Raw genomic sequence first — 56,834 nt, forward strand, 5'->3', positions numbered from 1 at the left:
GGCTCCCTGGTCTTCCTGCGCTGCGACCTGCAGGCGGAGGGGCGCCGCGTCGGTGCCGCCACGGGCGTGTGGAAGATCCTGCGCCGCCGACCGGATGCCGCGGGCGCCTGAACGCGCTATCTTCCCGCCATGCCCGACGCACCCGCCCCCGAGGATCCGACTCTCAGCCGCCTCGGCGCGGCCCTGGCCGGCCTGCCCAAGCGCGGGCCGGCGCCGGTGCACTCGTGGGACCCGCCCTATTGCGGCGCCATCGACATCCGGATCGCCGCCGACGGCACGTGGCACCACAACGGCAGCCCGATCCGCCGCGACAAGCTCGTGCGCCTGTTCGCCTCGATCCTCCGCCGCGAGCCGGACGGCGCGATCCGTCTCGTCACCCCGGTCGAGAGCGTCGGGATCACCGTCGACGACGCGCCGTTCCTCGCCGTCGAGATGGCGGTGGACGGCAGCGGGGATGGGCGGCGCATCAGCTTTCGCACCAATGTCGACGACCTCGTCGCGGTCGGTCCCGATCACGCGCTCCGCTTCGAGGCCGCGGAGGACGGCCTGAAACCCTACCTCCATGTCCGCGGCGGCCTCTGGGCGCTGGTGACGCGGTCGCTCGCCTACGACCTCGTGGCCCTGGCCGAGGAGCGCACCATCGACGGCCGCTCCTGGCTCGGCATCGCGGCGGGGGGCCAGTTCCATCCGATCGCCCCGGCCGACGCCGCGTGAGCCCGGACGACGAGATCGCCGGGTTCCTCGATCGCTGCGCCGCCCGCCTCTCGGTGACGCCGCCCGGACCGGACGATCCGACCTCCAATCCGAGCGGCGACCACAGCCTCGATCCGGACGGGAGCGCGGTGGTGCCGCCCCCGCCGCATCGGCGCGCCGCCGTGCTGGTCCCGGTGGTTCCGCGCCGTGCGGGCCTCGCTCTGATCCTGACGCAGCGCGCGGCGCATCTGCGCGACCATTCGGGACAGATCGCGCTGCCCGGCGGCAAGATCGATCCCGCCGACGAGACCCCCCGGGACGCCGCGCTCCGCGAGGCGCAGGAGGAGATCGGGCTCGCGCCCGAGCACGTAAGGATGCTCGGCTATCTCGATCCCTACCTCTCGGCGACCGGGTTCCTGGTGTCGCCGGTGATCGGCCTCGTCGAGCCGCGGGCCCGCCTGATGCCCAATCCCGCCGAGGTGGCCGATATCTTCGAAGTGCCGCTGGGCTTCCTGATGGACCGCGCGCGCTACCAGCTCCGCTCCCGCGAGTGGCAGGGCCGGATGCGCTATTTCTACGCGCTGAGTTTCGGGGAGCGCCTGATCTGGGGCGTCACCGCCGGCATCCTGCACAATCTCGGCGAGCGTCTCGGCGCTCCGGACTGGTCCGGTGCCGCCACACCCGGGCGCCACGATCTGCTATAACGGACGCCCCAGCTCAGCGAAGGGACCATGCTGCGCCGCATCCTCGAAGAGTTCGGCCTCTTCCTCATCCCGTTCGCCGTCTTCCTGACCTACCTTCTCCTCACCGGCCGGAACCCGCTCCGTCGGGCCCATTGGGATCCGCAGGCCTTCCGCCTGGTGCTCGCCGGACTCCTCGTGGTGATCGCCTCGCTGCTCTACAGCGGGCTGTTCTCGGAGCGCAGCACGCACGGCTACGTGCCCGCGCATATGGAGAACGGCCGGCTCGTCCCCGGAGACTTCCGGTGAGCGCCGGGCATCCGCTCGACCGGCAGGGGCTCGGGCGGCTGCTGGCACGGCCCGGCCTGCGCCGGGCCCTCCACGCCCTCGCGGGGCCGGGTGCCGAGACGCGCCTAGTCGGCGGCTGCGTGCGCGACGCTCTCCTCGGGCGCGCGGCGGCCGACATCGACCTCGCCACCACGCTCCTGCCCAAGGCGGTGATGGAGCGGGCCGCGTCCGCAGGCCTGAAGGCGATCCCCACCGGCGTCGAGCACGGCACCGTCACGCTGCTCGCGGATGGCGAACCGATCGAGGTGACGACGCTGCGGGAGGATGTCGAGACCGACGGGCGCCACGCGGTGGTCCGGTTCGGCGGCGACTTCGCCCGGGATGCCGAGCGGCGCGACTTCACCGTCAACGCCCTCTCGCTCGATCCCAGCGGGACCCTGTACGACACCACGGGCGGCGTCGCCGACCTGGAGGCGGGACGCGTGCGCTTTATCGGCGATGCCGCGACCCGGATCCGCGAGGACGCGCTGCGCATCCTGCGCTTCTTCCGCTTCCACGCCCGCTTCGGCGTGGGCGCGCCGGACCCGCAGGCGCTCGCCGCCTGCATCGCCGCGCGGGCCGACCTCGACCGCCTCTCGCGCGAGCGCGTCAGGGCCGAGTTCCTGAAGCTGCTGGCGGCGCCCCGCGCGGTGCCGATGGTCGAAATCCTCGGCGAGAGCGGGATCCTCCCGCGCATCACCGGGGGCGTCGCCGAGGCCGGTCGGCTCGCGCGGAGCCTCGCGAGCCCCGATCCCGCCCCGCTGGCCGCGCTTTCCGTCGCGACGCGGGAGGACGCCGCGCGGCTCGGCGCGCGGCTGCGGCTGTCGCGGGCCGAGCTGGCCGCGCTCGACGTCTATGCCCGCGCCCTCGCCGCCGCCCGCACCCGGGCCGAACTCACCCCGGGCGCCGTCCGCGCGCTGGTGGCCGAGCACGGCTTCGCGGCGACGGCTTCCGTGCTGGGGGCGCTAGCCGGCGAGCCGCGGCCGGACGTCTCCGATGCGGCCCGCGCCGCCCTCGAGGATCTGCGCGCCGCACCCCAGCCCGTGCTGCCGGTGACCGGCGCCGACCTGGTGGCGGCGGGGCTCGTACCGGGGCCGGGCATCGGGCGCGCGCTCGCGGCCGCCCGAACCCGCTGGCTCGCCCTCGGCTGCCCGGAGGGCGAGGCGGTGCGGGAGGCGCTGATCGCGACCGCTCTCGACACGAAAAGGCCCGCCGCCGGCGGGCCCTGAGGCCGGCTCGCGACGGGCCCGGTCGGGTCCCGCGATCGGAGGCGATCAGAGACGCAGCAGCGCCTTCGTCTCTTCGAGCTGGACGATCTGCGCGTTCAGATCCTGCCGCTTCTGCTGGTCCTCGGTCGCGTCGTGGGCGAGCCGCGCCATCTCGATGTCGCGGTCGATCGAGGCCGGCGTCAGCTCCTCGATGGGAGCGGCGCGCTCGGCGAGCACGGTGCAGGCGGTCGGGCCGATATCGGCGAACCCGCCGCGTACGTAGATGCGCTTGCCGTTGCCCTGGCTCTCCGTGACGACGATGACGCCGACGCGGAGGGTGGTCAGAACCGGGGCGTGGCCCGGCAGCACCGTCATCTCGCCCTCGGAGCCCGGCAGCTGCACCGACTCGACCTCGCCGGAATACAGCGTCCGCTCGGGGCCGACAAAATCGAAGTGGAAGGTGGCCATGTGGTCGGTCCGGATCCGGGGCGTGCTCCCCTCCCCACCGCGGGGAAGGGTCGGAGGTCAGTGCGGGGCGGAGCGCGCGTCGCCCCGCCCGTGTCCCGTCCCCGCTGGAGGGACGGCGAGGCCTCAGGCGGCCTTGAGCTTCTTGGCCTTCTCCTGGGCCTCCTCGATGGTGCCGACCATGTAGAAGGCGGCCTCGGGCAGGTCGTCGTACTTGCCCTCGACGAGGCCCTTGAAGCCCTTGATGGTGTCTTCCAGCGGCACCTGCACGCCCTTCGAGCCGGTGAACACCTCGGCCACCGAGAAGGGCTGCGAGAAGAAGCGCTCGATCTTGCGGGCGCGGGCGACGGTGAGCTTGTCCTCCTCGGAGAGCTCGTCCATGCCCAGGATCGCGATGATGTCCTGAAGCGCCTTGTAGCGCTGCAGGGTCTGCTGGACGCGGCGGGCCACGTCGTAATGCTCCTCGCCGAGGATCGTCGGCGAGAGCATGCGCGAGGTGGAGTCGAGCGGGTCGACCGCCGGGTAGATGCCCTTCTCGGCGATCGAGCGCGACAGCACGGTCGTGGCGTCGAGGTGGGCGAACGAGGCGGCGGGCGCCGGGTCGGTCAGGTCGTCGGCCGGCACGTAGATCGCCTGGACCGAGGTGATCGAGCCCTTGGTGGTGGTGGTGATGCGCTCCTGCAGCGCACCCATGTCGGTGGCGAGCGTCGGCTGGTAGCCCACGGCGCTCGGGATGCGGCCCAGAAGCGCCGACACCTCGGACCCGGCCTGGGTGAAGCGGAAGATGTTGTCCACGAAGAACAGCACGTCCTGGCCCTCGTCGCGGAACTGCTCCGCGATGGTCAGGCCGGTGAGGGCGACGCGCGAGCGGGCGCCGGGGGACTCGTTCATCTGACCGTAGACGAGCGCGCACTTGGAGCCCTCGGCCGAGCCGTTGTGCTCCTTCGGGTCCATGTTGACCTTGGACTCGATCATCTCGTGGTAGAGATCGTTGCCCTCGCGGGTGCGCTCGCCGACGCCGGCGAAGACCGAGTAGCCGGAGTGCACCTTGGCGATGTTGTTGATCAGCTCCATGATCAGCACGGTCTTGCCGACGCCGGCGCCGCCGAACAGGCCGATCTTGCCGCCCTTGGCGTAGGGGGCGAGCAGGTCCACCACCTTGATGCCCGTCACGAGGATCTGCGCCTCGGTCGACTGGTCGGCGTAGGAGGGGGCCGGCTGGTGGATGGCGCGGTACGTGTCGGCCACGACCGGACCGGCCTCGTCGATCGGCTCGCCGATGACGTTCATGATGCGGCCGAGGGTGTTCATGCCGACCGGAACCTTGATCGGCTCGCCGGTGTCGGTGCACTCCTGACCGCGGACGAGACCCTCGGAGGTGTCCATCGCGATGCAGCGCACGGTGCTCTCGCCGAGCTGCTGGGCCACTTCGAGGACGAGGCGGTTGCCGTTGTTCTTGGTCTCGAGGGCGTTCAGGATCTCCGGCAGGTGGCCGTCGAACTGCACGTCGACCACGGGGCCGATGACCTGGGTGATCTTGCCGACCTTGTTGGAGCCGGTGCCGGGGAGCGCGGTGCTGGCCATGATTGCCTACCCTTCAGATGCTGTGCGGACGGAGCGCGCGTCGCGCGCTCGATATGGTCGGGTCAGAGCGCTTCCGCGCCCGAGATGATCTCGATGAGTTCCTTGGTGATCATGGCCTGACGCGTGCGGTTGTAGATCAGCGTCTGCTTCTTGATCATCTCGCCGGCGTTGCGCGTGGCGGAATCCATGGCGCTCATGCGGGCGCCCTGCTCGGAGGCCGCGTTCTCGAGGAGCGCGCGGAAGACCTGCACGGTCAGGTTCTTCGGCAGCAGCGTCTCGAGGATGGTCTCCTCGTTGGGCTCGAACTCCAGGGCGGCGTCGGAGCCCGCGGCCTTGCCCTCGCTCTGCGGCAGCTCGGCGGGGATGAGCTTCTGCGCTGTCGGGATCTGCGAGATCACCGAGCGGAACTCGGAGAAGAACAGGGTCGCCACGTCGAACTCGCCGGCCTCGAAGCGGGTGAGGATCTTGTCGGCGATCTCGGCGGCGAACTCGTAATCCACCGGCTTGTTGCCGCGGATGTCCTGCGACTCGATGATGTTGTCGCGGAACTGGCGCCGCAGCAGGTCGGCGCCCTTCTTGCCCACCGTCATGATCTTGACGGTCTTGCCCTCGGCCATCAGCCGGAGCGCGTGGTCCCGGGCGAGGCGTCCAATCGACGAGTTGAACGCGCCGGCAAGGCCGCGGTCGCCGGTGCAGACCACCAGAAGGTGGACCCGGTCGGCCCCGGTGCCGGAGAGCAGCTTGGGGCCTCCGACGCCGTCCACGAGGCTGCCCGCGAGGTTGCCGAGGACGGCCGCCATCTTCTCGGCATAGGGCCGGCCGCTCTCGGCGGCCATCTGGGCGCGCCGGAGCTTGGCGGCGGCGACCATCTGCATGGCCTTGGTGATCTTCTGCGTCGCCTTCACCGAGGTGATGCGGTTACGCAGGTCCTTCAAACTCGGCATCGAAGCGGTCCGGGGGTCTCAAGGGCCAGAGGCGGGCGCTGGCCTGGCAGCGCCCGCGGTTGATGCCTCGCTTACGCGACCGACTTGGCGACGCCCTCGACGACGCTCTTCAGCTTCGCCGCGCTGTCGTCCGAGAGATCCTTCGAGTCACGGATCGTGGCGAGCAGGTCCTGGTGCTTCGAGCGCAGCGTCGAGAGCAGCGCGTCCTCGAAGGCGCGGACCTTCGCGACCGGGAGCTTGTCGAGGTAGCCGTTGACGCCGGCGTAGATCACCGCGACCTGCTCCTCCATCTTCAGCGGCGAGAATTGCGGCTGCTTCAGGAGCTCGGTGAGCCGCGAGCCGCGGTTCAGGAGCTGCTGGGTCGAGGCGTCGAGATCCGAGCCGAACTGCGCGAAGGCCGCCATCTCGCGGTACTGCGCGAGCTCGCCCTTGATCTTGCCGGCGACCTTCTTCATCGCCTTGGTCTGGGCCGAGGAGCCCACCCGCGAGACCGAGAGGCCGACGTTCACCGCCGGGCGGATGCCCTGGTAGAACAGGTCGGTCTCGAGGAAGATCTGGCCGTCGGTGATCGAGATCACGTTGGTGGGGATGTAGGCCGAGACGTCGTTGGCCTGGGTCTCGATCACCGGGAGCGCGGTGAGCGAGCCGTTGCCGGCGGCGTCGCCCATCTTGGCGGCGCGCTCGAGCAGGCGGCTGTGGAGGTAGAACACGTCGCCCGGATAGGCCTCGCGGCCCGGCGGGCGGCGCAGGAGCAGCGACATCTGGCGGTAGGCCACCGCCTGCTTGGAGAGATCGTCATAGACGATCACGGCATGCATGCCGTTGTCGCGGAAGTACTCGCCCATGGCGCAGCCGGCGAAGGGGGCGATGAACTGCATCGGGGCGGCGTCCGAGGCGGTCGCCGCGATGACGATCGAGTACTCGAGCGCGCCCTGGTCCTCCAGCACCTTCACGAACTGGGCGACCGTCGAGCGCTTCTGCCCGATGGCGACGTAGATGCAGTAGAGCTTCGCCTTCTCGTCGCCCGCCGCGTGGCCGGGCTTCTGGTTCAGGATGGTGTCGAGGGCGATCGCGGTCTTGCCGGTCTGGCGGTCGCCGATGATCAGCTCGCGCTGGCCGCGGCCGACCGGGATGAGGGCGTCGATGGCCTTGAGGCCCGTCGCCATCGGCTCGTGCACGGACTTGCGCGGGATGATGCCCGGCGCCTTCACGTCGACGCGGCGGCGCTCGCTCGACTGGATCGGGCCCTTGCCGTCGATCGGGTTGCCGAGGCCGTCGACCACGCGGCCGAGCAGGCCCTTGCCGACCGGCACGTCCACGATGGCGCCCGTGCGCTTGACGGTCTGGCCTTCCTTGATCTCGCGGTCGGAGCCGAAGATCACGATGCCGACGTTGTCCTGCTCGAGGTTGAGCGCCATGCCGCGCACGCCCGACTCGAACTCCACCATCTCGCCGGCCTGGACGTTGTCGAGGCCGTAGGCGCGGGCGATGCCGTCGCCGACGGACAGGACCTGTCCGACCTCGGAGACCTCGGCTTCCTCGCCGAAGTTCTTGATCTGCTCTTTCAGGATCGCGGAGATCTCGGCGGCGCGGATGTCCATCGTCGGGCCTCTTGTCAGTCAGATGTGTCGGTGGCGGGTGCGGCGGACCGGTTGCTTACCGGGCTTCGCGCATCGCGAGGCGGATGCCGTTGAGCTTGGTGCGAAGGGACGCGTCGACCATGCGGGAGCCCATCTTCACGATGATTCCGCCGATCAGGCTGGGGTCGACATGGAGGTCGATGTCGATCTCCGCCTTTGCGACGTCGCGGAGCGAGGACTTGATCTCCTCGAGCACGGCGTCCGAGGGCTTCTCCGCGACGCGCACCTCAGCACGCACGTAGCCCTTGGCGCTGCGCACCAGTGCGCGGAACGCCGTGATCATGTCGGGCAGGGCGAAGAGCCGGCGGTTGGCGGCGGTGAGCCGGATGAAATTCGCGGCCAAGCCGTCGATGCCGGCCTTCTCGATCACGGCGCCGATCGCGGCCTTCTGCTGCTCGGCGGTGAAGACGGGGCTGCGGACGAGGCGGCGGAGATCCGCGCTTTCCTTCAGCAGGGCGTCGAACCGGTCGAGCTGCTCGGCCACGGCGTCGAGCTGGCGCTCGTCGCGGGCCAGTTCGAACAGGGCGGAAGCGTAGCGGCCTGCCATGCCCGCGACGAGGGGACCTGCCTCGGAACCGTTTTGCGCCACCCGTCGCTCTCTCTTGTCTTACCCGCGGTTCCGGCATGCGAAAAGCCCGGTCGGAGGGCTTTGAGCGCGGAGACCGTTGGAAAAGGGATTGTGCCGGCAGCCCGGAAGCGTAGAAGCCCCCGCCCGGCGCGGCGACCGCCTAGCATGGCAACACGGTGGCATGCAAGGTTAGGCGGCGCGGCGAGCGGAGCGTTTGCGGGGTATTCCGCGGGACGGGGCGAACCGCGATCGGCCGGGATCGGCGCCGTCCGGGGGCGGGACGGCGCGGCGTCAGGTCCGCACAGGCGAGTCCGTGAGGGGGTCAGCGGCGGCGGCCGGTGCCGATGCGGTTCGCCCAGGCGCGAACGGGAGCCTCGATGGTCTCGCCGAGGACGACGCCGGCGATCACGGCGGCGACCATCGCGAGGAGCTGAGCGGTCAGGAGTTCCATCGTCGTTCCACGAGCCTCGGGGCCGGTCCGCCGCCGCCATCCTGCACATGCGTGACGCGGTCTGGACCCCGACCGCCGCGAACCTGGCCAGGATAGCCGGGAAGCCTTCCCGAACTCTGAACCGCCCCGGCCGACGGCGCGCGCAGGCCCGCTCAGCACGCCAGCCTGTCGCAGCGGCGGGTGCTCGCGATCATGCGCGCCATCGTCTTGAGGCCCGGATGGCCCAGGATTCCGGCGTTTCCGAGGACGTAGGAGGGCGTGGCGTACAATCCGAGATCGGCGGCAAGCCGCATGTGGCTCTTGAGGGCGAGGCGCACCTCCTCGCTATCGGCGATCGCCTCGATCTCCGCAGCCGGAACGCCGAGTTCGGCAGCCGCCGCCAGCGCGCCCGGCCCGTCGATTCGCCCGGGCTTGCCCAGAACCTGTCGGTAGAAGGTCCAGGCGGGCGCCGAGCCGAGACGCCGCTGCACCGCCAGCATCACCTTGGCGGCCTGGGCCGATTGCGGCGACAGGATCGGGTTGTGGACGAGCCCGATCCGCAGAGCCGCGTCGCTCTCGCGGAGCGAGGCCACGTCGGCGGCGGCCTTGCGGCAATAGGGGCAGTTGAAGTCGAAGAACTCGTAGAGGGCGGTCTCGGCATCCGGCGTGCCCGCGTAGGTGACGCCGCGCAGGGCGGGGATCTGACCCGTGATCTCGCCCGGCAGCACGCTGTTGGCCACCGCCTTGCCCTCGTCGCTGCGGACGGCGACCGCCTGCCCATAGCTCTGCGCCGCGGCTTCCCGCGCGGTAAGGGCCGAGGCGGCCGTGAGGGCGAGGAAGCGGCGGCGGGAAACGGTCATGCCCGAGGGTTCCGGCTTGGGGGAAGCGGCCCTTCTAGCGCAGGATCGGGCGTCGCGCAGGCCCTCGGGATCCCCGTTGCCCCCGTGTCAGCGCAGGTGCCCCGGCCGGTCGCCGGCCGCCCAGGCCAGGGCCTGCTCCAGCCTGTCGTTGCCCCAGAACAGCTCCCCGTCCTCGGTCAGGAAGCTCGGCGCCCCGTAGATGCCGCGCGAGCGCGCCTCCTCGCCCGCCACCCGGAGCCGGGTCTTGTTGGCCTCGGCGCTTGCGGCCTTCACGATCTGCGTGCCGTCGAGCCCGAGGCGGTCGAGGATCTCGATCACCGCCGCCGGCTCGGCGATGGATCGGCCCTGCGCGAAGCTCGCGGCGAACACCGCCTTGGAGAACGGGATCAGCCAGTCTTCGCCCTGGCCGAGGACCGCCACCCGGGTGGCGCTGAGGCTGTTCTGCGGGAACGGATTCGGCCGCGTCAGCGGCGGCAGGCCCTGGCGCGCCGCCTCCCGCTCGACGTCGCGCCACATGTTGCGGCCCTTGGACGGGAACAGGTTGAAGGGCGAGGAGGTCCAGCCCTGGGCGGCGAAGATCGGGCCGAGCAGGAACGGCCGCCAGCGCACGGCGACGTCGGCGGCCGCGGCCGCGGCCTCGATCCGCGCCGCGGCGAGGTGGGAATAGGTGGAGGCGAACTCGTACCAGAACTCGATGGATGGCTGGCGGGCCATGGGGAGTGTACCTCCGCTCGGGCGTCGGGAAAGCGTGGAACACAGCATCGCCCCGGCGTCGGGACGGGGCGAGTCTCAGGGAAGATGGGGCGCGCCCAGCTGAGGTCGAACGCCCGATCCGGCATGCTGGTTGCAGGCCGTCGGCCCGCGCGATAAGCCGCGCGCAGCCCTTCTCAGCACCGGAAACCGCATGTCAGCTCCCGACCAGAAGCCCGTCAAGAAGGTGGTGCTGGCCTATTCCGGCGGCCTCGACACCTCGATCATCCTGAAATGGCTGCAGACCACCTACGGTTGCGAAGTCATCACCTTCACGGCCGATCTGGGCCAGGGTGAGGAGCTCGAGCCTGCGCGCAAGAAGGCGCAGCTCCTCGGCATCAAGGACGAGAACATCTTCATCGAGGACCTGCGCGAGGAATTCGTCCGCGATTACGTCTTTCCGATGTTCCGGGCCAACGCCGTCTACGAGGGCGTGTATCTCCTGGGCACCTCGATCGCCCGGCCGCTGATCGCCAAGAAGCAGATCGAGATCGCCGAGCGGCTCGGCGCCGACGCCGTCTGTCACGGCGCGACCGGCAAGGGCAACGACCAGGTCCGGTTCGAGCTCGGCTACTACGCCCTGAAGCCCGACGTCACGGTGATCGCGCCCTGGCGCGAGTGGGATCTGCGCTCCCGCGAGCAGCTCATCGCCTTCGCCGAGCAGCACCAGATTCCGATCGCCAAGGACAAGCGCGGCGAGAGCCCGTTCTCGGTCGACGCCAACCTGCTGCACGCCTCCTCGGAGGGCAAGGTGCTGGAGGATCCGGCCGTCGAGGTGCCGGACTACGTCTATTCGCGCACCCTCTCGCCCGAGGAGGCGCCCGACACCCCGACCCTCGTCACCATCGGATTCGAGCGGGGCGACGCCGTATCGATCGACGGCGAGCGGCTCTCGCCCGCGACGCTGCTGGCCAAGCTGAACCAGCTCGGCCACGACAACGGCATCGGCCGCCTCGATCTGGTGGAGAACCGCTTCGTCGGCATGAAGAGCCGCGGCATGTACGAGACGCCGGGCGGCACCATCCTGCTGCCGGCCCACCGCGCCATCGAGTCGATCACCCTCGACCGCGGCGCCGCGCACCTCAAGGACCAGATCATGCCGCAATACGCGGAGCTGATCTATAACGGCTTCTGGTTCAGCCCCGAGCGCGAGATGCTGCAGGCGCTCATCGACAAGAGCCAGGAGAAGGTCACCGGCACGGTGCGGCTGAAGCTCTACAAGGGCGGCGTCCACGTCGTCGGGCGCGAGAGCCCGAACTCCCTCTACGACCAGGACCTCGTCACCTTCGAGGAGGGCGCCGTCGCCTACGATCACCGCGACGCGGCCGGCTTCATCAAGCTCAACGCGCTCCGGCTGCGGACGCTCGCCCAGCGTCGGAAGCGCGAGGGCTGATCCGCGCGCCTCAGGTTCCGCGCGGCTTGGCCCGGCGCGTCGGCGCCTCGGCGAGCGGATCCTCCGGCCAGGGATGGCGCGGGTAGCGCCCGCGCATCTCGGTCCGCACCGCTGCCCACGAGCCGCGCCAGAAGCCCGGCAGGTCGCGGGTGATCTGAATCGGCCGCTGGGCCGGCGAGAGCAGGTTCAGCACGAGGGGAATGCCGCCCGCGCGCGGATGGCTGTCGAGGCCGAAGAGCTCCTGCACCCGAACCGCCAGGGCCGGTCCGCCTTCCGCGTCGTAATCGACGGGGATGCGCGAGCCGGTCGGCACCTCGACATGCGTCGGGGCCGCGGTGTCGAGGCGGGCGCGGAGGGTCCAGGGCAGCAGCGCCTGGAGCGCGCGGCCGAGATCGTCGGCGCCGATCGCGTCGAGGCTGGTGCGCCCGACGATCTCCGGGGCGAGCCAGTCCGCGATGCCGTCGCTCAGCGCCGCGTCCGACAGGTCCGGCCAGTCGGCGCCCTCCGCGCCGCGCAGGAAGCGGACCCGCGCGAGCCATTGGCGCAGCGCCGGCGTCCAGGGCAACCGGTCGAGGCCGAGGCCGGCGACCCCGCGCGCCAGGATCTCCGCGGAGGCGAGGTCGCCCGGGACCGGCAGCGTGCGCTCGCCCAGGACCACGCTGCCGAGACGGCGCGCGGCGCGGGCGCGCAAGGCCCGCGCCTGCGCATCGAAGCTCACCTGCACGGTCGCGGCGATGCGCTCCGGATAGGCCGCCTCGATCGCCTCCGGTGTGATCGCGGCGGCGGCGAGGATCCGGGCATTGGCGGCCGTGCCGGCGAGGTCGGCCACCACGATGAAGCTCTCGCGGGCGAGGCGGTCGGCGGCGTCGACCCGGCCGGCCCGGCCGTTCGCCATCACGAACTCGCCCGCGCGGCCCCGCGCCCGGGCGATCCGGTCCGGGTAGGCGAGGGCGAGGAGCGGGCCGGCCTCGCCGGGCGCCTGCCCGCCGCCCGCGAGGCGGGCCCAGTTGCCGGCGAGGCGGCGCATGTCGGAGGCGCGCTGGCCGCGGTCGCGGGCGAAGCGCTCGACGCGCTCCGCGAGGTCGACGCCGTCGCCGCCGAGCCCGCGCTCGACGAGTACCGCCGCGAGGTCGGCGGCGGCGTGCGCCTGATCGCGCGCTGCGGCGCTCACCACCATCCGGGCGAGGCGGGGCGGCAGCGGCAGCTCGCGCAGCGCCCGCCCGGTCTCCGTCAGCCGGCCGTCGCCGTCGAGGGCACCGAGATCGCGGAGCAGGGCACCGGCCTCCCGGAGCGCGGGCGCGGGCGGCGGATCGAGGAAGGCGAGCCGGCCCGGATCCGTGACGCCCCAGGCGGCGCAATCGAGAAGGAGGCCCGCAAGGTCCGCCGAGAGGATCTCGGGACGCGTGTAGGGCTCGAGGGCCCCGGTGCCGGCCTCGGCCCAGAGGCGCCAGCACACGCCGGGCTCCGTGCGTCCCGCGCGCCCGCGCCGCTGGTCGACCGAGGCGCGGGAGGCGCGCGCGGTGACGAGCCGCGTCAGGCCGAGATCGGGCTCGTAGAGCGGGATCCGCGACAGGCCGGAATCGACCACGATGCGCACGCCCTCGATCGTCAGCGACGTCTCGGCGATGCTGGTCGCCAGGACGACCTTCCGGCGCCCGGGCGGCACCGGCGCGACCGCGCGATCCTGCTCCGCCGGGGTGAGGGCACCGTACAGGGGAGCGATCTCCGTATCCGGATCGACGCGCGCCTCCAGGGCCTCGGCCACCCGGCGGATCTCGGACTGGCCCGGCAGGAAGGCGAGGACCGAGCCGGGATCGGCGCGCAGCGCCCGCAGGATCAGGTCCGTCATCGCGGTCTCGATGCGGCTGTTCGGGTCGCGGTCGACGTAGCGGGTCTCGACCGGGAAGGCCCGGCCCTCGGAGGCGATCACCGGCGCGTCGGCGAGCAGCCGGGCGACGCGGGCGCCGTCGAGCGTCGCCGACATGACGAGGATCCGCAGATCCTCGCGCAACCCGCCCTGCGCATCGAGAGCCAGGGCGAGGCCGAGATCGGCATGGAGCGAGCGCTCGTGGAACTCGTCGAAGAGCACCGCCCCCACGGTCGCGAGTTCGGGATCGTCGAGGATCATGCGGGTGAAGACCCCCTCGGTCACCACCTCGATCCGTGTGCGGCGCGAGACCTTCGAGCCCAGCCGCACCCGCAGGCCGACCGTCTCGCCGACGCGCTCGCCCAGCGTCGCGGCCATGCGGTCGGCCGCCGCCCGTGCCGCGAGGCGGCGCGGCTCGAGCACGATGACGCGCCGGTCGCCGAGCCAGGGCGCGTCGAGCAGGGCCAGCGGCACGCGCGTGGTCTTGCCGGCGCCGGGGGGCGCGACGAGCACGGCCGCATTCCGGGCCGAGAGGGCCTCGCCGAGTTGCGGCAGAACCGCCTCGATCGGGAGCGCCGGGGGAACGATCTGGCGGGTCATCGGCGCAGCGATGCGCCGGCGACGCCGGGGTTGGCAACCGGTGGGTGAAAATTATTCATCGCCGCTATCTTGTGCTTGTAACTGCCCATTACGTTTCGGGATCAGCAATCATCCGCCTCCGACCCCGAGATCAGCGCAACATTTTTTGCTCCGACATTCAGGAACTCGCACAGCCGTACCTGCTTGAGGCTCCGACGCGCGCAGCCCGCGCGCCGTGGAGATTCATCGATGACGCGTATTGCTTTGACCCTGGCGACCGGGCTGCTGCTCGGCGGCCTCGGCCTCGGTTCGAACTCGGCCTCGGCCGCGCCCGCCTTCGTTCCCGCCGGCGTCGCCGCCACCGACACGATCGAGACGGTGGCCTACCGCCATCACCACATGCGCCACCGCCACCACTCGACCCGCGCCGAGCGCCGCATGCGCCGGATGAACACGATGCGTCACGGCAACCCGAACGCCCGCAACCCGTCGCAAGCGGGCTACAAGCAGCAGCTCGGCAACACCACCGGCGGCCCGCGCTACTGAACCGCCCGCGTCTCGGAACCGAGCGGGGTCGTCGCGACGCGCGGCGGCCCCTTTCGCTATCGTCGGAACCACGACGCCTCGCGCCCTTCTCCCCAGCCATGCGACGACCGGCGCCTGATTCGCCGCGCGGCCTCTGCTAAGACGGGGCCATGCCGCGACACGCCGCCCGCCCGATCGACAGGCCCCGGGAAATGCCGGTCCCGCCCCCGGCCGCACCGGAGACCGCCGGCGCCACCCCGATGATGGCGCAGTACATCGAGATCAAGGCAGCCAACCCCGACTGCCTGCTCTTCTACCGCATGGGCGACTTCTACGAGCTGTTCTTCGGTGACGCGGAGGTCGCGTCCCGGGCGCTCGGCATCGTCCTGACAAAGCGCGGCAAGCACGCGGGCGCCGACATCCCGATGTGCGGCGTGCCGATCGAGCGGGCGGACGATTATCTCAGTCGCCTGATCGCCCTCGGGCACCGCGTCGCGGTCTGCGAGCAGACCGAGGATCCGGCCGACGCCAAGCGCCGCGGCCCGAAATCGGTGGTCCGGCGCGAGGTGGTGCGGCTGGTCACGCCCGGCACCATCACCGAGGACCGGCTCCTCGACCCGGCGCGGGCGAACCTCCTGCTGGCCCTGGGCCGCCGCAAGGTCTCGGAGGATGCCTTCGCGTACGGGCTCGCCGCCGTCGATATCTCGACGGGTCGCTTCGGGCTCTCCGAGGTCACGGCCTCCGAGTTGTCGGGGGCGATCAGCCGACACGATCCGCGCGAGATCGTCCTGTCCGAGGCGATCCACGCCGACCCGGCCCTGGCGCGGATCTGGCAGGAGACCCGGGCTGCCGTGGTGCCCCTGGCCCAGGCCGAGCTGGAGCCCGCGGCGGCGGAGCGGCGCATCCGCGAGCAGTACGGCGTCGCCACCCTCGAGGGCTTCGGGCAGTTCAGCCGGGCGGAGATCGCCGCGGCCGGCGCAGCGCTCCTCTACATCGCCCGAACCCAGCTCGCGGCGCGCCCCGCCCTCGCGGTGCCGTCGCGCGAAACGGAGGGCGCGACGCTCTCGATCGACGCGGCGACCCGCGCCAATCTCGAACTCACCCGGACGCTGTCGGGCGAGCGCGGCGGCAGCCTTCTCGACGCGATCGACCGCACCGTGACGGCCAACGGCGCCCGGCTGCTCGCCGAGCATCTCGCCGGACCGCTCACCGACCTCGCGGCGATCGGCGCGCGCCACGAGGCGGTGGCGCGGCTCGCCGAGGATGCGGGCCTGCGCGGGACGCTGCGCGACGCGCTCGCCCGGGCGTCCGACCTCGCGCGCGCGCTCTCGCGGGTGGGGCTCGGCCGGGCGGGCCCGCGCGACCTCGCGGCGATCCGTGACGGGCTCGATGTGGCGGGCGCGCTCGCCGGCCGGCTCGCCGCTGCGGAGGGGCTTCCCGCCGACCTCGCCCGTCTCGCCGCCGATCTCGGCCGGGCCGACTCGGACCTCGCCGAGACGCTTCGGGCGGGGCTCGCCGACGAGTTGCCGCTGAACCGGCGCGACGGCGGATTCGTCCGCGCGGGCTTCCACCCCGAGATCGACGAGGCACGGACGCTCGGCCATGATTCCCGCAGGGTGGTCGCGGCGCTGCAGGCGCGCTACGCCGACGCAACCGGCTGCCGCACGCTGCGGATCAAGCACAACGGCCTGCTCGGCTATTTCATCGAGGTGCCGCAATCGGTGGGCGAGGCCTGCCTGAAGGGCCTGATGAGCGAGTTCGTCCACCGCCAGACCATGGTGGACGCCATGCGCTTCACCAGCGTCGAGCTGGGCGAGCTCGAATCGAAGATTTCCGGCGCCTCGGACCGCGCCCTCGCCCTGGAGGCGGGCGTGTTCGACGACCTCGCGCGCCGGGTGCTGGCGCAGGCCGAGGCGATCGCGGCGGTGGCCGAGGCGCTCGCCGGGCTCGACGTCGCCGCGAGCCACGCGCACTTGGCCGTGGAGCTCGATTGGCGCCGGCCGGTGGTGGACGATTCCCTGAGCTTCGTGATCCGCGCCGGCCGCCACCCGGTGGTGGAGGCCGCCCTGCGCCGCTCGGGCGAGCCGTTCATCGCCAACGATTGCGACCTCTCGGGCGACACGCGCGGGCGCATCCGCCTGATCACCGGGCCGAACATGGGCGGCAAGTCCACGTTCCTGCGCCAGAACGCGCTGATCGCGGTCCTCGCTCAGATCGGCGCCTTCGTGCCCGCCGCCGAGGCCAGGATCGGGCGGATCGACCGCCTGTTCTCCCGCGTCGGGGCCGCCGACGACCTCGCCCGCGGGCAATCGACCTTCATGGTCGAGATGGTCGAGACCGCCGCGATCCTCAACCAGGCGACGCGGCACTCCCTCGTCATCCTCGACGAGATCGGGCGCGGCACCGCCACCTTCGACGGCCTCTCGATCGCCTGGGCCTGCCTCGAGCACCTGCACGAGGCCAATGCCTGCCGGGCGCTGTTCGCCACGCATTTCCACGAGCTGACGGCGCTCGGCAAACGCCTGGCCCGCCTCGACAACGCCACCCTGAAGGTCGCCGAGCACCGCGGCGAGGTGGTGTTCCTGCACGAGGTGGTGCCGGGCATCGCCGAACGCAGCTACGGGCTGCAGGTCGCGCGTCTCGCCGGGCTGCCCGCGAGCGTCGTGGCGCGGGCCGGGTCGATCCTGAAGGGATTGGAAAAGGCCGAAGCCGAGCGGCCAGGCCGCCCGCGGATCGACGACCTTCCGCTCTTCGCGAGCCTCGCCCCACCGCCGCCGCCCGAGCCGCCTGCCGACGACGCCGTCGGGATCCTCCTCGACGGGATCGATCCGGACGCGCTCACGCCGCGCGAGGCGCTCGATGCGCTCTACCGGCTCAAGCGCGAGCGCGCCGCGAACGGGTGACCGCGGCGCCCAAGCCTCACCCGATCGCCCCGTCGCCTCCGGCGGGAAGGCGTCGGGTGGTCGAATATTTCCCGTGAGGGGCTCTCAATGCGCCGGAGCCGGCCGGAAGCCGTCCGGACAGGCCGTCCGTTCCCGGCCTGAGCGGAATTCGGCGACGTAGTCGAGCGTGCTCGCGACGACGCGCTCGGAATAGGGCTTGGCGATCACGCCGAATGCGCCCGCGAAGTCGTCAGGGATGCGCTTGGCGTTCGCCGTCATGAACACGACCGTGGTGCGCGGATCGGCGCTGAGGGCGCGCGCGACCTCGACGCCGGTCGGGCCGTCGACGAGATGGATGTCCACGAGGGCCACGTCCGGCGCCATCGCCCGCCCCAGCGCGATCGCCTCGGTCGAGGTCGATGCCACCCCGACGGTGACGTGTCCGAGATCGTCCAGCAGGCATTCGAGTTCGAGGGCGATCAGCGCCTCGTCCTCGACGACGAGGATCCGCAGCGATCCGGTCGACGGCGCCGCCTCATCCGTCATGCCATTCCCCTCGCCCAGGCTCACGCGGGTGCCTGCAGGGGCACGCGAATCTCCACCCGCGTGCCTGGCGCACCATCGGTCCAGGCGATGGTCCCGCGCAACTGGCGAACCACCATCTCCACGAGGTTGCGGCCGAAACCCGCCGGGTTCGGCGGCGCCGCCGAGAGGCCGATCCCGTCATCGGCGATGATCATGTGGAGGTCGTCCGCCACCCGGCGCGCGCTGACGCTGACCCGGCCCGGCCGCGCGTTCGGAAAGGCGTGGCGGACCGCGTTGACCGTGAGTTCGTGGATCATCAGGGCGAGCGGAGCGGCCATCGCCGCGGAGACCGCGATGGAATCGACCGCCGCATCGATCCGGGTCACTTCGTTGTCGAGCCCCGCATTCAGGTCGGAGAGAAAGTCGTTCGTGAAATCCCCCAGATTGAACTGCGTCACGTCGCCGGCCGAGTAGAGCATGCGGTGGGCGGTGGAGAGCGCGCCGATCCGCTCGGACATGTTGTGCAGCGCGTCGCGGGCCTCCCCCTCGGGCGTGCGCCGTGCCTTGAGCAGAATCAGCGAGGAGATGACCTGGAGGTTGTTCTTGACCCGGTGGTCGACTTCGTGGAGCAGCGCGGTCTTCTGGGCGAGGGCGAATTCGAGGGCGGCCGTGCGCTCGCGGACCTGGCGCTCGAGCTCCTCGTTGGTGCCCTGCATCGCCGTCTCGATCCGGCGCTTGTGCGTCATGTCGGCCTGGGCGGAGAAGAAATAGGCGAGCTCCCCGGTCTCGTCGCGCACGGGATTGATCGTCATGCCGTTCCAGAAGGCCGAGCCGTCCTTGCGGTAGTTCATCAACTCGCACGAGAGCGGCTCTGCGGCCTCGATCGCCGCGCGCATCCGCTCCACCTCCGCGCGGTCGGTCTCCGGTCCCTGCAGCAGGCGGCAATTGCGACCCATCACCTCGTCGCGGGCGTAGCCCGTGAGCGCCAGGAAGGCGTCGTTGGCCCAGATGATGACGTTGCCGGCGCGCGCATCGGTGACGAGCATCGGCGTCGGGCTGGCATCGAACGCCTGCGCGAAGGTCGCGGGCGCGATCTGGCGTCCCGGTGTGGCGCTCTCCCGCGTCATGCTGCGCAACGTCCCAGCCGTCCGGCGTGCGGCCTGCGTGGACGCTCCCCCGCCACGTTCCCCCGACCACACATGCTCAGAGGCCAGTTTTCAGCAAACCCGTTAAGGAAATGTCGACCATGATGCCCCCGCTGTGCCGCCCGCGGCCGGCCTTCGGCCACGTCCTCCGCATGCCGGCCATGGTTTTGCGGGATCAAGGCGTATGTCCGTGAGGAGTTCCATTCCATGGCAGGCCGGGACGCGATGCCCACAGGAGACGTCTCCACCCGCAGGAAGCTTCGCCCGCGCGACGTGGTCGAGGACCCGCTGATCGGGCTGATGCTGGCGCTCGGCTTCGCCTGCGGGCTACCGATCCTCTTGGTGTTCTCGACCCTATCGGCGTGGCTCGCCACGGCGGGCATCCAGCGCACCAGCATCGGGCTCCTGTCCTACGTCTCCTTCGCCTACTCGGTGAAGTTCCTTTGGGCCCCCGTCATCGACCGGATGGACCTGCCGGTGCTCGCCGGCCTGCTCGGGCGCCGCCGCGCCTGGATGGTGCTGGCCCAACTCGCGGTCGCGGCCGGACTCCTGGGCATGAGCCGGGGCGATCCGGCGGCCTCGCTCGGCTTCATCGTGGCCTGCGCCCTCGTCACGGCCTTCGCCTCGGCGACGCAGGACATCGTGGTCGATTCCTGGCGCATCGATGCCGCGCCGACCGAGCGCCAGGGCCTGATGCTCGCCGCCTACCAGCTCGGCTACGCGGTGGCGCGCGCCTTCGCGGGCGCGGGGGCGCTCTACATCGCGCAGGGGGCCGGCTGGCAGCTCGCCTACACGGCGATGGCCGGGCTCATGCTGGTCGGCCTGATCGCGGCCCTGCTCGCGCCCCGGCAGGATCCGCCCCGCGTCGAGGGCGAGCACCGCTCCGTGGCGACGACCCTGCGGATCGCCGTGGTCGAACCCTTCTCCGATCTCATCCGCCGCAAGGGGGCCCGGCTCGTGCTGATCCTCGCGCTGATCATGCTCTACCGGCTGCCCGACATCATCTCGGGCGTGATGGCGCAGCCCTTCTACATCGAGCAGGGCTTCAGCCTGACCGAGATCGCCAACGTCACGAAGATCTACGGCGTCGTGATCGGCATCGTGGGCGCCCTGGCGGGGGGCTGGGCGGTGATCCGGTTCGGATTGCAGGCCTCGCTCCTGTTCGGCGGCATCATCGCGGCGGCCTCGAACCTGATGTTCTCCTGGCTGGCGCTCGCCGGGCACGACACGGCCCTCTTCGTGCTCAGCATCTCGATCGACAACTTCGCGGGCAATTTCGCCGGCACCGCGCTGATCGCCTACATGTCGAGCCTCGCCTCGCCGGCCTTCGTCGCCACCCAGTACGCGCTGCTGTCCTCCCTCTACGCCCTGCCGGGCAAGTTCGTCGGCGGGTTCTCGGGCTACATGGTCGATGCGATGGGCTATCCGGCCTTCTTCGCGGCCTCCGCAGCGATCGGCATCCCGGTGGCGCTGCTCTGCCTCGCCCTGATCGCGCTGCGCGAGGGCCGCGCCGAGCCGGAGCCCGCCGCGGTCCCGGAGGCCGAGGGCATCGCCGCGAAGGCGTGAGGGCACGGAACCAAGGGCGCGGCGTGGCGCTTGCTCAGACCTGAGCGGGGCGGCGCCCATCGCGCCGCCGCCTGCCTCTTGATGTGTCGCCGGCTTTGAGAGGACAAGCGCGTGGCCGTCCGCAGAACCCGCCCCGCCTTCGATTGACCGAGGACAGAACCGTGAGCGATCTCACCCTTGCCGGCGAGACCTTGCCGGCCCTCGACGAGCCGACAACCCTGAGCCCGGAGGATCTGGCGGCCCTGCGCAAGGCCGTGCGGGCCCTGGAGCAGCCCGGCCTCGCGGCCCGGCTCTCGGCCGCGGCCGGCGCGCCCCTCGACCTGATCGGCCGCTCGCTGCCGGCGCCCGTGACGGAAGCCGTCGGCCGCTCGACCGAGGCCGCGATGCGGGGCGCGCTGCGGGTGGCGCTCGCGACGCTGCCCCGCAAGGACGTGGCCCCGGCGACGGAATCCGGGACGGGCACGGCCATCGCGACCGCGACAATGCGGGCGGAGAGCCGGTTCTCGCGCCTGTTCGGGTCGAGCGAGACCGCCCACAAGGCGCTCGCCGCCGTGAGCGGCGCGGTCGGGGGCGCCTTCGGCCTCGCCACCCTGGCGGTCGAGCTGCCGGTCTCGACCACGCTGATGCTGCGCTCGATCGCCGAGATCGCCCGCGAGGAGGGGGAGGATCTCGAGACGCCGGAGGGCGCGCTTGCCTGCGTGCAGGTCTTCGCCCTCGGCGGGCGCGGCGAGAGCGCGCTGACCGAGAGCGGTTACTTCGCGGTGCGCGCCGCCCTCGCCAAGACGATGGCGGAGGCCGCCCGCTACGCCGGCAGCAAGGCGCTCCTCGACGAGGCGGCCCCCGCGCTGATCCGGTTCTCCACCCAGATCGCCGCCCGCTTCGGCCTCGTGGTGTCGCAGAAGCTCGCCGCCCAGGCGGTGCCGATCCTCGGCGCCCTCGGCGGCGCCACCGTCAACACCGCCTTCATGAACCATTTCCAGTCGACGGCGCGCGGACACTTCACGGTGCGTCGCCTGGAGCGGATCTACGGGCAGGCGCCGGTGCGCGCCGCCTACGAACTCGAGAAGGCGGCGCTCCAGCACGCCTAGCGCCGGGCGAGATCGTCCAGGGCGAGGTTGAGGGCCAGAACGTTCACGCGAGGCTCGCCGACGAGGCCCAGGGTCCGACCCTGGACCTGGGCGGCGACCAGCGCCCGCAGGCGCTCGGCCGGGATGTTGCGTGCCCGTGCGACCCGGGGCACCTGAAACAGGGCGGCGTCCGGCGACAGGTCGGGATCGAGGCCGGAGCCGCTCGCCGTCACGAGGTCGACCGGCACCGGCACGCCCGGAGCCTCGGCCTTCCGCGCATCGAGGTCGGCCTTGACCCGCTCGGCGAGGGCCGCGCTCGTCGGGCCCAGGTTCGAGCCCGCCGAGTTGGCGGCGTTGTAGGGCGCCGGCACGGTCTTGGCCGGATCCGCCGGGTCGGCGGCGGTGGTGGCCGAGGGACGGCCGTGGAAGTAGCCATCGCTCGCGAAGGTCTGCCCGATCAGGGCGGAGCCGACGACCGTGCCGTCCCGCACGATCAGGCTGCCAGCGGCCTTGGCGGGGAAGATCGCCCCGGCGAGCCCGGTCATCGCGAGCGGATAGGCGAGGCCGGTGATCGCCGTCAGGGTGAGCAGGAGGACGAGGGCGGGGCGGAGCTGGGTGCGCATGGCGGATTTTCCGGGACTCAGACGAGATGGAGAGCGGTCACGGCGAGGTCGATCGCCTTGATGCCGACGAAGGGGACGAGCACGCCGCCGAGGCCGTAGACGGCGAGGTTCCGCCGCAACAGCGCGGCGGCCCCGACCGGGCGATAGGCGACGCCGCGGAGCGCGAGCGGGATCAGCGCGACGATGATCAGCGCGTTGAAGATGATCGCCGACAGGATCGCGCTCTGCGGCGAGGCGAGTCCCATGACGTTGAGCGCCTGCAATTGCGGGTAGAGGCCGAGGAACATCGCCGGGATGATCGCGAAATACTTCGCGACGTCGTTGGCGATGGAGAAGGTGGTCAGCGCCCCGCGGGTCATCAGCAATTGCTTGCCGATGCCCACGATCTCGATGAGCTTCGTCGGGTCCGAATCGAGATCCACCATGTTGCCGGCTTCCCGGGCAGCCACGGTGCCGGTGTTCATGGCGACGCCGACATCGGCCTGGGCCAGCGCCGGGGCGTCGTTGGTGCCGTCGCCGCACATGGCGACGAGCTTGCCCTGGGCCTGCTCCGTCCGGATCAGCGCGAGCTTGTCCTCCGGGGTGGCCTGGGCCAAGAAATCGTCCACCCCCGCCTCGGCGGCGATCGCCGCGGCGGTCATCGGGTTGTCGCCGGTGATCATCACGGTGCGGATGCCCATCCGGCGCAGCTCCGCGAAGCGCTCGCGGATGCCGCCCTTCACGATGTCTTTGAGAGCGACGACGCCGAGCAGCCGGCCGTCGCGCGCGACCGCCAGCGGCGTGCCGCCGGCCCTGGCGATCTCTTCGGCGATCGCCCGGATCTCGGCGACGGCCTCCGTCTCGGCGGCCGGGCGATAGGCGAGCGCCGCGTTCGAGCCGCGGCTCGGCTGAGGCGGCGCGTCGACCGAGGCGATCACCGACTCGACCGCGCCCTTGCGGATCGTGGCGCCGTCGAGATCGACGCCGGACATGCGGGTCTGGGCGGTGAAGGGTACGAAGGTGGCGTTGAGGCCGGCCATGTCGCGGGCCCGGATGCCGTAGCGGTCCTTGGCCAGCACGACGATGGAGCGTCCCTCCGGCGTCTCGTCCGCGAGCGAGGCGAGCTGGGCCGCATCCGCCAAATCCTGCTCGGAGACGCCCCGCACCGGACGGAACTCGGTCGCCTGGCGGTTGCCCAACGTAATGGTGCCGGTCTTGTCGAGGAGCAGCGTGTCGACGTCACCCGCCGCCTCCACGGCGCGGCCCGACATCGCCAGCACGTTGAAGCGCACCAGCCGGTCCATGCCGGCGATGCCGATGGCGGAGAGAAGCGCGCCGATGGTGGTCGGGATGAGCGTGACGAACAGCGCGACGAGCACGATCACCGGGATCGCCCCGCCCGCGTAGGCGGCGAAGCTCGGAATGCTCGCGACGGCGAACACGAACACGAGGGTGAGCCCGGCGAGCAGGATGTTGAGCGCGATCTCGTTCGGCGTCTTCTGACGCGCCGCGCCTTCGACGAGCGCGATCATCCGATCGACGAAGGTCGAGCCGGCGGCGGCGGTGATGCGAACCCGGATCTCGTCCGAGAGCACCTGCGTGCCGCCCGTCACCGCCGAGCGGTCGCCGCCCGATTCACGGATGACGGGGGCCGATTCGCCGGTGATCGCCGCCTCGTTCACCGAGGCCACGCCCGCGACGACCTCGCCGTCCGAGGGGATGAGGTCGCCGGCCTCCACCAGCACCACGTCGCCGACCTTCAGGGAGGCGCCCGGCACCGTCTCGTAGGCGGAGCCGGTTCCGGTCAGGCGTTTGGCAACCATCTCGGTGCGGGTGCGGCGCAGGGAATCCGCCTGGGCCTTGCCGCGGCCCTCCGCCAGCGCCTCGGCGAAATTGGCGAAGACGAGGGTGAACCAGAGCCAGAGGATGATCTGTCCCGAGAAGGCGAGGTCGCCGCCTCCGGACACGAGGTCGCGCAGAAACAGCACCGTCGTCAGAGCGGCCACCACCTCGACCACGAACATCACCGGGTTCCGGATCATGGTGCGCGGGTCGAGCTTTCGGACGGAGCCGAGGAGGGCGGGTCCGACGAGGGCCGCGCTGAAGAGGGAGGATGAGGGACGGGACATGAGGGGGGTGTCCGGAAGGAAGGGGAGGGGCCCGGCGCGCCGGGCCCGCGATCGGTGTCAGGGGACGAGGCTGCGGGCGCCGAGGGCGAGGCCGGCCGCGAGGGCGAGGCCGCCCAGCATCACCACGCAGAGCAGGGCGAGGATCAGCTCGGACGCGCGCGGCGGCTGCGGGGCTGCGGCGTCCCGCGGCCGGGCCGGCCCGCGTGAGATCGGGCGATGGCGCAATGCGCCCGATCGCGGCAGCCAGTGGCGCATCGCTCAGCCCCCGGTCGCGAAGGTCTGGCCCGCCGAGCCGGCGAGATGCTCGACCACCGGCCCGAGGGCGAGCGCGGGGAAGAAGGTCAGGCCGCCGACGATCAGGATGACGCCGACGAGGAGGCCGACGAACAGACCGCCATGGGTGGGGAAGGTGCCGGCCGAGGCCGGCACCGTCTTCTTGGCGGCGAGCGCGCCGGCGATCGCCAGGACCGGGATTTTCACGAAGAAGCGCCCGACGAGCATGCCGACGGCCAGCGTGCTGTTGTAGAACAGGGTGTTGGCGCTCAGGCCGGCGAAGGCCGAGCCGTTGTTCGCCGCGGCCGAGGTATAGGCGTAGAGGATCTCCGAGAAGCCGTGCGGACCGGCATTGGCCGGCCCGGCGAGGCCCGCGGGCAGCACGGTCGCCAGAGCGGTGCCCCCGAGCATCATCAGCGGCAGGCAGAGGATGCCGAGCATGGCCATCTTCACCTCCCGGGCCTCGATCTTCTTGCCGAGGTATTCGGGCGTGCGCCCGACCATCAGGCCGGCGACGAACACGGCGACGACGACGAAGATCAGCATGCCGTAGAGGCCGGCGCCGACGCCGCCGACGATGATCTCCCCGAGCTGCATGTTGACGAGGGGGATCAGGCCGCCCAGTGCCGTGAACGAGTCGTGCATGGCGTTGACGGCGCCGCAGGAGGCCGCCGTCGTGATCACGGCGAACAGCGCGGAGGCCGCGATGCCGAAGCGGACCTCCTTGCCCTCCATGTTGCCGCCCGTGAGCCCGAGCCCGTTCAGCACGGGGCTGCCCGCGGCCTCCGCCCAATAGGCGACGAGGACGCCGGCCAGGAACAGCACGCCCATGGCGGCGAGAATGGCCCAGCCCTGCCGCTCGTCGCCGACCATGCGGCCGAAGACGTTGGTCAGGCCGGCGCCGATCGCGAAGATCGAGACCATCTGCACGAGGTTCGACAGCGCGGTCGGATTCTCGAACGGGTGGGCGGCGTTGGCGTTGAAGAAGCCGCCCCCGTTCGTGCCCAGCATCTTGATCGCGACCTGGCTCGCCGCGGGTCCGACCGCGATGGTCTGCTTGGCGCCTTCCAGCGTCGTGGCGTCCGCGTAGGCGGCGAGCGTCTGCGGGACGCCCTGCCACACCAGGAACAGGGTGTAGGGGATGCAGATCGGCAGCAGCACGTAGAGGGTCGCCCGGGTGACGTCGACCCAGAACGAGCCAATGGTGCCGCTTGAGGCCCGCGCGAAGCCGCGGATCAACGCCACCGCGACCGCGATGCCTGTCGCGGCCGAGAGGAAGTTCTGGTGCGTCAGCCCGAGCATCTGGGCAAGGTACGAGAGCGTGGTCTCGCCGCCATAGGCCTGCCAGTTGGTATTGGTGATGAAGCTCGCCGCCGTGTTGAAGGCGAGATCGGGAGCCACCGCCGCCTGGTCGGCCGGGTTCAGGGGCAGCCCGCCCTGCAGCCGCAGGATCGCGTAGAGGACGACGAATCCGAGCGCGTGGAACAGGATCACGGCGCCCGTATAGGCGAGCCAATGCTGCTCCTGGCGCGCGTCGATGCCGGAGACACGGTAGAGGGCGCGCTCGACGGGTTCGAGCACGGGCGAGAGGAGCGTGCGCTCCCCGTTGAAGACGCGCGTCATGTACAGCCCCAGGGGCTTCACGAGCGCCAGCACGATCGCGCAGAACAGCGCGATCTGGATCCAGCCGTCGAGGGTCATGGGTGGGGATCCTTCAGAACCGCTCGGGGCGGACGAGGGCGTAGGTCAGGTAGGCGAGGAGCCCGAGGGTCACGAGCGCGCCGAGGGTGAGATCGAGGGTCATGGCGCCGCCTCAGAGACGGTCGCAGAGCGCGGCGTAGCCCGCGGACAGGCCCAGAACGGCGAGCCCCGCCGCGAGGAAGACGATGTCGAGCATGGTGAAGGCCCCGGATCCGTGCGGCCGGCATCGCGCCGTCGGCGGGCGATGCGGGCCGGACCGGATTGTGCCGGGCAACCGGGTTAGGATTCGAGAGAGGGAGCCGGCCGATCCCGTAAGGATCTCATCAGGATCCGGCGCCCGCGCCGCCGCCGTTCGCCCCGGCGGCGCGCCGGGACGCCGCCGCGGGGCGTCAGGCTCGGAACCGGTCCAGCACCCGGGCCACGTGCTCGGCCCGCAGGCCCAGCCCGTCCGCGATCTGATGGCGGCAGCTCGTGCCGTCGGCGACGACGAGGTCGTCCGGTCCGGCGGCGCGGAGGGCCGGGAACAGCGACAGCTCGGCCATCGCCAGGGAGACGTCGATGGTGTCGGCCCGGTAGCCGAAGGCCCCGGCCATGCCGCAGCAACTCGACTCGATCACCCGCACGTCGAGGCCCGGCACGTGGCGCAGAACGGTCTCGACCGCGCCCATCGCCCCGAACGCCTTCTGATGGCAATGGCCGTGCAGATGCGCCACGCGCCCGCCCTGGTCCTTCAGCGCGAGCTCGATCCGGCCCGCCCCGAGATCCTCCGCGAGCAGCTCCTCGAGGAGCAGGGCGCGCGCGGCGAGGAGTTTGGCGTCGTCGGAGGGCAGCAGCGTCAGGAACTCGTCCCGGAAGGTGAGCAGGCAGGACGGCTCCAGGCCGACGACGCGCGCCCCGGCCCGGACGAAGGGCAGCAGGGCGTCGAGCGTGCGGCGTGCCTCCGCCCGCGCCCGGTCGGTCTGTCCCGAGGCGAGCCAGGTCCGCCCGCAGCAGAGCGGGCGCCGCCCGCGCGTGGCGAAGACCCGGTGCAGCCGGTAGCCCGCCGCCCGGAGCACCCGCTCGGCGGCTTCCAGGTTCTCGCGCTCGAAGGCGCGGTTGAAGGTGTCGCCGAACAGCACGACGTCCCGGAAGTCGCCCGTCACGTCCTGCGGATGGGCGGGCTCGCCCGTCTCGCTCCAGGGCCGGCGCCAGACCGGCAGCGAGCGGCGCGCCGAGATGCCGGAGGCGGCTTCCGTGAGCCGCGCCAGGCCGGGCAGGCGGTTGCGCAGGTTGAGCACGGGGGCGAACCGCGCCGCGAGGCCGGCATAGCGCGGCAGCTCGGAGACCAGCCGCTCCCGGAGCGGCAGGCCGTGGCGGGCATGGTAATGGTGCAGGAACTCGATCTTCATCCGGGCCATGTCGACCCCGGTCGGGCATTCGCGGCGGCAGGCCTTGCAGGAGACGCAGAGGTCGAGCGTCCGCTTCATCTCCGGGCCCGTGAAGGCGTCGTCGCCGAGCTGGCCGGAGATCGCGAGCCGCAGGGAGTTCGCCCGCCCGCGGGTGAGGTGCTGCTCCTCGCCGGTCACCCGATAGGACGGGCACATCGCGCCGCCCGCGAGCTTCCGGCAGGTGCCGTTGTTGTTGCACATCTCGACGGCCGCGCCGAAGCCGCCCCAATCCGACCAGTCGAGCGCGGTCCGGTCCGGCGTCACGACGGCGTAGTCCGGCTTGAACCGGAACAGCGCCCGGTCGTCGAAGCGCGGCGCGCGCACGATCTTGTTCGGGTTCAGATGCGCACCCGGATCGAACGCGTCCTTGACCGCCTCGAAGGCGCGGGTCAGCCGGGCGCCGAACAGCGGCTCGACGAACTCTGAGCGCGAGAGGCCGTCGCCGTGCTCGCCCGAGTACGAGCCCTTGAAGCGCCGCACCAGCTCGGAGGTCTCCTCCGCGATGGCCCGCATCCGCGCGACGTCGCCGGCCTGCTTCATGTCGAGGATCGGGCGGACATGCAGGCAGCCGACCGAGGCGTGGGCGTACCACGTGCCGCGGGTGCCGTTGCGCGTGAAGGCCTCGGTGACCGCGTCGGTGTAGTCGGCGAGGTGCTCCAGCGGCACCGCGCAATCCTCGATGAAGGACACGGGCTTCGCGTCGCCCTTCATCGACATCATGATGTTGAGGCAGGCCTCGCGCACCTCCCAGACCGAGCGCTGCCGCGCCGGCTCCGGCACCTCGACGACGGCGCCCGGGAAGCCGTGATCGGCCATGCAGGCATCGAGGCGCCGGAGGTCGCGCCGGAGCCCCGCGAGGTCCTCGCCCGCGAACTCGGCGAGCAGCAGGCAGTTGGGCCGCCCGCGGGTGATGTCGGCCAGCGTGGTGCGGAACAGCGGGATGTCGGCGCCCAGCACCAGCACGTTGTTGTCGACGAGCTCGACCGCCACCGGGTCGAGATCGACGATCGCCTTCGTGGTCTCCATCGCGGCGCGGAAGGAGGGGAAGTGGCACACCCCCATGACCCGGTGCGCCGGCAGCCGCGAGAGCTTCAGGGTCACCGCGGTGGTTGCCGCGAGCGTGCCCTCCGAGCCGACGAGGAGATGGGCGAGGTTCGGGCGCGCCTCGATCAGGCTGTCGAGATTGTAGCCGCCGACCCGCCGCTGCACCTTCGGGTAGACCCGCTCGATCTCGTCGCGGTGCGATTCGGCGAGCGCCCGCATGCGCCGGGCGAGATCCTCGGCGCGCTGCGAGCCGGTGACGCCGTCCGAGGCGTTCCCGGTGAGGCCGAACCCGAACGGCTCGCCGTCGTGGAACAGGGCCTCCATCGCCAGGACGTTGTCGCTCATCTTGCCGAAGCGGAGCGAGCGGGCGCCGCAGGAATTGTTGCCCGCCATGCCGCCGATGGTGCAGCGGCTCGCCGTCGAGGGCTCGACGGGGAAGAACCAGCCGTCCGCTTTAAGGCGGGCGTTCAGCCGCTCGAGCACCGTCCCGGGCTCGACCGTGACGGTTCCGGCCTCCCGGTCGTAGGCCGTCACCGCGTTGAGATGGCGCGCGCAATCCACCACGAGGCCCGCGCCGATCGGCTGGCCGTTCTGCGAGGTGCCGCCCCCGCGCAGGATGACCGGGACGCCGTGCGCCGCGGCGATCCGCAGCGTCTCCGCGATGTCGGCGACGGTCCTCGGAAACACCACGCCCGCGGGCATGATCTGGTAGATCGAGGCGTCGGTGGCGTAGCGCCCGCGCGTGAACGCATCGAAGCGCGCCTCGCCCTGCAGGGCGGTCCCCAGGCGGCGCGCCAGGGCGTCGGCATCCGTCCGGCTCATCGGTCGTGCGCCCGCTGCCATCGCATCGATCCCCTGTGCGTCCCGACCCGCCCCCCTCGCGAGGTCTCCGCGACGGGCAGTCATTATGCATTTATAATACTGCACGCGGGAGACCGAACGCTGGCCGCCCGCGAGCCGTTGCCGCATGGTGCCTCGGGGAAGGGCCGCAGACCACGATGATCATCGACCTGTTCAGCGATACCCAGACCCGTCCGACGCCGGGCATGCGCGCGGCGATGGCGGCAGCGGAGGTCGGCGACGAGCAATCGGGCTCCGATCCGACCACGAACGCCCTCTGCGCCCGCGTCGCCGCGCTGCTCGGACTGGAGGAGGGGGTGTTCATGCCGTCCGGGACGATGTGCAACCTCGTCTCGATCCTGGTCCAGACCCGGGCGGGCGACGAGATCATCGTCGACGACCAGTCCCACATCTACAACACCGAGGCCGCGGGCGCCGCCGCCATCGGCGGGGTCTCGGTTCGGGCGCTGCCGACCCGCGTCGGGCTCTACAGCCTGGAACAGGCCGAGGCCGCGATCCGGCCGGTGCAGCGCACGGCGCCGCGCTCCGCCCTGATCTCGGTCGAGCAGACCACGAGCTTCTCGGGCGGCACGGTCTGGGACCTCGCCACCATGCGGGCGATCCGCGACCTCGCCCACGCCAACGGCCTCGCCGCCCATATCGACGGGGCGCGACTCCTGAACGCGGTGGTCGCCACCGGCATCCCCGCCTCGGCCTACGCGGAGGGGTTCGACAGCGCCTGGATCGATCTCAGCAAGGGGCTCGGCTGCCCGGTCGGCGCGGTGCTGTGCGGCTCGCGGGCCTTCGTGGCCGAGGCGTGGCGCTGGAAGTACCGGCTCGGCGGAGCGCTTCGCCAGAGCGGCGTCCTGGCTGCGGCCGGGCTCTACGCCCTCGACCACCACATCGACCAGCTCGCCGTGGACAACGCCAACGCGGCCCGCCTGCACGCGGCGATCGCGGACGTGCCGGGCCTCGTCTTCGACGAGACGGCGGGCCAGTCGAACATCCTGTGCTTCTCGGTCTCCGGCCTCGGGATCGACGCCCCCGCCTTCGCCGAGGCCTGCCTCGTGGAGGGGGTGCGCGTGCGGGCGATCGGCCGCGCGCAGATCCGGGCTACCGCGAGCCTGGAGGTCGACGCGGCCGGGATCGCCCGCGCGGCGGAGGTGATCCGGGCCCGCGCGTCGGATTTCGCCGCGCGGACCTGAGCGGGGCGCCGTCAGTCAGCGTCAGGCGGCGCGCACGGTCGCCAGGAAACGCCCGACCTCGGAGCCGAGGTGCTCGGCCTGACGCGACAGCGCGGAGGCCGAGGCCAGCACCTGCGCGGCGGCGGCCCCCGTCTCCTCGGCGGCGCCCGCCACGGCCGCCACGTTGTGGGTGACCTCGCCCGTGCCGGTCGCGGCCTGGGCGACGTTGCGCACGATCTCCTGGGTCGCCGCGCCCTGCTCCTCCACCGCCGCCGCGATGCTCGTCGCGACGCTGCTGATCTCGCGGATGCGGCCCGCGATGCCGCCGATGGCGCGCACGGCCTGGCCGGTCGAGCCCTGGATCTGCGCGATCTGCCGGCCGATCTCCTCGGTGGCCCTGGCCGTCTGCGAGGCCAGTTCCTTGACCTCGCTGGCCACCACCGCGAAGCCGCGACCGGCCTCGCCCGCGCGGGCGGCCTCGATCGTGGCGTTGAGCGCCAGCAGGTTGGTCTGCCCGGCGATCGAGGAGATCAGGCTCACCACGTCGCCGATGCGCGCGGCCGCCTTCGTGAGATCCTCGACCAGCGCCGCGGTCTCGTTGGCCTCGGCGACCGCGGCCTGGGCGAGATCGGCCGAACCGCCGACCTGCCGCCCGATCTCGGACACCGACGAGCCGAGCTCCTCCGCGGCGGCCGCGACGGTGTTGACGTTGGTGGCGGCCTCCTCGGCCGCGGCCGCGACGCTGGCCGAGCGGCCCGCGGTCTCCCGCGCGGTCCCGGTCATGGCCTGGGCCGTGGCTTGCAGCTGGCTCGCGGCGGCCGAGACCTGCCCGACGATGCCGCCGACCGCGTGCTCGAACACGTCGGCCATCTGGCGCATGCCGGCCTTGCGCTGCTCCTCGGCGGAGGCCCGGGCCTCCGCCGTCTCGGCTTCGAGGGCGCGGGCGCGCAGGAGGTTGTCCCGGAAGACCTGCACGGTCGCGGCCATCGCGCCGATCTCGTCCCGCCGACGGTCGTAGGGGATCGGGGCCTCGGCATCGCCGTCGGCGAGGCGGCGCATCGCGGCGGTCATCCGCTCGATCGGGCGCGCGACCCCGAGCAGGGAGAACAAGGCCGCGGCCAGGGCCGTCGGAACGGCGACGGCGAGAAGTGCCAGGGTGGTGCGACGGGCATCGGCCTGATCCTGCCGCATCTGCGCGGCGGCGGCATCGCTGGCGGCGAGGTTCACGTCGACGAGGACGCGTGCGGCCGCGGATGCGGCGAGGTAGTTCGCGTTCATCGGGCCGCGGAAGAACGCCATCGCCTCGTCCGGCCGGCCGGACATCAGGCTCTGCAGACGCTGCCAGTCCGGCTGCAGCAGGCCAACCTTGGCGCGCAGGTCGTCATACGCCTTCTGCTCCTCCGCCGAGGCGACGAGAGCCTTGTAGCTCTCGACCTTCGCGCTCCGTTGGGCGCTGAACTCGGCGACCTTCCGGACCATGTCGTCGGCGACCGCTGGGGTCTCGGCCGTCACGTACCGGAATTGCCAGAGCCGTGTGCGCGTGATGAGGGCGTTGACCGCATGCGCCTCGTTCATCGACGGGATGGCGTTGTCGAGCAGGACCGTGGTTCCGCCATCGATGTTGGCGAGCTTGGACAACGACACGATGCCCTGCGCCAGGGTCAGCAGGAGCAGGATGCTGAACAGGCCCGCGAGGGACAACTTGATCGTGAGCCGCATGGTCGGGACTGGTCCGCGCAAGATTCGGACGAACCTGTGAGCGGGAAGGCTTAATGAGCCGTCACCGTCGGCGTAGTACAGCTGAAACTGAGCGCCCGGCCGATATCCGACGCCCGACATAGAGTGCAAGTCGCGGAGAGCCGGCCACATGTCCATGCGCGGCCCCGGCCGGTCGGCGACGGGATCCGGGCGATCCCTCAACAGGCCTGTACGATAAGTTTCCTGAGAAAGGCCGCGCAGGCGTCGAGTTCGTCGCGCTCGATATACTCGTCCGCCTTGTGGGCGCGCGCGATCGAGCCGGGGCCGATCACCAGGGCGGGGATGCCCCACAGCGTCTGGAACAGGCCCGCCTCCGTGCCGAACGAGACCTTGGCGTGCCCGTTTCGGCCGGCGAGGCGCTTGGCGAGCGCGACGAGGTCGGATCCGGGATCGATCTCGAGGCCCGGATAATCGATCAGGGGCTCGACCGTGACGCCGCATTCCGGTGCCTGCAGGCGCATCTCCGCGCCCAGCACCTCGCAGGCGTGGGCGATCGCTGCCGCGGCGAGAGCGCCCGCGTCGTCCTCGGCGATGGCCCGGTACTCGAACGAGACCTCGCAAAGGTCCGGCACGATGTTGAGCGCGCCGCCGCCCTGCACGATGCTGCACAGGCCGGTGGTGTGAGGCACGTCGTAGAGCGGGTCGCGCGCGCCGTCCCGGGCCAGCGTCTCGGCGCTCCGGCGGACATGCTCGATGAAGCGGGCCGCGTATTCCACGGCGTTGACCCCGAGCGGGGCCAGCGCCGAGTGGCAGGCACGGCCGTGGAAGGTGAGGCGCGCGGCGCTCTTGCCCTTGTGGCCGGTCACCACCGCCATGCCGGTCGGCTCTCCGACGAAGCAGCCGAGCGGCGCGGGGCCCCGCTCCCGCTGCCGGGCGATCAGCGGGCGAACGCCCAGGCAACCGACCTCCTCGTCGTAGGAGATCGCGATGTGGAGCGGGCAGGCGAGGGGAGCCGCCCTCATCTCGGGCAAGAGGGCGAGGCAGGCCGCGAGGAAGCCCTTCATGTCCGAGGTGCCGCGCCCGTAGAGTCGGCCCTCCGCCTCGCGCAGGCGGAAGGGATCGGACGACCAAGCCTGACCCGTCGCCGGTACCACGTCGCTATGACCGGAGAGGACGTAGCCGGGCCGGTCGCGCGGCCCGATGTCGATCCACAGGGCGGCCTTCCGGCCGGTGGCGTCCGGCACCCGCTCCGTCTCGGCGCCGGCCGCGCGCGCCAGCGCCTCGACGTAGTCGATCAGCGGCAGGTTCGTCAGGGCGCTCGTGGTGTCGAAGGCGACGAGCCGGTCCAGGATCTCGATAGCGGAGGGGTTGGGCATCGTCCTCTTCCGTTTCTCGTCGAGCGAGCCGTGCCGCGTTCATCCGGCCGCGACGGAGGGGATCCGATAGGCCCTTCGCGGCGAGCCCGCAAAGGGCTCGCGGGCGGCCGGGCGCGGCGCGGCAGGCGCCGGCCCGTGCGGCGCAGTCGCCCACGGCTTGGCACGGTTGACGCTAGGCCGATCGATGCGCGACCCTGCCGCGGTCCCGTCCGCCGATCGCCCGCACCCGCCAGTCCCTCCGCCCGGAACCCTCGATGACAGCGTCGCGTCACGTCACCCTGCCCGGCGCCCTGCTGCTGGCCGCCCTCGCCGGGCCGGCCGAAGCCCGCGACCTGCGTATCGGCCTCGCCGCGGAGGCGACCTCGATCGACCCGCATTTCCACAACGTCGGTCCCAACAACTCCCTGCGGCGGCACATCTTCGAGGGCTTGGTCACCACCGATCCGCAGATGCGGCTCGTGCCGGGGCTCGCGGCGTCGTGGACCGCGACCGACCCGACGACCTGGACCTTCAAGCTGCGCCCCGACGTGACGTTCTCGGACGGCACGCCGTTCACCGCCCGGGACGTGATCTACACGTTCTGCCGGATCCCGCTGGTCGAGAACTCGCCGTCCTCCTTCGCGACCTTCGTGCGCCCCTTCGAGAGCGTCGAGGCGCCGGATCCGCTCACCGTCGTCGTGAAGACCGCGACGCCGCTGCCGCTGCTGCCGACGAACATCACCGCAGTCGGCATGTTGAGCGCCAAGGCCTCGGGCGCGCCCGCCGAGGTGCGCTTCCGCAAGGGCGGCTGCGAGGGCATGGGCACGCCGCCGAAGAGCACCGATTTCGGCAACCCCGCTATCGCAATCGGCACCGGTCCCTACCAGCTGAAGGATTACGTGCGCGGCACGCAGGTCGTGCTCGTGCGAAACCCGCGCTACTGGGGCGCGGCGCCGGCCTTCGAGACCGTGACCATGAAGCCGATCGTCTCGACCGGCCCGCGCGTCGCGGCGCTGCTCGCGGGCGACGTCGACCTCATCGAGAACCCGGCGATCCAGGACCTGCCCCGCATCGAGGGCGCGGGCTTCAGCGTCGCCAAGGGCCTCTCGAACCGGATCATCTACATCCATCTCGACCAGTACGACGGCGCCGGCTGGAAGACGCCGGGAATCCGCGGCACCGACAGGAACCCGCTCCTCGACAGGCGCGTGCGCGAGGCGCTCTCCAAGGCGATCGACCGCAAGGCCATCGTCGAGCGCGTGATGGGCGGGGTGGCGCAGGCGGCGGGCGAATTGCTGCCGGACCCCCTCTTCGGTACCACCAAGGACTTCCCGATCGTCCCCTACGACCCGAAGGCCGCCAAGGCGCTGCTGGCCGAGGCCGGCTACCCGAACGGCTTCGAGATCACGCTGGGCACCCCGAACGACCGCTACATCAACGACGAGAAGATCGCCCAGGTGGTCGCCCAGATGTGGACCCGGATCGGCGTGAAGACGGCGATCGACGCGGCCACCGCCTCGACCTTCTTCACACGGCGCAACAAGTTCGATTTCTCCGCCTACCTCGCCGGCTGGGGTGCGGATTCGGGCGAGATGTCGAACTCGCTGAACTCGCTGCTCCTGTGCTTCAATCCGGAGACGGGCCGCGGCTTCACCAATCGCGGGCGCTACTGCAACCCGGAGGTCGACCGCCTGACGGTCGAGGCGATGGGCACCTTCGACGAGGCCAAGCGCGCCGGCCTGCTGCGCGATGCCTCGGCGCTGGCGATGCGGGACTATCCCCTGATCCCGCTGCATTTCGAGGTGACGCCCTGGGCCGCCGCCAAGGGCCTGCGCTACACGCCCCGCATCGACCAGTACACGCTGGCGATGGACGTGGTGGCGCAGTAGCCGCCGCGTGCTCACCTACCTGATCCAGCGCCTCGGGCAGGCCGCCCTCACCGTCGCCGCGATGGCGACGCTGGTCTTCCTCGGCGTCTACGCCATCGCCGACCCCATCGACATGCTGGCCGCGCCCGACGCGACGCCGGACGAGCGTGCGGGCATCGCCGCCCGCCTCGGCCTCGACCGGCCGCTCTGGATCCAGTTCGGCACCTTCGCGTGGCGGGCGCTGCACGGGGATCTCGGGCGCTCCTTCGTCTACAACGAGCCGGCCTTCACGGTGATCCTGGCGCGGCTGCCGGCGACCCTCGAGCTCGCGCTCACCGCCCTCGTCCTGGCCCTCGTCGTCGGGCTGCCGCTGGGGCTGTGGGCCGGGCTCAAGCCCGAGGCGGCCTCCGGCAAGGCGATCATGGGCGGCTCGATCCTGGCCTTCTCCCTGCCGAACTTCTGGCAGGGCCTGATGCTTGTGCTGATCTTCGCCGTCACCCTCGGCTGGCTGCCCGCGGGCGGGCGCGGCGAGACCGTGCGGGTGCTCGGGCTCGAGACCGGCTTCCTCACCCTCGACGGGCTGCGCCACCTGATCCTGCCGGCGGTCAACCTCGCGCTGTTCAAGCTCGCGGTGGTGATCCGGCTCGCCCGCGCGGGGACCCGCGAGGCCATGCTGCAGGATTACGTGCGCTTCGCCCGCGCCAAGGGGCTCGCGCCCGCCCGAATCGTCGGCGTGCACGTGCTCAAGAACATCCTGCTGCCGGTGGTGACGGTGATCGGCCTCGAATTCGGCTCGATGATCGCCTTCGCGGTGGTGACCGAGACCGTGTTCGCGTGGCCCGGCATCGGCAAGCTCCTGATCGATTCGATCAACCGCCTCGATCGCCCGGTGATCGTGGCCTACCTCATGCTCACCGTCTGCCTGTTCGTCGCGATCAACCTCGCCATCGACCTGCTCTACGCCGTGCTCGACCCGCGGGTGCGCCTGTCGGAGAGCGCTTCGTGAGCGCGACGAGCGAGCCCGCGACGCTCCCCGAGGCCGAGCCGGTCTGGCGCCTGCAGGCGGCCGACTTCCTGCGCGCGCCCGCCGCCGCGATCGGCCTCGGGATCCTCGTCGCGGTGATCCTGGCGGCGGCGCTCGCGCCCCTCGTCGCGCCGCAGAACCCCTACGACCTCGCCACCCTCGACGTGATGGACGCGACCCTGCCGCCGGGCAGCCGCAGCCTCGACGGCCTGCTCTACCTGCTCGGCACCGACGCGCAGGGGCGCGACATGCTCTCGGCGATCCTCTACGGCCTGCGCGTCTCGCTGATCGTGTCGCTCAGCGCGACCCTCGTCGCGGCGAGCCTCGGGGCCAGCATCGGGGTGATCGCGGCGAGCGCGGGCGGGCGCACCGACGCGGTGCTGATGCGGCTCGCCGACCTTCAGCTCTCGTTCCCGGCGATCCTGATCGCCCTGGTGCTGCTCGCGGCCTTCGGGCGCGGCGTCGACAAGGTGGTGATCGCCCTGATCGCCGTGCAATGGGCCTATTACGCCCGGGCGATCCGGGCGAGCGCCCTGGTCGAGCAGCGGCGCGAGTACATGGAGGCGGCGCGCGCCCTCGCCCTGCCGCGCCGGAGCCTGATCTTCCGTCACCTCCTGCCGAACTGCCTCGCCCCGGTCGTGGTGGTGGCGACGATGCAGGTCGCCCACGCCATCGCCCTCGAGGCGACGCTCTCCTTCCTCGGCGTCGGCGTCCCCGTCACCGAGCCCTCCCTCGGGCTTCTGATCAAGAACGGCTACGACTACCTCCTGTCGGGCAAGTACTGGATCTCGACCTTCCCGGGCCTCGCGTTGGTGGTGGTGATCGTGGCGATCAACCTCGTGGGCGACCGGTTGCGCGACGTGCTGAACCCGCGGTTCTCCGCGTGAGCGCGCCCGTCCTCGCCGTCGAGGGCCTCAGCGTCGGCTTCCGCCTGCGCGGAGCCGAGCACGTGGCGGTCGACCGGCTCGACCTCAGCGTCGGGCCGGGCGAGGTGGTCGGGCTCGTGGGCGAATCGGGCTCGGGCAAGTCGGTGACCGGGCTCGCCCTGATGGGCCTGATCGAGCGGCCCGGGCGCATCCTCGGCGGGCGCATCCTGTTCGAGGGACGCGACCTCGTCGGGCTGCCGGAAGCCGCGTTCCGCCCGCTGCGGGGTCGGCGCGTGGCGATGATTTTCCAGGATCCCATGACCACCTTGAACCCAGTGCTGCGCGTGGAGACGCAGGTGGTCGAGGCGATCACCGCGCACGAGCGCGTCACCGCGCGGGCCGCCCGCGCCCGGGCCCGCGAGGCGCTGGTGCGGGTCGGCATCCCGGCGCCCGACGAGCGTCTGCGCGCCTATCCGCACCAGCTCTCGGGCGGCATGCGCCAGCGCATCGCCATCGCCATCGCGCTCCTGCACGCGCCGGCCCTGCTGATCGCCGACGAGCCCACCACGGCGCTCGACGTCACCATCCAGGCCCAGATCCTGGCCGAGGCGCAGACGCTCTGCGCCGAGATGGGCACCGCGCTGATCTGGATCACCCACGACCTCGCGGTCGTTTCTGGCCTCGCCGACCGGCTGGTGGTGATGTATGCGGGCCGCGCCGTCGAGGTCGGCCCGGTCGCCGCGGTGATCGACGCGCCGCTCCATCCCTACAGCGCCGGCCTGATCGGCTCGGCCCCGAGCCGCAACCGCCGCGGCAGCCCCCTGATGCAGATCCCCGGCCTCGCCCCGGCTCTCGACCGCCGGCCGCCGGGCTGCGCCTTCGCGCCCCGCTGCGCCCGTGCCGAGCCCGATTGCGCCGAGCCGCCGCCGCTGGCGCGCCTGCCCGGCCGCACCGCGCTCTGCCGCTACCCGCTCCAGGCCGCGAGCCTCGCGTGAGCCCGCCCCTCGTCTCGCTCGATGGCGTCGCGAAACGCTTCTCCACGAAGCCCTCGCTCGCCGCGCGGCTCGCCGGTCTCCTCGGCGAGCGCCGCCCCTCGCGCGCGGTGCAGGCCGTGACCGATGTCGATCTCGCGATCCCGGCGCGGGAGGTGGTGGGGCTCGTCGGCGAATCCGGCTGCGGCAAGTCCACCCTCGGGCGCCTCGTGGCCGGTCTCTACCCGCCGAGCGCCGGCCGCGTCCTGCACGACGGACGCGACATCCGCGAGATGGGCCCGGACGCGCGCCGCGCGAGCCGGCTCGCCGTCCAGATGGTGTTCCAGGACGCGACCGCCTCGCTCAACCCGCGTCTGCGCATCCTCGACATCGTCGGCGAGGCGCCCGTCCGCCACGGGCTGATCGCGCCCCGGGAGAAGCGCGCCTACGTGGCCGACCTGCTCGCCCGCGTCAGCCTCAGCCCGGACGCGATGGCGCGCTATCCGCACCAGTTCTCCGGCGGCCAGCGCGCGCGGATCGGCATCGCGCGGGCGCTCGCCGTGAAGCCGCGCCTCCTCGTCTGCGACGAGTCGGTGGCCGCCCTCGACGTCTCGATCCAGGCCCAGGTGCTGAACCTGTTCATGGACCTGCGGCGCGATCTCGGGCTCACCTACCTGTTCATCAGCCACGATCTCGGGGTGATCGAGCACATCGCCTCGCGCGTGGCGGTGATGTATCTCGGCCGTGTCGTCGAGGAGGCGCCCGCCGAGGCTCTGTTCGCCGCGCCCGCGCACCCCTACACGCTCAGCCTGCTCGCCCAGACGCCGAAGCTCGCCGCGGGCAAGCGCCGGTTCGCCCCGCTCCCCGGCGAGCCGCCCTCGCCCCTGGCGCCGCCGCCGGGCTGCGCCTTCCACCCGCGCTGCCCCTTCGTGCTGCCGGTCTGCCGCACGGACCTGCCCCTCCCGCGTCCGGCCGGCCCAGAACGACGCGTCGCCTGCCACCGCGACCGCGCCGACTTCGTCGGCCAAGAGGGCGTCGGCCAAGAGGGCGTCGGCCAAGAGGGCGTCGGCCAAGAGGGCGTCGGCCAAGATGGCGTCGGCCAAGATCATGGCGGCCAAGATCGTGGCGGCCCGATCCGCTTCGGCTGACACGGACGCGTCCGGGCCGCGGGCGGCGCCCATGTCCGGTTCGAACCTGTCGCGCTTTCGTCCGACCAGAGCGGGTCGATCGGCACCCGGATGGAGGTCTCGAGACGCATTCCCGTCACGAACGAAGACGAACCCGCTCGCGCCTTCGGGCGATCAGCAGATCCCGGCCGTCCCGCGGATCCGGATGGTCCGTCCATCCAATCGATCCCGGACGGGTCGAGCGCCGGAACCCGCATATTGACGCTTTGATGACACCGACCGATCATGGCGACCGAGGCTGTGGTGTCTCTCTCGCTCCGTGTGTCTCGGACGAGATACGGGCAGACGCCGGAGACTGCAGCCGTGATCGTGACGGCGACCGCGATGGAGACGTCGATCTCGCTTTCGACGCTCTGCGGACTTCTGCTGGCCATGGCGGCCAAGCACTACGCCGCGGATTTCGTCCTGCAGACGCGCTGGATGGCGCGCGGCAAGGAGCGCCTGCGGGGTTGGGGGCCGCCGCTCGCCGCCCATGCGGGCATCCACGCCCTGCTCACCCTCGCGATCGCGCTCCTGGTCCGACCGAGCCTGTGGTGGATCGCCCTCGTCGATCTCGGGCTCCACGGCACGATCGACCGCGGCAAGACGCTGGTGGCGCATCGCGCCCGCTCGACGATGGCCGATCCGCAATACTGGTGGCTCCTCGGCTTCGACCAGTTCCTGCATCAGGCGACCAATATCCTGCTGGTCGTCATTCTGGTACTGGGTTGAGCGGTCGCGCGACGGCGCTAGTCCATTGACGCAGGTTTGATTTCCAGAAAGGCGCCGATTTTTACCCCACGCTTACCATGATCCCGCCTCACAAAAGCCCGCCCGAATCGGACTTCTGCTGACCATCGGACGGATCGGCCCGGGACCTCGCGGCGCGCCACGCGCGACAGGCGGTCTCGGCAGGCACTCGTCCCGGAACCAGGGTCTGGGCGGCACGGCATGGCATACACTCCCTTCCGATCGGGCGTTCTCGCGGCGCGCGTCCGCGGCCTCGGCTCCGTCCCGGCGAGTCTCGCGCTCGCCGCGCTCCTGTGTGTCGCCGCGACCCATGTCGAAGCGCCGTCGGGGCCTGCGCCGGCCGCGCTGGCCGCCCTCACCGAAGCCGAGGCCACGCCGTCGCCCGCCCCCATCCTCGCCGACATGGCCGCGGAGGATCCCGATCCCGTCGTCGGTCTCGCCGCCGAAGCGCGTCAGGCCTGGCAGGAGGTCCTGTACGGTTGGGTTCCGCAACCGGTGACGCCGAGCACCGATGCCGCGACCGGCTGGTTCGCCGCACTCGGACCGCTGTCGACCGAACCGGCGCCGGAGGGAACGCCGACCCAGGAGGCGATGCTGACGCCCCAGACGGTGCCGCTGCCCCTGCCGCGACCGCCCGAGTTCCGGCGTTTCGCCGGATCGGACATCGCCCGGCGCGCGGATCGGCAGGCCGGGCGGCGGATGCCGGCCGCGGCGGCGCCGACCGCGATGGAGGACACCCGGAATTTCTTCGAGAAGCTGTTCGGGGTCGAGTCGCCCGCAACTCCCGCGCCGGCTCTGGCCTATGCCGCGCTCGACCGCCCCGGCATCGAAGCGGTTCCGCGCCCTCGGCTCGTTCCGGCTCCGATCCCGAGCGACAAGATCGGCACGGCCGTCTACGACATCAGCGCCCGCACCGTCGTGCTGCCCAGCGGGGAGAAGCTGGAGGCCCATTCCGGGCTCGGAGACAGCATGGACGATCCGCGCTTCGTCCACGTGCCCATGCGGGGCGCGACCCCGCCGGGTACCTACGACCTCAGCGAGCGCGAAGCCCTGTTCCACGGCGTGCGGGCCATCCGCCTGAGCCCCGTCGGCGGGCCCGGCGCGATCTACGGCCGGGCAGGCCTCCTGGCACACACCTTCATGCTCGGACCGAGCGGCGCCTCGAACGGCTGCGTGTCGTTCCGCGACTACGACAAGTTCCTGCAGGCCTATCTGCGCGGCGAGATCCAGCGTCTCGTCGTCGTTGCAGGGCGTGGACGCGAGGCCGGCCCGCAGGTCGCGTCGCGCTGACGCCGCCCGGCGTTCCGCAAACTCAAGCCCGGCCTCGGCCGGCGGGTTTCCCGCAGGCGAGGCCGAGCGACCGCCGGAACCTCGAAATCCGGTTCGGGCGCCCGGCTCGCCGGGCTCGGCTCGCGTCGGCCGCGGTACCGGATCGCGCGTCTGCCGAAGGGCGCCCTCGCGCACGAGGCCCTTACGGGGCCGCCCCCTCGCGCCGCAGCAGATCCCGCTTGCGCTCGACGCCCCAGCGATAGCCCGAGAGCGATCCGTCCGAGCGCACCACGCGATGGCACGGGATCGCGATCGCCAGCCGGTTCGCACCGCAGGCCTGCGCCACCGCGCGCACGGCCGCCGGCTCGCCGATGGCGCGGGCGATCTCCGCATAGGTCGCCGTGGTTCCGGGCGGGATGGCGCGCAGCGCGGCCCAGACCCGCTGCTGGAAGGCGGTGCCGCCGATGTCGAGGGGCAGGTCGACGGCACGGCCCGGCCGCTCGATCAGGCCGACGACCGCCGCCACCGCGCCGTCGAGCGCGGCGTCACCGCCGAGGAATTCCGCCCGCGGGAAGCGGTCCTGGAGATCGCGCGCCAGGGCATCCGGATCGTCGCCGAGCAGGATCGCGCAGACGCCCCGCTCGGTCGTCGCCACGAGGAGAGAGCCAAGCGCGCAGGCGGCGACGGCGAAGCGGATCTGCGCGCCGGCCCCGCCCGCCCGATAGGCGCCGGGGCTCATGCCGAGGCGCTCGGCGGCGTCCGCGTAGAACCGGCTCGGGGCGCTGTAGCCGGCCCCGTACACGGCCTCGGTCACGGTGTCAGACTCCCGGAGGGCGGCGGCGGCGCGCTCGGCGAGGCGTGCCGCCGCGTAGGCCTTCGGGGTGATGCCGGTGACCGCACGGAAGACCCGGTGGAAATGGAAGGCGCTCATCCCGGCCGCCTGCGCGAGATCGGCGAGCGCCGGGGCCTGATCGGCGGCGTCGATCGCCCGGCAGGCCCGTGCCACGGCCTCGGTCCACCGCGCGGCGCGATCCGCCTCGTTCGGCCGGCAGCGCTTGCACGGCCGAAATCCCGCGGCCTCGGCGGCGGCGCAGCTGTCGTGAAAGACGACGTTCTCGGGCTTGGCCGGGCGCGCGGCGCAGCTCGGGCGGCAATACACCCCCGTGGTCCGGACCGCGTAGACGAAGCTGCCGTCCGCCGCCGTATCGCGCGCCGCCAGCGCCGTCCAGCGCGCCGCGTCGCCGGTGCCTCCCGGGCCGGGCGCCGCCACGGTGTCCGCGTGATCACTCGTCTGCATGGCGGATGGCCCCTGACCGGCGTGCCGCGCCGCTCCCGTGCGACGGCTCATGTGGCCATCGTTGCACCGAAGCCGTCGGCCCCGCATCCCGATTCTTGCTGCCGGATCGTGATGCCGGTGCGCCGTCATCGCGACGTGATCACGCCGTCCTCGAGATGGAGCACCCGGTCGGCCGCCGTGAGCAGCGCCGAGCGGTGGGCGATCGCCAGGATCGTCATGCGGCCCGACAGCCGCCGCAGGCTCGCGACCACCGCCGCTTCCGATGCGGGATCGAGGGCGTTGGTCGCCTCGTCGAGCACGAGGAGATCGGGCCGGCACAGGAAGGCGCGGGCGAGCATCAGGCGCTGGCGCTCACCGCCCGAGAGGCGGCCGCCGCGCTCGCCCACCACCGTGTCGAGCCCCTCTGGTAGCTCCTGCACGAAGCCGGCCGCGGCGGTGTCGAGCGCGTCCCGGAGCTCCGCGTCGGTCGCGCCGGCCCGGGCGAGGAGGAGGTTCGCGCGGATCGTGTCGTGGAACAGGAAGGGCTCCTGCGCCACGTAGGCGATGCGCCCGCGCCACGCCACCCGCGCCGGCGCGTCGAGCGTCGCGCCGTCGATCACGATCTCGCCCGCCGCGGGTGCCGTCAGCCCCATTACCAGATCCGCCAGCGTCGACTTGCCGCCGCCCGACGGCCCGGTGAGCACGGTGAGGGAGCCGGCCGGAAGCCGGAGGTCGATCCCCGCGAGGGTCGGCGCGGTGCGCCCCGGGTGCAGGAACGCGACGCCGCGCAGCTCGAGCGCGTCCCGGAGGCGCGGGGCGGTCGCGGCGGGGGCGGGCTCCTGCGCCGCGCGGCAGCTCTCCTCGCTGTCCTGGAACTGCCCGTAGACCGGGAGCAGGCGCCCGAGCTGCCGCCAGAGATCCAGCGCCTGCGCCAGCGTCGCGGCGAGGCGCGTCAGGGCCAGCGCGAGGGCGAGCATCGCCGCGCCGTCGAGATGCAGCACGCCGAGCCCGTAGAAGGCGCCCCCGGCCGCGGCGGCGGCGGCGGCGAAGCGCTGCCACGTGCGGGCGGCCGCCGCGGCGCCGGTCTGGGCGAGCTGGGCCCGGTCCACCGCCTCGAGGCGCTGCCGCAGCGCCTCCTGCTGCCGCGCCTCGCCCTGCAGGGCCTTGATCACCTTCAGGCCCGCAAAGGCATCGGCGAGCTCCGCATGGTGGCGCCGCGCGATCCGCGTCATCGCCTGCGCCAGAGCGAAGGCGCGCCGCGCCAGCGGCAGCATGGGCAGGCCCGCCAGCGCGGTGAGCACCAGGGCCGCCGCCGCGAGGCCGGGGGAGAGGACGAGGGCGGCGATCAGGAAGGCGGGCAGGTAGATCAGCCGGGTGGCGAGATCGATCGCGACCTGGGTCGCGACGGCGCTCTGCGCCGCCTCGGCGGTGAGGGCGTGGACGAGTTCGGCCGGTCGCGCCAGCGCCGGCGTGCCCCAGCCGGCCCGGAGGGCGGCGGCATGCAGGCGCAGGCGCAGCCGCGTGCCGAATTCCAGCGACAGGCGGCTCGCGGCGACGGATTGCGCGTAGGTGAGGAGGGCCGCGGATCCGACGAGCGACAGGTAGGTCGCGACCAGCGCCGGCAGCCCGATAGCCGTGTCGCCGGTGCCGAGAAGGCGCGGCAGCACCATCAGCGCACCGCTCTCCAGGCCCGCCGCGACGACCGAGAGCGCCACGACGCGGACGAAGCGCCCGCGGCGCGCGCCGACCGCGTCGCGCAGCAGCCGTGCCGCCGCCCGGATCTGCGTCGCGATCCCGCCGAGATCGGGGGCGCCGCGGCGCGACAGGACGGCCGTGATCCGGTCGCGCGGGCTCACGGCAGCGCCTGCGCGCCCGCGCCCGGGCCACCGCGCGCGCAGGCGAAAACGGGCGGAGGGACAGTGACCCACAGAGCGATGGCTCAAGCCCGAAACATTGGAGGAACGCGGTCGAATACTCTGAGCCCTAACCCGCCGCCCGGGATCCTGCAATCGTGAGGCGCCCATCGGCGGTGGCGGGCGGCGGGGCCGCGGCCCTTTCCCCGGATCCCTGGATCCTGTCGGGGATTCACAAAGGCGTCGCGGTGGGCCAGTGTGCCGGGATGAACCGGGTCTCCGCCGCGCGTCCCTCGCCTTGAGCGCTCCTCCAGCCCGTCCGCTGCGCGCGCATCAGCGCACCCTGCGCAACCTCGTCGCCGCGATCGCCCGCGGCGAGGCGGACGGCATCACCGACATCCTCGCGGCCGTCACCCCCGGCGGCGGCAAGTCGTTGCTCCCGGTGATCGCCGCCGCCGAGTTGATCGCGGCGGGCCGGGTCGACCGGGTGGTCTGGGTGGTGCCGCGGGATTCCCTGCGCCTTCAGGCCGAGGAGGCCTTCGCCGACCCGCTCTGGCGCGGCGCCCTCGGTCACGCGCTCCACGTCCGCGCCGCCGACAACGAGCCGGATCCGGCCCGCGGGCTGTCAGGCTACGTCACCACCTATCAGGCGGTCGCCGCCGCCCCCGCCCTCCACCTCGCCGAGGCGCGGGCGCACCGCACCCTGCTCGTCGTCGACGAGGTCCACCATCTGCCGGTGCCGGGCGCGCGGCGGGACGAGGCCGAGCCGGACGGGGAGGCGGAGGCGGGGGCCTGGAGCGGCGCCCTGCTGCCGCTGATGCGCGCCGCCACGCTGCGCCTGTTCCTGTCCGGCACGCTCGAGCGGGCCGACGGGCGGCGTATCCTGGGGCTGCCCTATCGCCCGGCCCTGCTCGGACGCGCGCCGGAGGTCGATCTCGATGCGCCGGGGCTCGCGGTGATCGGCTATTCCCGCGCCCAGGCGCTCGCCGAGCGCGCGGTGCTGCCGGTGAGCTTCGGCGCCCTCGACGGCGAGGCGAGCTGGCTCGAAGGCGGGCAGCGGGCGGGCGAATCCCGGGTCGGGCCGCACCGGCTCGCGGGCGGCGTGCGGGTGACGACGCGGCCGGCCCTGTTCACGGCCCTCCGCACGGGCTTCGCCCGCGATCTCCTCGGCGAGGCCTTCCACGCCACGCGGCGCCTGCGGGCGCGGCGCCGGTCCGAGCGCGGCCTCGCCCCGGGCGAGAGCGCGCGGGGCCTCGGCAAGCTCCTCGTCGTCGCCCCCGATCAGGCGAGCGCGCGCGGGTATCTCGCCATGCTGCGGGGCTGGATGCCGGCGGCGCAGGCCGAGCGCGACATCCGGATCGCCACCTCGTCGGCGCAGGACGCGCACGCCGCGCTCGCCGCCTTCCGGCTGCTGCCCGAACCCGCCGTGCTCGTGACCGTGGCGATGGCCTACGAGGGTCTCGACGCCCCGGAAGTCTCCGTGGTGGCGGCCCTGACCCATATCCGCTCGCGGCCCTGGCTGGAGCAGATGCTCGCTCGCGCCACCCGGGTCGATCCGCATGCGGGCGCCTATGCCGAGCAGCAGGCGCTGGTCTTCCACCCGGACGACCCGCTCTTCGCGCGCTTCCGCGCCGAATTGGAGACCGAGCAGGGCACGGCGACCCGGCCGCGCCCGGTCGCACCCGTGACCGCCCTGAACCCGGAGCCGGTTGTCTGGCGCGACGAGCCGCCCGCCGGCATCACCCCGCTGGAGAGCAACGCGCTCGGCATCCGCTACGCGATGCTGCGGCCGCGCCCGGCCGGTGAGGGGCCGGGCACCAACCGGCTCGCCGAGCGGGCCGAGGCCCCGGCCGCGCCGCCCTCCCTGACCGAGCGCAGCCTGCGCCAGCGCATCACCCAGCAGATCGCCGCGCAGGCGGTGGAAGACGAGGCGGGGTGGCGCGCCCCCCGGGGCAGCAATCTCGCCCACCGCTACAACGCCGTCTTGAAGCGCGTGACCGGCAAGGAGCGGGCGACGATGACGCTGGCGGAGCTCGAGGCCGCCCTGTCCTGGCTCGACCGCAACCGCCTGTCCGACCACGTGCATCTGCTTGAGGGCGACGCGCGCTACGCCTGGACCGTGCGCCAGCGCCGGGCGAAGTGGATGCCGGCCCGCTCGGCCTGAGGCCGTCGCGTCCTATCCAGTGATCGGACGCCGATCAGGTGATCGGTGCGGGGTTGAACAGCGTGAGGTCGTTGAACAGGCCCCAGCGATCGGACCACGGGCGCTTGCGCCCGCTCGCCACGTCGAGAATCAGGCGGAACAGCTCCCAGCCCATCTCCTCGATGGTGGCCTCGCCCGTGGCGATGCGGCCGGCGTCGAGGTCGATCAGGTCCGCCCAGCGCTCGCTCAACTCGGTGCGGGTCGCGACTTTGATGACGGGCGCCTGGGCGAGGCCGTAGGGCGTGCCGCGACCGGTGGAGAACACCTGCAGGGTGATGCCCGAGGCGAGCTGGAGCGTGCCGCAGACGAAATCGCTGGCCGGGGTCGCCGCGAAGATCAGGCCCCGCTCGCGCACCCGCTCGCCCGCCGCCAGCACCCCGCTGATGGCCGAGGTGCCGGATTTGGCGACCGAGCCCAGTGCCTTCTCGACGATGTTGTTGAGCCCGCCCTTCTTGTTGCCTGGGGAGGGGTTGGCGCGCCGGTCGGCGCCCCCCTTGGCCAGATAGGCGTCGTACCACGCCATCTCGCGGATCAGCGCGTCGGCGATCTCCGGGGTCGCGGCCCGCGGGGTGAGCAGGTGGATCGCGTCGCGCACCTCCGTCACCTCGGAGAACAGCACCGTGGCGCCGCAGCGCACGAGCAAGTCGGCGGCGAAGCCGAGCGCCGGGTTGGCGGTGACGCCCGAGAAGGCGTCGCTCCCGCCGCATTGGAGCCCCACCACCAGCTCGGAGGCCGGGCAGGTCTCGCGGGTGCGCTGGTTCAGAACCTCCAACCGGGCTTCGGCCATCGTCAGGATGCTGTCGAGCATCATGCCGAAGCCCGCGTGGCGCTCGTCCTGGAGGCGCACGACGCCGCTGTCGGACGGGGCCTCGCCGTCCGGGATCAAGCGCTCGGAGACGAGCTTCTCGCAGCCGAGGCCGACCACCATGACCGCGCCGCCGAAATTCGGATTCCTGGCGAGGCTCTGGAGCGTACGGATCGGGATCACCGCCTCGGGTGCGTTGATGGCGACGCCGCAGCCATAGGCGTGGGTCAGCCCGATCACGTCGTCGACGTTGGGAAAGCGCGGCAGAAGCTCCTGCTTGATCCGGCGGATCGCCACGTCGAGGGTGCCGGCGACGCATTGCACGCTGGTCGAGATCGCCAGGATGTTCTTGGTGCCGACCGACCCGTCCGGGTTGCGGTAGCCCTCGAAGGTGTAGCCCTCGAGCGGCGGCAGCGGCGCCGGCACGCGGGTCGCCCGCTCGAGCGCGTCGAGGGCCGGGGCGATCGGGGTCTCGACGCTCGATTCCTCGACCCAGGAGCCGCGGGGCAGGGGGCGCAGCGCGATGCCCACGACCTCGCCGTAGCGGCGCACGGCCCCGCCCTCCGGGATGTCCGCGAGCGCCACCTTGTGCCCTTGCGGCACGAAGTCCCGCAGCGTCAGGCCATCCGGGAAGACGGTCCCGGCGGGGAGCCCGAAGGCGTTCACCACGATGGCGACGTTGTCGTCCGGGCGGAGGCGGATCGTGCGGGGCGCGTCGCCGGCGGGGCGGGGCGGGGTGTCGGGCTCGCTCAGCATGGCTCGGCTCCGGTCGCGTGCGGTTCAGGCGGGGCGCAGTTCCATCCGGCGGATATCGCCGACGAGGAACAGGTAGGCGGCCATCGCCACCAGGGCGTTGCAGCCCACGAAGACCAGCGCCCCGTTGAACGAGCCCGAGGCCTGGACGAGGTAGCCGATGATGATCGGCGTGGTGATGCCCGCGGTGTTGCCGAACATGTTGAAGATCGCCCCGCTGAGGCCCGCCGCCTCCTTGGGCGAGGTATCCGAGATCACCGCCCAGCCCAGCGCCCCGACGCCTTTGCCGAAGAAGGCCAGCGCCATGAAGCCGATCACGAAGGCCTGCGATTCCACGTAGTTGCAGGCGATGATCGTCATCGAGAGCAGCATGCCGGCGATGATCGGGATCTTGCGCGCCCAGGTCAGCGAGCCGGTGCGCTTCAGGAGCGCGTCCGAGATCACGCCCCCCAGGATGCCGCCGAGGAAGCCGCAGAGCGCGGGCAGCGAGGCGACGAAGCCGGCCTGGAGCACGGTGAGCCCGCGCTGCTTGACGAGGTAGATCGGGAACCACGTCAGGAAGAAGTAGGTCATCACGTTGATGCAGTGCTGGGCGACGTAGATGCCGACCAGCATGCGGTTGCCGAGGAGCTGGCGCACCACCGCCCAGTCGAATCCCCGCGCCGCGCTCTTCTTCGCGTCGAGGGCGACCAGCGCGCCGCCCGAGGCGATGTGGTCGAGCTCGGACCGGGTCACGCTCGGGTGGTCCTCGGGCTCGTGGATCACCCGCGTCCATACGACGACGAGGACGATGCCGATTAGGCCCATCGCCACGAAGGCGTAGCTCCACCCGTAGGCGTGGGTGATCCAGGCGGTGAGCGGGGCGAACAGCACCGGCGCGAAATACTGGGCGGAATTGAACACCGCGCTGGCCTTGCCGCGCTCCGCGCTCGGGAACCAGGCCGTGACGATGCGGGCGTTGCCCGGGAAGGAGGGTGCCTCGGCGATGCCGACGAGGAATCGCAGGGCGAACAGCACCGCCACCGCGCTGCCCGCGCCGAAGAAGCCGGCCCAGCCCTGCATCAGGGTGAAGAGCGACCAGAAGAAGATGCCGCCGGCATAGACCCATTTCGAGCCGTAGCGGTCGAGCAGCCAGCCGCCCGGCACCTGGGCGGCGACGTAGGACCAGCTGAAGGCGGAGAGGATGTAGCCGAGGGAGACCGGCGTGAGGCCGAGATCCTGGGACATCGGCGTGCCGGCGATGGAGAGGATCGCCCGGTCGGCGTAGTTCACGACCGTGACGGCGAAGAGCATCAGGAGGATGCCCCAGCGGACGCGTCCGTGCGTCCGCGCTTCCAGCGGAATAGCCAGCGCCACGATTCCTCCTGCAAGCCGTCTTGTTGTTCTGGCGCCCCGCCGGAGCGGGGCGGCCTTGCAGGATAGGGTTACAAGCGGGTCCCGGGACGGTCCAATGCCATCACAGGATCGATCGATGCGGGGACGGTATCGATCGGGCGGGAATGAAGACGTGAGGCGATCGGATCGAGGGGCGCGGGCGCGGCGCATCCTCCTCCATTACACCTCGGAGATTCACACATCTCGGATGAAGCCCGCGCGTTTCCCTCCCCCCGCTGCGGGGGAGGGTGGCGCCCGAAGGGCGACGGGAGAGGGGAGCGACGGTGCAGGATGGCGCTCCGCATCGACGGGGCGCCAAGGCCTGCGCCGTCGCACCCCTCTCTGCGGGACCTCGTCCCGTCCGCCTCGCTACGCTCGGCACCCTCCCGCGCAGAGGGGGGAGGGAAGAACCCGCGCCTCTGCAGGGCAAGCCTGAGCTTCAAGGCACGATGTGTGAATCCGCTGGCCCCGCACGCCGGGAGAGGAGGCGTCACACGGGATGCCCCCATTCACCACCACGATCGCCCTCACTCCGGCAGGGGCCGGCCCGTGGTCTCCGGCATGAACCACGGCACCACGAGGCCGATGAGGTAGACGCTGCTCATGATCAGCGCGGCCTGCGCGACTCCGCCGAAGGCGGTGACGATCGAGCCAGCGATGATCGGGAAGACCCAGGCGATCAGCCGGGCGCCGTTGAAGACGAAGCTCGCGGCGGTGGCCCGCACCGAGGGGGTGAACAATTCGACGAGGTAGATTGCCATCCAGCTGAAGGCGAAGCCGAGGGTGAAGGCGCCGTTGAGGAAGGCGATCCCTAAGAACACGATCAGGCTGCCGGTCCAGAGATAGGCCAGCGCCGACGTGATCAAACAGCCGAGATACGTGATCAGCAGGAACCGGCGCCGTCCGATCGCGTCGGCGATGAAGCCCGAGGCGACGTAGGCGGTGATCGCCCCGACATTGTAGACGATGCCCATGCGCGGGCCCCAGACGTTGGCGGGCTCGCCCGCGGCCTTGGCTAGGGCCTCCGTGTAGGCCGGCAGCCAGGACGACACCGCCCACCAGCCGACCGTGGTGGCGAAGGACATCGCGGTGGCGAGCAGCACGCGCCGCCGGCTCTCCGGCTCGCGGAAGATCTCCGTCAGGGTGAAGGGGCGCTGGGCCGGCTTGTGGGAGCCCTGCATCCGGGCATCCTCCACCGTCGCGGCCCAGCGCTGCTCCTTCAGGGCCGCCATCCAGCGCTCGGATTCCTCGAGCGCGCGGCGCAGGTAGAGGCAGACGAAGGCGGGCAGCGCGCCGAGCGCGAACATGATGCGCCAGGAATCGGGGCCCAGGGGGTTCGTGGCGGCGAGCACCGCCCAGACGATGGCGGCGAGGACGGCGCCGCCGCCGAAGCCCGATTGCAGGAAGCCGCAGCCCTTCGGCCGGGCTCGGTCGGGCCAGGTCTCGGCCACGAGGGCGATGCCGGTCGACCACTCGCTGCCGATGGCGAGGCCGGTGACGAAGCGCAGCAGCGCCAGGGTCATGAAGCTGTCGGCGAAGGCCGTGAGCCCGGTGAAGAGGGCGTAGCCGAGGATCGACAGCATCATCATGCGCTTGCGGCCGATGTAGTCGGCCGCGATGCCGCCGAGCAGCCCGCCGATGCCCCAGCCCAGCAGGGTGATGCCGATCGCGGCCCCGACATAGAAGGCCGGGGTCTGCGCCTGCTCGGGCGTCAGGATCGAGCCGAGCGCGGGGCGGAGCGCGTAGACGAGCGCCACCGCCTCGTAGCCGTCGAAGATCCAGCCGAGATAGGCGCCCCAGAGGATGCGCCAGTGCCGCGGGGTCAGCCCCGCGTGCCAGGGGGCGGCCGCGTCGATGCGCGGGACGGTGCTGCCTGCCGACATCGCGTTCTTTCCCCCTCTCGGACGCCCGTTCGGGCGGTCAGGCGACCTTACGCCCGCGCTTGGCGGTTTGCTCGGCAATCGCGCCGGGCCGGCCGAGGCCGATCTGCTTGGCGAGCGCCGAGCGTTGCGCGGCGTAACCCGGCGCCACCATCGGATAATCGTCCGGCAAACCGAAACGCGCACGATAGCTGCGCGGGTCAAGCCCATGCGTCGTCAGGTGGCGCTTGAGCGTTTTGTAGCTCTTCCCGTCCAAAAAGCTAACGATCCCATCATCACTGACCGACCGGCGAATCTGTGCTGCACTGGGCTTCTCGACCTGCTCTACTTCGGCAGATGCTGGAGCTGCGCCAGTCAGGACACTCAATGCAGCGTGAACACTGACGATCAGGCCGCCGAGATCGGCCATCGAGACCGCGTTGTTCGAGACGTAGGCGGAGACAATCTCGCCGGCGAGAGCAACCGTGTCGAGGGAGTTGCGCGAAACGTCGTCCGTCATTTTCAAATGTCCGTTGCGGTTGTCGAAGGCGGCGTAGAACCACATTTCGCTCATCCCGTGCAAGGGAGCGCGCGATATTTATCGATGTTCTCACGAAGTTCGCAGCTGATGATCCACTGGGAAACGGATAGGCTCGATCCGGCGTGCACAACCCCATGGGGCTCCCGCTGCATTGCCGCGAGGCAATTGTCAGCTTGGCTGTGACAGGAGCGAGGTCGTCCAGACTCCGAACCGCCAGCGAGGTGCGAGCATCGGCGACCGGGCGTTCGAGCCGCTCGCTGCGGCGGCCGTGCCCGGCCGGACAGGGTCGGGAATCCGGAGGAAGGCTGCGTTCGCTGACGCGCCGACGACCGGAGCAGATTGCCGCGCCCATTGCCTCGGGTCGGGCGGTTCACACTTCCCATCATCTTGAGGAGGCGGCCCATGACAGGAACGGCGGCGAGGTCCGACGAACCCGACGCGCAGGGTGCTCTGCTCGGTCGCGCGCATGTCCGGGTCGACGGGTTCGCGAAGGTGACGGGTCGCGCCGCCTACGCCTCCGATGTCCGACTGCCCGGTCTCGCACAGGCAGCTCTCGTCACCAGCGGGATCGTGCGAGGCCGCATCACCGGATTCGACCTGGAAGCGGCCGCATCCCTGCCCGGCGTGCTGGGCATCCTGACTTACCAAGATCTGGCCGGCGAGATCCGTCCGGTGAAGCACCTGATGGCGGGCGGCTACGCCAACAGTGGGCACCTGCCGCTGGGCTCGGACCAAATCGCCTATGCGGGCCAGATCGTGGCCCTCGTCGTCGCCGAGACACGCGAGGCTGCCCTCGACGCGGCCGCGCGCGTCGTTGTGCACGCTGTCGAGGAGCCGTTCGGTGCCGGTCTCGACGATCCTGAGGCCGAGACCGTGCGGCTCGCAGACCTCAAGGAGAAGCACAGCGATCCGCATTGTGGGGATGCCGATTCCGCGTTCGCCGCGACGGAGACGCGCATCGCGGCGCGTTACGAGACGCCGATCCAACACCACAATCCGATGGAGATGTTCACCACCACCTGCGCCTGGGACGGCCCGCGCCTCACGGTGCACGAGCCGACTCGCTTCGTCGGAGCGGTCCGGCACGGACTGGCGGCGCAACTCGGAATGTCCGCCGATGATGTCCGGGTGATCTCGGGGCCGATCGGCGGCCATTTCGGCTCGAAGCTGGCGCTGTCGCAGCACACCGCGCTCGTGGCCGTCGCGGCACGACGGTTCGGCCGCCCGGTGGCTTTGGTGCCGACCCGCCGCCAATGCTTCACCATCGCGAATTATCGGCCCGAGACGCGCCACGACATCCGCCTCGCGGCCGATGGAGAGGGGCGCTTCACCGCGTTGATCCACGAGGTCGCGATGGCCGCCTCGCGCTTCGATGCCTTCGCGATGGAGGGCACCGACGTCAGCGCAAGCCTCTATGCGTGCCCGAACATCCGGACCGAGGAGCGGGCCGTGCGCCTCGACCGGAACACGCCGGGCCCGATGCGCGCGCCGCCCGAGGTGCCCTACCTGTTCGCCCTCGAAAGCGCCGTCGACGAGATGGCGGAAGCGCTGAGCCTCGATCCGATCGAGTTGCGCCGCCGCAACGATACCGCGACCGATCCGGTATCGGGCAAATCCTTCACGACGCGTCCTCTGCTGCGATGTTTCGAGGCCGGTGCGGCGGCTATCGGCTGGGCGCGGCGCGACATCGGTCCCCGGCGCGAGGGTCTGTGGCGGGTTGGGCTCGGCTGCGCGAGCAGCGTGCGCCCAGTCAAGATCGCGCCCGCCACGATGCGCGTCGCCATCGCCCAGGACGGCCGAGTCACCGTGCGGACCGCCCACCACGAGATTGGGAACGGCATCACCACGGTGCTCGCGATGGCGGCATCCGACTGGCTCGGCGTGCCCGTCGAGTCGGTCACCGTGGCGCTCGGCGACAGCGCTTTGCCGCCAGCCGGAATCTCCGGTGGCTCCTCCACCACGACGAGCCTGCTCAACACCCTATCCCTTGCCTGCCGCGATCTTCGAGCCCGTCTCGCCGGTGCGAACCCGGCGAATCTGCACCGAACCGCCGGTGCGGAGGGCGGCAGCCCGTTGGGTACGGCCCTCCGCACCCTCGGTCCCGACGGCATCGAGGTCCTCACTGAGTTCGTGCCCGAGGGCAGCGGGCCGGACGATCTGGCGGCGACGAAGGCCGGACATATCGGCCTCGGCAAGGGCGGTGGCGGCAAGGCCCTGTCCTGGGCCTTCGGAGCGCAATTCGCGGAAGTCCGCGTCCATGCGGAAACCGGGGAGATCTGCGTCAGCCGCCTCGTCGGTGCCTTCGCGGCAGGGCCCATCCTGAACCCACTCACCGCGCGCAGCCAGCTCGAGGGCGGTATGATCTGGGGCCTCGGCTCGGCGCTCCTTGAGCAGACGGTGCTTGACCGCGGGGTCTATCGCAACGCCGATTTCGCGGAATACCTCGTCGCAACGGCCGCCGATGCGCCGGAGATCGAGGCCATTCTTCTACCCGACGCCGATCCTCAGGCGAATCCGCTGGGCCTCAAAGGCCTCGGCGAACTCGGCATCATCGGGGTCAACGCGGCGATTGCGAACGCCGTTCACCACGCCACGGGCCGGCGCATCCGGCGGCTCCCGATCCGGGGCGAGGATCTGATGGAGAGCGCCGTCCGCTGAAGCGAGCGCCGGTTCGGCATAAGACGCCTGGGACGGCCGGATATCCGCCCCATTGCCCGGTCGCAGCGCGGTCGGACCTATCGCGGGCGTCCACCGGCCCTTACCTCGGCCGTACCATCTCCTATCTAGAGCGTCGGTGCGGCGAAATGGCCGCGCGGGGACTGGATCGGGTGATGCGTTCGACCTCTTCGATGCCGCGAATCTCGCCGAGCGGGGATGCCGGCCTGCGACCCTGGGTGCTGGCCCGGGCGCTCAGCACGCTGATCGCACTGGCCTGTGCGGCGTGCCTGTCCGGCTGCGGCGCCATCAACCGGGTTCCCACCCTGGAGGAGCAGGCCAAATCGGCCTGGAGCGAGGTGCAGAACCAGTATCAGCGCCGGGCCGACCTGATCCCGAACCTCGTCGAGACGGTGAAGGGCTATGCCCAGCAAGAGAAGGATGTGTTGATCGGGGTAACCGAGGCGCGGGCCAAGGCGTCGAGCGTCAAGGTCGACAGCGGGACCGTGAGCGATCCTGAGAAGTTCCGCGCTTTCCAGGACGCTCAGAACCAGCTCAGCGGTGCACTCGGCCGGCTTCTGGTGACGGTCGAGCGCTATCCCGACCTGAAGTCGAACCAGAACTTCCTGGCCCTGCAATCGCAGCTCGAGGGCACCGAGAACCGTATCGCCGTCGCGCGGCGCGACTACATCCAAGCCGTGCAGGCCTACAACACCGAGATTCGCACCATCCCTGGCCGCTGGATTGCTGGTATCTTCTACCCGGAATCGAAGCCGATGGAGACCTTCACGGCGACGCCGAATTCAGAGCGCCCGCCGAACGTGAAGTTCTAGCGCGCGGTCGGCATGGTCCGGCACGCAATCAGGCTCGGCGCTCTTGCGGCCTGCGGCCTGCTGATGGCCCTCGTGGTCTCGGCTCTGCCGGTCCGGGCCGCCGAGCTGACCTTTCCCGACCTCTCCGGTCGGGTCGTCGACGACGCCGGCATCCTGACGGCGGAGCAGCGGGCGGCGATTTCCGCAACGCTGAAGGCCCACGAGGACAACACGTCGGATCAGGTCGTGGTGGCCACCGTGAAGACCCTCCAGGGCACCACGGTCGAGGACTACGCCAACCGCCTGTTCCGAGCGTGGAAGCTTGGTCACGCCAAGACCGACAACGGCGTACTGCTGTTGGTGGCTCCGGCCGAGCGCAAGGTCCGCATCGAAGTCGGGTACGGGCTTGAGGGGACGATCACCGACGCGCTCTCCCGCGTGATCATCGCGAGCGCGATCACTCCGCGCTTCAAGCAGGGAGATTTCTTCGGCGGAATCTCGGCCGGGATCGACGGCATTCTGTCGCTCCTTTCTTCGGACGCCGGCGTATCGAAGTCTTCAGCCGGGAACGCACGGCCCCGCCCATCCGGACGGCAGGAGCGGGCCGACGCGGTCGACCCGCTGCAGGTGGCCGTGTTCGTCGGGCTCTTTCTCGTGATCCTCTTTCTTGCGTGGCGGATGAATCGGTCCGGGCGCCGGGGTGGGTTCGTGGTTCTGCCCGGACCGGGAGGCGGCTGGAGTGGCGGCACCTGGGGCGAAGGCGGATCGGGCGGCTTCGGCGGTGGGGCGGATGGCGGGTTCGGTGGCGGCGGCGGATCGTCCGGCGGGGGAGGGGCCT

At 71.7% G+C, this 56,834-nt stretch carries 48 protein-coding genes (2 of these 48 only partly in view); 22 read left to right on the top strand and 26 right to left on the bottom strand.

Annotated elements, in window-relative coordinates:
* The 5 genes in view from ACS5RC_RS18935 to ACS5RC_RS18955 are tightly spaced (at most 27 nt apart) and all read left to right on the top strand, a layout consistent with a single transcriptional unit that may run on beyond the window.
* A protein-coding gene (locus ACS5RC_RS18935; protein ID WP_478345453.1) for a PaaI family thioesterase crosses the window boundary here: on the top strand, positions 1-111 show its 3' end. Its footprint begins 315 nt before the window's first position; only the last 111 of its 426 coding nucleotides appear in the window; the start codon falls outside the window, past its left edge; it ends in the stop codon at positions 109-111.
* Positions 112-129: 18 nt separating this feature from the next.
* On the top strand, positions 130-714 hold the full coding sequence (locus ACS5RC_RS18940) for a DUF1285 domain-containing protein (RefSeq protein WP_478345454.1): 585 nt from the start codon (positions 130-132) through the stop codon (positions 712-714).
* A complete protein-coding gene (locus ACS5RC_RS18945; protein ID WP_478345455.1) occupies positions 711-1,397 on the top strand; it encodes a CoA pyrophosphatase in 687 nt (228 codons plus the stop codon). The genes ACS5RC_RS18940 and ACS5RC_RS18945 overlap by 4 nt, the downstream gene beginning before the upstream one ends.
* Positions 1,398-1,424: 27 nt before the next feature.
* Complete coding sequence (locus ACS5RC_RS18950) at positions 1,425-1,682, top strand: DUF6111 family protein (protein ID WP_478345456.1); 258 nt, start codon at positions 1,425-1,427, stop codon at positions 1,680-1,682.
* Positions 1,679-2,929, top strand: coding sequence for a CCA tRNA nucleotidyltransferase (locus ACS5RC_RS18955; protein WP_478345457.1), 1,251 nt, complete (start codon positions 1,679-1,681; stop codon positions 2,927-2,929). Before ACS5RC_RS18950 ends, ACS5RC_RS18955 begins: the two co-directional genes overlap by 4 nt.
* A gap of 45 nt (positions 2,930-2,974) precedes the next feature.
* Here ACS5RC_RS18955 and ACS5RC_RS18960 read toward each other — a convergent pair whose 3' ends face one another.
* From ACS5RC_RS18960 to ACS5RC_RS18995, 8 genes are all read right to left on the bottom strand, one after another.
* The gene (locus tag ACS5RC_RS18960; protein ID WP_478345458.1) at positions 2,975-3,376 is read right to left on the bottom strand and encodes a F0F1 ATP synthase subunit epsilon; all 402 of its coding nucleotides are present in this window, start codon (positions 3,374-3,376) and stop codon (positions 2,975-2,977) included.
* A 123-nt stretch (positions 3,377-3,499) separates the two neighbouring features.
* Positions 3,500-4,957, bottom strand: coding sequence for a F0F1 ATP synthase subunit beta (gene atpD / locus ACS5RC_RS18965; protein WP_478345459.1), 1,458 nt, complete (start codon positions 4,955-4,957; stop codon positions 3,500-3,502).
* 62 nt (positions 4,958-5,019) lie between these two features.
* Positions 5,020-5,901, bottom strand: coding sequence for a F0F1 ATP synthase subunit gamma (locus ACS5RC_RS18970; protein WP_478345460.1), 882 nt, complete (start codon positions 5,899-5,901; stop codon positions 5,020-5,022).
* Positions 5,902-5,972: 71 nt separating this feature from the next.
* Positions 5,973-7,502, bottom strand: a complete 1,530-nt coding sequence (gene atpA, locus ACS5RC_RS18975) for a F0F1 ATP synthase subunit alpha (protein ID WP_478345461.1) — start codon at positions 7,500-7,502, stop codon at positions 5,973-5,975.
* 55 nt (positions 7,503-7,557) lie between these two features.
* On the bottom strand, positions 7,558-8,130 hold the full coding sequence (locus tag ACS5RC_RS18980) for a F0F1 ATP synthase subunit delta (RefSeq protein WP_478345462.1): 573 nt from the start codon (positions 8,128-8,130) through the stop codon (positions 7,558-7,560).
* 301 nt (positions 8,131-8,431) lie between these two features.
* Positions 8,432-8,560 carry a hypothetical protein gene (locus tag ACS5RC_RS18985; protein ID WP_478345463.1) on the bottom strand — a complete coding sequence of 43 codons (129 nt, stop codon included), beginning with the start codon at positions 8,558-8,560 and terminating at the stop codon, positions 8,432-8,434.
* 152 nt (positions 8,561-8,712) lie between these two features.
* Positions 8,713-9,399, bottom strand: coding sequence for a DsbA family protein (locus tag ACS5RC_RS18990; protein WP_478345464.1), 687 nt, complete (start codon positions 9,397-9,399; stop codon positions 8,713-8,715).
* Positions 9,400-9,486: 87 nt separating this feature from the next.
* The gene (locus ACS5RC_RS18995) at positions 9,487-10,113 is read right to left on the bottom strand and encodes a DsbA family protein (protein WP_478345465.1); all 627 of its coding nucleotides are present in this window, start codon (positions 10,111-10,113) and stop codon (positions 9,487-9,489) included.
* 190 nt (positions 10,114-10,303) lie between these two features.
* Here ACS5RC_RS18995 and ACS5RC_RS19000 point away from each other — a divergent pair, with 190 nt between their 5' ends.
* On the top strand, positions 10,304-11,542 hold the full coding sequence (locus ACS5RC_RS19000; protein WP_478345466.1) for an argininosuccinate synthase: 1,239 nt from the start codon (positions 10,304-10,306) through the stop codon (positions 11,540-11,542).
* Positions 11,543-11,552: 10 nt separating this feature from the next.
* On the opposite strand, the gene hrpB is transcribed toward ACS5RC_RS19000, so the two are convergent.
* Positions 11,553-14,009 carry an ATP-dependent helicase HrpB gene (gene hrpB / locus ACS5RC_RS19005; protein ID WP_478345467.1) on the bottom strand — a complete coding sequence of 819 codons (2,457 nt, stop codon included), beginning with the start codon at positions 14,007-14,009 and terminating at the stop codon, positions 11,553-11,555.
* 228 nt (positions 14,010-14,237) lie between these two features.
* On the opposite strand from hrpB, the gene ACS5RC_RS19010 reads away from it, so the two are divergent.
* Both ACS5RC_RS19010 and mutS read left to right on the top strand, forming a co-directional pair.
* Positions 14,238-14,534: a hypothetical protein gene (locus ACS5RC_RS19010; protein WP_478345468.1), complete on the top strand. Its 297-nt coding sequence runs from the start codon at positions 14,238-14,240 to the stop codon at positions 14,532-14,534.
* A gap of 191 nt (positions 14,535-14,725) precedes the next feature.
* Positions 14,726-17,416 carry a DNA mismatch repair protein MutS gene (gene mutS, locus ACS5RC_RS19015; protein WP_478345469.1) on the top strand — a complete coding sequence of 897 codons (2,691 nt, stop codon included), beginning with the start codon at positions 14,726-14,728 and terminating at the stop codon, positions 17,414-17,416.
* An 84-nt stretch (positions 17,417-17,500) separates the two neighbouring features.
* Here mutS and ACS5RC_RS19020 read toward each other — a convergent pair whose 3' ends face one another.
* Positions 17,501-17,941 (bottom strand): response regulator, encoded by a 441-nt coding sequence (locus ACS5RC_RS19020; protein ID WP_478345470.1) that lies wholly within the window; start codon positions 17,939-17,941, stop codon positions 17,501-17,503.
* A 20-nt stretch (positions 17,942-17,961) separates the two neighbouring features.
* Positions 17,962-19,047, bottom strand: coding sequence for a PAS domain-containing protein (locus tag ACS5RC_RS19025; RefSeq protein ID WP_478345471.1), 1,086 nt, complete (start codon positions 19,045-19,047; stop codon positions 17,962-17,964).
* A 225-nt stretch (positions 19,048-19,272) separates the two neighbouring features.
* Between ACS5RC_RS19025 and ACS5RC_RS19030 the strand changes: the two genes are divergently transcribed.
* Positions 19,273-20,631 (top strand): AmpG family muropeptide MFS transporter, encoded by a 1,359-nt coding sequence (locus ACS5RC_RS19030; RefSeq protein ID WP_478345472.1) that lies wholly within the window; start codon positions 19,273-19,275, stop codon positions 20,629-20,631.
* Between the two features lie 161 nt (positions 20,632-20,792).
* The gene (locus ACS5RC_RS19035) at positions 20,793-21,719 is read left to right on the top strand and encodes an EcsC family protein (RefSeq protein ID WP_478345473.1); all 927 of its coding nucleotides are present in this window, start codon (positions 20,793-20,795) and stop codon (positions 21,717-21,719) included.
* Here the strand turns inward: ACS5RC_RS19035 and ACS5RC_RS19040 are convergent.
* The 7 genes from ACS5RC_RS19040 to ACS5RC_RS19070 all read right to left on the bottom strand — a co-directional run bounded on the left by ACS5RC_RS19040 (position 21,716) and on the right by ACS5RC_RS19070 (position 29,696).
* On the bottom strand, positions 21,716-22,321 hold the full coding sequence (locus ACS5RC_RS19040; RefSeq protein ID WP_478345474.1) for a K(+)-transporting ATPase subunit C: 606 nt from the start codon (positions 22,319-22,321) through the stop codon (positions 21,716-21,718). The two genes, ACS5RC_RS19035 and ACS5RC_RS19040, sit on opposite strands and share 4 nt — an antisense overlap.
* Before the next feature lie 17 nt (positions 22,322-22,338).
* Positions 22,339-24,429, bottom strand: a complete 2,091-nt coding sequence (gene kdpB / locus ACS5RC_RS19045) for a potassium-transporting ATPase subunit KdpB (protein ID WP_478345475.1) — start codon at positions 24,427-24,429, stop codon at positions 22,339-22,341.
* A gap of 57 nt (positions 24,430-24,486) precedes the next feature.
* A complete protein-coding gene (locus ACS5RC_RS19050) occupies positions 24,487-24,684 on the bottom strand; it encodes a hypothetical protein (protein WP_478345476.1) in 198 nt (65 codons plus the stop codon).
* Positions 24,685-24,687: 3 nt separating this feature from the next.
* Positions 24,688-26,403 (bottom strand): potassium-transporting ATPase subunit KdpA, encoded by a 1,716-nt coding sequence (gene kdpA, locus ACS5RC_RS19055; protein WP_478345477.1) that lies wholly within the window; start codon positions 26,401-26,403, stop codon positions 24,688-24,690.
* A 13-nt stretch (positions 26,404-26,416) separates the two neighbouring features.
* A complete protein-coding gene (locus ACS5RC_RS19060) occupies positions 26,417-26,506 on the bottom strand; it encodes a K(+)-transporting ATPase subunit F (protein WP_478345478.1) in 90 nt (29 codons plus the stop codon).
* A gap of 9 nt (positions 26,507-26,515) precedes the next feature.
* On the bottom strand, positions 26,516-26,677 hold the full coding sequence (locus tag ACS5RC_RS19065) for a hypothetical protein (RefSeq protein ID WP_478345479.1): 162 nt from the start codon (positions 26,675-26,677) through the stop codon (positions 26,516-26,518).
* Between the two features lie 115 nt (positions 26,678-26,792).
* Positions 26,793-29,696, bottom strand: coding sequence for an FAD-binding and (Fe-S)-binding domain-containing protein (locus ACS5RC_RS19070; RefSeq protein ID WP_478345480.1), 2,904 nt, complete (start codon positions 29,694-29,696; stop codon positions 26,793-26,795).
* A gap of 179 nt (positions 29,697-29,875) precedes the next feature.
* Here ACS5RC_RS19070 and ACS5RC_RS19075 point away from each other — a divergent pair, with 179 nt between their 5' ends.
* Positions 29,876-30,919 (top strand): threonine aldolase family protein, encoded by a 1,044-nt coding sequence (locus ACS5RC_RS19075; RefSeq protein ID WP_478345691.1) that lies wholly within the window; start codon positions 29,876-29,878, stop codon positions 30,917-30,919.
* Positions 30,920-30,940: 21 nt separating this feature from the next.
* Here ACS5RC_RS19075 and ACS5RC_RS19080 read toward each other — a convergent pair whose 3' ends face one another.
* Positions 30,941-32,617 (bottom strand): methyl-accepting chemotaxis protein, encoded by a 1,677-nt coding sequence (locus ACS5RC_RS19080; RefSeq protein WP_478345481.1) that lies wholly within the window; start codon positions 32,615-32,617, stop codon positions 30,941-30,943.
* Positions 32,618-32,814: 197 nt separating this feature from the next.
* Complete coding sequence (gene argE, locus ACS5RC_RS19085; protein ID WP_478345482.1) at positions 32,815-33,972, bottom strand: acetylornithine deacetylase; 1,158 nt, start codon at positions 33,970-33,972, stop codon at positions 32,815-32,817.
* Positions 33,973-34,226: 254 nt separating this feature from the next.
* On the opposite strand from argE, the gene ACS5RC_RS19090 reads away from it, so the two are divergent.
* From ACS5RC_RS19090 to ACS5RC_RS19120, 7 genes are all read left to right on the top strand, one after another.
* Positions 34,227-35,840, top strand: coding sequence for an ABC transporter substrate-binding protein (locus ACS5RC_RS19090; RefSeq protein WP_478345483.1), 1,614 nt, complete (start codon positions 34,227-34,229; stop codon positions 35,838-35,840).
* A gap of 7 nt (positions 35,841-35,847) precedes the next feature.
* A complete protein-coding gene (locus ACS5RC_RS19095; RefSeq protein ID WP_478345484.1) occupies positions 35,848-36,825 on the top strand; it encodes an ABC transporter permease in 978 nt (325 codons plus the stop codon).
* The gene (locus tag ACS5RC_RS19100) at positions 36,822-37,730 is read left to right on the top strand and encodes an ABC transporter permease (protein WP_478345485.1); all 909 of its coding nucleotides are present in this window, start codon (positions 36,822-36,824) and stop codon (positions 37,728-37,730) included. The genes ACS5RC_RS19095 and ACS5RC_RS19100 overlap by 4 nt, the downstream gene beginning before the upstream one ends.
* Complete coding sequence (locus ACS5RC_RS19105; protein ID WP_478345486.1) at positions 37,727-38,704, top strand: ABC transporter ATP-binding protein; 978 nt, start codon at positions 37,727-37,729, stop codon at positions 38,702-38,704. The genes ACS5RC_RS19100 and ACS5RC_RS19105 overlap by 4 nt, the downstream gene beginning before the upstream one ends.
* Positions 38,701-39,828: an ABC transporter ATP-binding protein gene (locus ACS5RC_RS19110; protein ID WP_478345487.1), complete on the top strand. Its 1,128-nt coding sequence runs from the start codon at positions 38,701-38,703 to the stop codon at positions 39,826-39,828. The genes ACS5RC_RS19105 and ACS5RC_RS19110 overlap by 4 nt, the downstream gene beginning before the upstream one ends.
* Positions 39,829-40,170: 342 nt before the next feature.
* Positions 40,171-40,578, top strand: coding sequence for a DUF3307 domain-containing protein (locus ACS5RC_RS19115; protein WP_478345488.1), 408 nt, complete (start codon positions 40,171-40,173; stop codon positions 40,576-40,578).
* 219 nt (positions 40,579-40,797) lie between these two features.
* Complete coding sequence (locus ACS5RC_RS19120) at positions 40,798-41,886, top strand: DUF2778 domain-containing protein (protein WP_478345489.1); 1,089 nt, start codon at positions 40,798-40,800, stop codon at positions 41,884-41,886.
* Positions 41,887-42,067: 181 nt separating this feature from the next.
* Here ACS5RC_RS19120 and ada read toward each other — a convergent pair whose 3' ends face one another.
* Complete coding sequence (gene ada, locus ACS5RC_RS19125; protein ID WP_478345490.1) at positions 42,068-43,162, bottom strand: bifunctional DNA-binding transcriptional regulator/O6-methylguanine-DNA methyltransferase Ada; 1,095 nt, start codon at positions 43,160-43,162, stop codon at positions 42,068-42,070.
* A 125-nt stretch (positions 43,163-43,287) separates the two neighbouring features.
* Positions 43,288-44,997 (bottom strand): ABC transporter ATP-binding protein, encoded by a 1,710-nt coding sequence (locus tag ACS5RC_RS19130; RefSeq protein ID WP_478345491.1) that lies wholly within the window; start codon positions 44,995-44,997, stop codon positions 43,288-43,290.
* A 295-nt stretch (positions 44,998-45,292) separates the two neighbouring features.
* Between ACS5RC_RS19130 and ACS5RC_RS19135 the strand changes: the two genes are divergently transcribed.
* Positions 45,293-47,158 carry a DEAD/DEAH box helicase gene (locus tag ACS5RC_RS19135; protein ID WP_478345492.1) on the top strand — a complete coding sequence of 622 codons (1,866 nt, stop codon included), beginning with the start codon at positions 45,293-45,295 and terminating at the stop codon, positions 47,156-47,158.
* Positions 47,159-47,192: 34 nt separating this feature from the next.
* On the opposite strand, the gene garD is transcribed toward ACS5RC_RS19135, so the two are convergent.
* The 4 genes from garD to ACS5RC_RS19155 all read right to left on the bottom strand — a co-directional run bounded on the left by garD (position 47,193) and on the right by ACS5RC_RS19155 (position 52,508).
* Positions 47,193-48,758 (bottom strand): galactarate dehydratase, encoded by a 1,566-nt coding sequence (gene garD, locus ACS5RC_RS19140; protein ID WP_478345493.1) that lies wholly within the window; start codon positions 48,756-48,758, stop codon positions 47,193-47,195.
* A 24-nt stretch (positions 48,759-48,782) separates the two neighbouring features.
* The gene (locus ACS5RC_RS19145; RefSeq protein ID WP_478345692.1) at positions 48,783-50,114 is read right to left on the bottom strand and encodes an MFS transporter; all 1,332 of its coding nucleotides are present in this window, start codon (positions 50,112-50,114) and stop codon (positions 48,783-48,785) included.
* Between the two features lie 542 nt (positions 50,115-50,656).
* Positions 50,657-52,012, bottom strand: coding sequence for an MFS transporter (locus ACS5RC_RS19150; protein ID WP_478345494.1), 1,356 nt, complete (start codon positions 52,010-52,012; stop codon positions 50,657-50,659).
* A gap of 37 nt (positions 52,013-52,049) precedes the next feature.
* Positions 52,050-52,508 (bottom strand): Ros/MucR family transcriptional regulator, encoded by a 459-nt coding sequence (locus ACS5RC_RS19155; protein ID WP_478345693.1) that lies wholly within the window; start codon positions 52,506-52,508, stop codon positions 52,050-52,052.
* A 423-nt stretch (positions 52,509-52,931) separates the two neighbouring features.
* On the opposite strand from ACS5RC_RS19155, the gene ACS5RC_RS19160 reads away from it, so the two are divergent.
* The 3 genes from ACS5RC_RS19160 to ACS5RC_RS19170 all read left to right on the top strand — a co-directional run.
* Entirely contained in the window at positions 52,932-55,187 is a 2,256-nt protein-coding gene (locus ACS5RC_RS19160; protein ID WP_478345495.1) for a xanthine dehydrogenase family protein molybdopterin-binding subunit, read from the top strand.
* A 191-nt stretch (positions 55,188-55,378) separates the two neighbouring features.
* Positions 55,379-56,017, top strand: a complete 639-nt coding sequence (locus ACS5RC_RS19165; RefSeq protein WP_478345694.1) for a LemA family protein — start codon at positions 55,379-55,381, stop codon at positions 56,015-56,017.
* A gap of 63 nt (positions 56,018-56,080) precedes the next feature.
* Positions 56,081-56,834: the 5' portion of a TPM domain-containing protein gene (locus ACS5RC_RS19170; protein WP_478345496.1), read on the top strand. Its footprint extends 14 nt past the window's final position; the window shows 754 of its 768 coding nt (coding positions 1-754); it begins with the start codon at positions 56,081-56,083; its stop codon lies beyond the right edge, outside the window.

The sequence above is a fragment of the Methylobacterium sp. HJ2 genome (assembly GCF_056431005.1).

What these genes read in the sequence shown, in the direction of transcription:
- mutS (WP_478345469.1), top strand. Translation starts at nt 14,726, where the DNA reads ATGCCGGTCCCGCCCCCGGCCGCACCGGAGACCGCCGGCGCCACCCCG.
- ACS5RC_RS19155 (WP_478345693.1), bottom strand. Translation starts at nt 52,508, where the DNA reads ATGACGGACGACGTTTCGCGCAACTCCCTCGACACGGTTGCTCTCGCC.
- ACS5RC_RS19160 (WP_478345495.1), top strand. Translation starts at nt 52,932, where the DNA reads ATGACAGGAACGGCGGCGAGGTCCGACGAACCCGACGCGCAGGGTGCT.
- ACS5RC_RS19080 (WP_478345481.1), bottom strand. Translation starts at nt 32,617, where the DNA reads ATGCGGCTCACGATCAAGTTGTCCCTCGCGGGCCTGTTCAGCATCCTG.
- ACS5RC_RS19150 (WP_478345494.1), bottom strand. Translation starts at nt 52,012, where the DNA reads ATGTCGGCAGGCAGCACCGTCCCGCGCATCGACGCGGCCGCCCCCTGG.
- ACS5RC_RS18950 (WP_478345456.1), top strand. Translation starts at nt 1,425, where the DNA reads ATGCTGCGCCGCATCCTCGAAGAGTTCGGCCTCTTCCTCATCCCGTTC.
- garD (WP_478345493.1), bottom strand. Translation starts at nt 48,758, where the DNA reads ATGCTGAGCGAGCCCGACACCCCGCCCCGCCCCGCCGGCGACGCGCCC.
- ACS5RC_RS18995 (WP_478345465.1), bottom strand. Translation starts at nt 10,113, where the DNA reads ATGGCCCGCCAGCCATCCATCGAGTTCTGGTACGAGTTCGCCTCCACC.
- atpA (WP_478345461.1), bottom strand. Translation starts at nt 7,502, where the DNA reads ATGGACATCCGCGCCGCCGAGATCTCCGCGATCCTGAAAGAGCAGATC.
- ACS5RC_RS18990 (WP_478345464.1), bottom strand. Translation starts at nt 9,399, where the DNA reads ATGACCGTTTCCCGCCGCCGCTTCCTCGCCCTCACGGCCGCCTCGGCC.
- ACS5RC_RS19165 (WP_478345694.1), top strand. Translation starts at nt 55,379, where the DNA reads ATGCCGCGAATCTCGCCGAGCGGGGATGCCGGCCTGCGACCCTGGGTG.
- hrpB (WP_478345467.1), bottom strand. Translation starts at nt 14,009, where the DNA reads ATGACCCGCCAGATCGTTCCCCCGGCGCTCCCGATCGAGGCGGTTCTG.
- ACS5RC_RS18940 (WP_478345454.1), top strand. Translation starts at nt 130, where the DNA reads ATGCCCGACGCACCCGCCCCCGAGGATCCGACTCTCAGCCGCCTCGGC.
- ACS5RC_RS19060 (WP_478345478.1), bottom strand. Translation starts at nt 26,506, where the DNA reads ATGACCCTCGATCTCACCCTCGGCGCGCTCGTGACCCTCGGGCTCCTC.
- ACS5RC_RS18970 (WP_478345460.1), bottom strand. Translation starts at nt 5,901, where the DNA reads ATGCCGAGTTTGAAGGACCTGCGTAACCGCATCACCTCGGTGAAGGCG.
- ada (WP_478345490.1), bottom strand. Translation starts at nt 43,162, where the DNA reads ATGCAGACGAGTGATCACGCGGACACCGTGGCGGCGCCCGGCCCGGGA.
- ACS5RC_RS19120 (WP_478345489.1), top strand. Translation starts at nt 40,798, where the DNA reads ATGGCATACACTCCCTTCCGATCGGGCGTTCTCGCGGCGCGCGTCCGC.
- ACS5RC_RS19090 (WP_478345483.1), top strand. Translation starts at nt 34,227, where the DNA reads ATGACAGCGTCGCGTCACGTCACCCTGCCCGGCGCCCTGCTGCTGGCC.
- ACS5RC_RS18960 (WP_478345458.1), bottom strand. Translation starts at nt 3,376, where the DNA reads ATGGCCACCTTCCACTTCGATTTTGTCGGCCCCGAGCGGACGCTGTAT.
- atpD (WP_478345459.1), bottom strand. Translation starts at nt 4,957, where the DNA reads ATGGCCAGCACCGCGCTCCCCGGCACCGGCTCCAACAAGGTCGGCAAG.
- ACS5RC_RS19000 (WP_478345466.1), top strand. Translation starts at nt 10,304, where the DNA reads ATGTCAGCTCCCGACCAGAAGCCCGTCAAGAAGGTGGTGCTGGCCTAT.
- ACS5RC_RS19030 (WP_478345472.1), top strand. Translation starts at nt 19,273, where the DNA reads ATGGCAGGCCGGGACGCGATGCCCACAGGAGACGTCTCCACCCGCAGG.
- ACS5RC_RS19040 (WP_478345474.1), bottom strand. Translation starts at nt 22,321, where the DNA reads ATGCGCACCCAGCTCCGCCCCGCCCTCGTCCTCCTGCTCACCCTGACG.
- kdpA (WP_478345477.1), bottom strand. Translation starts at nt 26,403, where the DNA reads ATGACCCTCGACGGCTGGATCCAGATCGCGCTGTTCTGCGCGATCGTG.
- ACS5RC_RS18985 (WP_478345463.1), bottom strand. Translation starts at nt 8,560, where the DNA reads ATGGAACTCCTGACCGCTCAGCTCCTCGCGATGGTCGCCGCCGTGATC.
- ACS5RC_RS19020 (WP_478345470.1), bottom strand. Translation starts at nt 17,941, where the DNA reads ATGACGGATGAGGCGGCGCCGTCGACCGGATCGCTGCGGATCCTCGTC.
- ACS5RC_RS19070 (WP_478345480.1), bottom strand. Translation starts at nt 29,696, where the DNA reads ATGAGCCGGACGGATGCCGACGCCCTGGCGCGCCGCCTGGGGACCGCC.
- kdpB (WP_478345475.1), bottom strand. Translation starts at nt 24,429, where the DNA reads ATGTCCCGTCCCTCATCCTCCCTCTTCAGCGCGGCCCTCGTCGGACCC.
- ACS5RC_RS19050 (WP_478345476.1), bottom strand. Translation starts at nt 24,684, where the DNA reads ATGCGCCACTGGCTGCCGCGATCGGGCGCATTGCGCCATCGCCCGATC.
- ACS5RC_RS19025 (WP_478345471.1), bottom strand. Translation starts at nt 19,047, where the DNA reads ATGACGCGGGAGAGCGCCACACCGGGACGCCAGATCGCGCCCGCGACC.
- ACS5RC_RS19010 (WP_478345468.1), top strand. Translation starts at nt 14,238, where the DNA reads ATGACGCGTATTGCTTTGACCCTGGCGACCGGGCTGCTGCTCGGCGGC.
- argE (WP_478345482.1), bottom strand. Translation starts at nt 33,972, where the DNA reads ATGCCCAACCCCTCCGCTATCGAGATCCTGGACCGGCTCGTCGCCTTC.